Origin of the sequence: Lampropedia cohaerens, from assembly GCF_001005215.1 — a bacterium.
Classification (GTDB): Bacteria; Pseudomonadota; Gammaproteobacteria; order Burkholderiales; family Burkholderiaceae_C; genus Lampropedia; species Lampropedia cohaerens.
Genome location: NZ_LBNQ01000025.1, coordinates 1 through 54891, shown reverse-complemented (window position 1 = coordinate 54891; position 54891 = coordinate 1). Strand labels below are relative to the sequence as shown.

General features: G+C 63.3%; 60 protein-coding genes and 1 tRNA gene (1 of these 61 only partly in view). 37 read left to right on the top strand and 24 right to left on the bottom strand.

What is annotated here, in order from left to right; all coding sequences use genetic code 11:
- From secY to AAV94_RS08580, 8 genes are all read left to right on the top strand, one after another.
- On the top strand, positions 1–1050 hold the 3' portion of the coding sequence (gene secY, locus AAV94_RS08610; RefSeq protein WP_046742046.1) for a preprotein translocase subunit SecY. Its footprint begins 264 nt before the window's first position; 1050 of the gene's 1314 nt are visible here — the last part of the coding sequence; its start codon lies off the left edge, out of view; its stop codon occupies positions 1048–1050.
- Between the two features lie 34 nt (positions 1051–1084).
- Positions 1085–1198 (top strand): 50S ribosomal protein L36, encoded by a 114-nt coding sequence (gene rpmJ, locus AAV94_RS14645; protein WP_084824836.1) that lies wholly within the window; start codon positions 1085–1087, stop codon positions 1196–1198.
- A gap of 16 nt (positions 1199–1214) precedes the next feature.
- Positions 1215–1568: a 30S ribosomal protein S13 gene (rpsM, locus tag AAV94_RS08605; RefSeq protein ID WP_046741918.1), complete on the top strand. Its 354-nt coding sequence runs from the start codon at positions 1215–1217 to the stop codon at positions 1566–1568.
- Positions 1569–1597: 29 nt separating this feature from the next.
- On the top strand, positions 1598–1996 hold the full coding sequence (gene rpsK, locus AAV94_RS08600) for a 30S ribosomal protein S11 (protein WP_046741917.1): 399 nt from the start codon (positions 1598–1600) through the stop codon (positions 1994–1996).
- A gap of 109 nt (positions 1997–2105) precedes the next feature.
- Complete coding sequence (gene rpsD / locus AAV94_RS08595) at positions 2106–2729, top strand: 30S ribosomal protein S4 (protein ID WP_046741916.1); 624 nt, start codon at positions 2106–2108, stop codon at positions 2727–2729.
- A 103-nt stretch (positions 2730–2832) separates the two neighbouring features.
- Positions 2833–3834: a DNA-directed RNA polymerase subunit alpha gene (locus AAV94_RS08590; protein WP_046741915.1), complete on the top strand. Its 1002-nt coding sequence runs from the start codon at positions 2833–2835 to the stop codon at positions 3832–3834.
- A gap of 125 nt (positions 3835–3959) precedes the next feature.
- A complete protein-coding gene (gene rplQ, locus AAV94_RS08585) occupies positions 3960–4364 on the top strand; it encodes a 50S ribosomal protein L17 (protein WP_046741914.1) in 405 nt (134 codons plus the stop codon).
- Between the two features lie 23 nt (positions 4365–4387).
- Positions 4388–4464, top strand: a tRNA-Met gene (locus tag AAV94_RS08580).
- 87 nt (positions 4465–4551) lie between these two features.
- On the opposite strand, the gene AAV94_RS08575 is transcribed toward AAV94_RS08580, so the two are convergent.
- The 11 genes from AAV94_RS08575 to ygfZ form a co-directional block, all read right to left on the bottom strand.
- Positions 4552–5376, bottom strand: a complete 825-nt coding sequence (locus AAV94_RS08575) for an undecaprenyl-diphosphate phosphatase (RefSeq protein WP_046741913.1) — start codon at positions 5374–5376, stop codon at positions 4552–4554.
- A 455-nt stretch (positions 5377–5831) separates the two neighbouring features.
- On the bottom strand, positions 5832–6149 hold the full coding sequence (locus tag AAV94_RS08570; RefSeq protein ID WP_046741912.1) for a 4a-hydroxytetrahydrobiopterin dehydratase: 318 nt from the start codon (positions 6147–6149) through the stop codon (positions 5832–5834).
- Between the two features lie 395 nt (positions 6150–6544).
- Positions 6545–6715, bottom strand: a complete 171-nt coding sequence (rpmG, locus tag AAV94_RS08565; RefSeq protein ID WP_046741911.1) for a 50S ribosomal protein L33 — start codon at positions 6713–6715, stop codon at positions 6545–6547.
- Between the two features lie 22 nt (positions 6716–6737).
- Complete coding sequence (rpmB, locus tag AAV94_RS08560; protein ID WP_046741910.1) at positions 6738–6971, bottom strand: 50S ribosomal protein L28; 234 nt, start codon at positions 6969–6971, stop codon at positions 6738–6740.
- 202 nt (positions 6972–7173) lie between these two features.
- A complete protein-coding gene (locus AAV94_RS08555; protein WP_046741909.1) occupies positions 7174–7758 on the bottom strand; it encodes an anthranilate synthase component II in 585 nt (194 codons plus the stop codon).
- Between the two features lie 85 nt (positions 7759–7843).
- On the bottom strand, positions 7844–8368 hold the full coding sequence (locus AAV94_RS08550) for a hypothetical protein (protein WP_046741908.1): 525 nt from the start codon (positions 8366–8368) through the stop codon (positions 7844–7846).
- A gap of 38 nt (positions 8369–8406) precedes the next feature.
- Entirely contained in the window at positions 8407–8766 is a 360-nt protein-coding gene (locus AAV94_RS08545; protein ID WP_046741907.1) for a chorismate mutase, read from the bottom strand.
- Positions 8763–10298 (bottom strand): anthranilate synthase component I family protein, encoded by a 1536-nt coding sequence (locus AAV94_RS08540; protein WP_046741906.1) that lies wholly within the window; start codon positions 10296–10298, stop codon positions 8763–8765. Before AAV94_RS08540 ends, AAV94_RS08545 begins: the two co-directional genes overlap by 4 nt.
- Before the next feature lie 288 nt (positions 10299–10586).
- Positions 10587–10970 carry a DUF1627 domain-containing protein gene (locus AAV94_RS08535; RefSeq protein ID WP_231731317.1) on the bottom strand — a complete coding sequence of 128 codons (384 nt, stop codon included), beginning with the start codon at positions 10968–10970 and terminating at the stop codon, positions 10587–10589.
- 13 nt (positions 10971–10983) lie between these two features.
- Entirely contained in the window at positions 10984–11196 is a 213-nt protein-coding gene (gene cspE / locus AAV94_RS08530) for a transcription antiterminator/RNA stability regulator CspE (protein ID WP_046741904.1), read from the bottom strand.
- A 221-nt stretch (positions 11197–11417) separates the two neighbouring features.
- Positions 11418–12386 carry a CAF17-like 4Fe-4S cluster assembly/insertion protein YgfZ gene (ygfZ, locus tag AAV94_RS08525; protein WP_046741903.1) on the bottom strand — a complete coding sequence of 323 codons (969 nt, stop codon included), beginning with the start codon at positions 12384–12386 and terminating at the stop codon, positions 11418–11420.
- Between the two features lie 166 nt (positions 12387–12552).
- Between ygfZ and mltG the strand changes: the two genes are divergently transcribed.
- The 12 genes from mltG to queA all read left to right on the top strand — a co-directional run bounded on the left by mltG (position 12553) and on the right by queA (position 23733).
- Positions 12553–13530 carry an endolytic transglycosylase MltG gene (mltG, locus tag AAV94_RS08520; RefSeq protein ID WP_046741902.1) on the top strand — a complete coding sequence of 326 codons (978 nt, stop codon included), beginning with the start codon at positions 12553–12555 and terminating at the stop codon, positions 13528–13530.
- Entirely contained in the window at positions 13530–14243 is a 714-nt protein-coding gene (gene tmk, locus AAV94_RS08515; protein ID WP_046741901.1) for a dTMP kinase, read from the top strand. The genes mltG and tmk overlap by 1 nt, the downstream gene beginning before the upstream one ends.
- Positions 14244–14312: 69 nt before the next feature.
- A complete protein-coding gene (locus AAV94_RS08510) occupies positions 14313–15353 on the top strand; it encodes a hypothetical protein (protein WP_046742045.1) in 1041 nt (346 codons plus the stop codon).
- Between the two features lie 57 nt (positions 15354–15410).
- Complete coding sequence (locus tag AAV94_RS08505; RefSeq protein ID WP_046741900.1) at positions 15411–15782, top strand: PilZ domain-containing protein; 372 nt, start codon at positions 15411–15413, stop codon at positions 15780–15782.
- Positions 15783–15857: 75 nt separating this feature from the next.
- Positions 15858–16664 (top strand): TatD family hydrolase, encoded by an 807-nt coding sequence (locus tag AAV94_RS08500; RefSeq protein WP_046741899.1) that lies wholly within the window; start codon positions 15858–15860, stop codon positions 16662–16664.
- Positions 16661–17383, top strand: a complete 723-nt coding sequence (locus tag AAV94_RS08495; RefSeq protein ID WP_046741898.1) for an ankyrin repeat domain-containing protein — start codon at positions 16661–16663, stop codon at positions 17381–17383. The genes AAV94_RS08500 and AAV94_RS08495 overlap by 4 nt, the downstream gene beginning before the upstream one ends.
- A gap of 428 nt (positions 17384–17811) precedes the next feature.
- A complete protein-coding gene (locus tag AAV94_RS08490; RefSeq protein ID WP_046741897.1) occupies positions 17812–18582 on the top strand; it encodes an ABC transporter ATP-binding protein in 771 nt (256 codons plus the stop codon).
- 64 nt (positions 18583–18646) lie between these two features.
- Positions 18647–19348 (top strand): ABC transporter ATP-binding protein, encoded by a 702-nt coding sequence (locus AAV94_RS08485; RefSeq protein WP_407927312.1) that lies wholly within the window; start codon positions 18647–18649, stop codon positions 19346–19348.
- A gap of 52 nt (positions 19349–19400) precedes the next feature.
- Positions 19401–20600, top strand: coding sequence for an ABC transporter substrate-binding protein (locus tag AAV94_RS08480; RefSeq protein ID WP_046741895.1), 1200 nt, complete (start codon positions 19401–19403; stop codon positions 20598–20600).
- A gap of 86 nt (positions 20601–20686) precedes the next feature.
- Positions 20687–21574 (top strand): branched-chain amino acid ABC transporter permease, encoded by an 888-nt coding sequence (locus tag AAV94_RS08475; protein ID WP_046741894.1) that lies wholly within the window; start codon positions 20687–20689, stop codon positions 21572–21574.
- Between the two features lie 15 nt (positions 21575–21589).
- The gene (locus AAV94_RS08470; protein WP_046741893.1) at positions 21590–22582 is read left to right on the top strand and encodes a branched-chain amino acid ABC transporter permease; all 993 of its coding nucleotides are present in this window, start codon (positions 21590–21592) and stop codon (positions 22580–22582) included.
- 53 nt (positions 22583–22635) lie between these two features.
- Positions 22636–23733 carry a tRNA preQ1(34) S-adenosylmethionine ribosyltransferase-isomerase QueA gene (gene queA, locus AAV94_RS08465; RefSeq protein ID WP_231731315.1) on the top strand — a complete coding sequence of 366 codons (1098 nt, stop codon included), beginning with the start codon at positions 22636–22638 and terminating at the stop codon, positions 23731–23733.
- Positions 23734–23769: 36 nt separating this feature from the next.
- Here queA and AAV94_RS08460 read toward each other — a convergent pair whose 3' ends face one another.
- The 4 genes from AAV94_RS08460 to rsmI form a co-directional block, all read right to left on the bottom strand.
- On the bottom strand, positions 23770–24183 hold the full coding sequence (locus tag AAV94_RS08460; protein ID WP_046742044.1) for a YgiW/YdeI family stress tolerance OB fold protein: 414 nt from the start codon (positions 24181–24183) through the stop codon (positions 23770–23772).
- Between the two features lie 130 nt (positions 24184–24313).
- Positions 24314–25699, bottom strand: a complete 1386-nt coding sequence (locus tag AAV94_RS08455; protein ID WP_046741891.1) for a sensor histidine kinase — start codon at positions 25697–25699, stop codon at positions 24314–24316.
- Positions 25696–26364, bottom strand: coding sequence for a response regulator transcription factor (locus AAV94_RS08450; protein WP_046742043.1), 669 nt, complete (start codon positions 26362–26364; stop codon positions 25696–25698). The genes AAV94_RS08455 and AAV94_RS08450 overlap by 4 nt, the downstream gene beginning before the upstream one ends.
- Positions 26365–26434: 70 nt before the next feature.
- A complete protein-coding gene (gene rsmI / locus AAV94_RS08445) occupies positions 26435–27367 on the bottom strand; it encodes a 16S rRNA (cytidine(1402)-2'-O)-methyltransferase (protein ID WP_046741890.1) in 933 nt (310 codons plus the stop codon).
- A 30-nt stretch (positions 27368–27397) separates the two neighbouring features.
- Between rsmI and AAV94_RS08440 the strand changes: the two genes are divergently transcribed.
- Positions 27398–27811 carry a YraN family protein gene (locus AAV94_RS08440; protein ID WP_046741889.1) on the top strand — a complete coding sequence of 138 codons (414 nt, stop codon included), beginning with the start codon at positions 27398–27400 and terminating at the stop codon, positions 27809–27811.
- Here AAV94_RS08440 and uraH read toward each other — a convergent pair whose 3' ends face one another.
- Positions 27812–28162, bottom strand: a complete 351-nt coding sequence (uraH, locus tag AAV94_RS08435; protein WP_046741888.1) for a hydroxyisourate hydrolase — start codon at positions 28160–28162, stop codon at positions 27812–27814.
- Between the two features lie 274 nt (positions 28163–28436).
- On the opposite strand from uraH, the gene puuE reads away from it, so the two are divergent.
- The 6 genes from puuE (at position 28437) to AAV94_RS08410 (ending at position 34426) form a co-directional block, all read left to right on the top strand.
- Complete coding sequence (gene puuE, locus AAV94_RS08430; protein WP_046741887.1) at positions 28437–29390, top strand: allantoinase PuuE; 954 nt, start codon at positions 28437–28439, stop codon at positions 29388–29390.
- The gene (gene uraD, locus AAV94_RS08425; protein WP_269430773.1) at positions 29387–31195 is read left to right on the top strand and encodes a 2-oxo-4-hydroxy-4-carboxy-5-ureidoimidazoline decarboxylase; all 1809 of its coding nucleotides are present in this window, start codon (positions 29387–29389) and stop codon (positions 31193–31195) included. The genes puuE and uraD overlap by 4 nt, the downstream gene beginning before the upstream one ends.
- A gap of 27 nt (positions 31196–31222) precedes the next feature.
- On the top strand, positions 31223–32464 hold the full coding sequence (locus tag AAV94_RS08420; protein WP_046741886.1) for a M20 family metallopeptidase: 1242 nt from the start codon (positions 31223–31225) through the stop codon (positions 32462–32464).
- Positions 32465–32575: 111 nt separating this feature from the next.
- Positions 32576–32785, top strand: a complete 210-nt coding sequence (locus AAV94_RS14870; protein WP_156454382.1) for a hypothetical protein — start codon at positions 32576–32578, stop codon at positions 32783–32785.
- 46 nt (positions 32786–32831) lie between these two features.
- Positions 32832–33353 (top strand): sigma-70 family RNA polymerase sigma factor, encoded by a 522-nt coding sequence (locus AAV94_RS08415; RefSeq protein WP_046742041.1) that lies wholly within the window; start codon positions 32832–32834, stop codon positions 33351–33353.
- An 8-nt stretch (positions 33354–33361) separates the two neighbouring features.
- Positions 33362–34426, top strand: a complete 1065-nt coding sequence (locus AAV94_RS08410) for a FecR domain-containing protein (RefSeq protein WP_046742040.1) — start codon at positions 33362–33364, stop codon at positions 34424–34426.
- 230 nt (positions 34427–34656) lie between these two features.
- On the opposite strand, the gene AAV94_RS14865 is transcribed toward AAV94_RS08410, so the two are convergent.
- Complete coding sequence (locus AAV94_RS14865) at positions 34657–34842, bottom strand: hypothetical protein (RefSeq protein ID WP_156454381.1); 186 nt, start codon at positions 34840–34842, stop codon at positions 34657–34659.
- An 89-nt stretch (positions 34843–34931) separates the two neighbouring features.
- Between AAV94_RS14865 and AAV94_RS08405 the strand changes: the two genes are divergently transcribed.
- The 4 genes from AAV94_RS08405 to AAV94_RS08390 all read left to right on the top strand — a co-directional run bounded on the left by AAV94_RS08405 (position 34932) and on the right by AAV94_RS08390 (position 42297).
- A complete protein-coding gene (locus tag AAV94_RS08405; protein WP_046741885.1) occupies positions 34932–37505 on the top strand; it encodes a TonB-dependent siderophore receptor in 2574 nt (857 codons plus the stop codon).
- A gap of 428 nt (positions 37506–37933) precedes the next feature.
- Positions 37934–38878, top strand: coding sequence for a hypothetical protein (locus AAV94_RS08400; RefSeq protein ID WP_046741884.1), 945 nt, complete (start codon positions 37934–37936; stop codon positions 38876–38878).
- Positions 38879–39042: 164 nt separating this feature from the next.
- Positions 39043–40704: a hypothetical protein gene (locus AAV94_RS08395; RefSeq protein WP_197408041.1), complete on the top strand. Its 1662-nt coding sequence runs from the start codon at positions 39043–39045 to the stop codon at positions 40702–40704.
- A 75-nt stretch (positions 40705–40779) separates the two neighbouring features.
- A complete protein-coding gene (locus AAV94_RS08390) occupies positions 40780–42297 on the top strand; it encodes a surface lipoprotein assembly modifier (RefSeq protein WP_052754982.1) in 1518 nt (505 codons plus the stop codon).
- A gap of 91 nt (positions 42298–42388) precedes the next feature.
- Here the strand turns inward: AAV94_RS08390 and hslO are convergent, their stop codons facing one another.
- Both hslO and AAV94_RS08380 read right to left on the bottom strand, forming a co-directional pair.
- Entirely contained in the window at positions 42389–43372 is a 984-nt protein-coding gene (gene hslO, locus AAV94_RS08385; RefSeq protein WP_046741882.1) for an Hsp33 family molecular chaperone HslO, read from the bottom strand.
- 63 nt (positions 43373–43435) lie between these two features.
- A complete protein-coding gene (locus AAV94_RS08380; protein WP_046742038.1) occupies positions 43436–43963 on the bottom strand; it encodes a gamma carbonic anhydrase family protein in 528 nt (175 codons plus the stop codon).
- A 113-nt stretch (positions 43964–44076) separates the two neighbouring features.
- On the opposite strand from AAV94_RS08380, the gene AAV94_RS08375 reads away from it, so the two are divergent.
- Positions 44077–44928 (top strand): ferritin-like domain-containing protein, encoded by an 852-nt coding sequence (locus AAV94_RS08375; RefSeq protein ID WP_084824834.1) that lies wholly within the window; start codon positions 44077–44079, stop codon positions 44926–44928.
- 55 nt (positions 44929–44983) lie between these two features.
- Here AAV94_RS08375 and mntR read toward each other — a convergent pair whose 3' ends face one another.
- Complete coding sequence (mntR, locus tag AAV94_RS08370) at positions 44984–45448, bottom strand: manganese-binding transcriptional regulator MntR (RefSeq protein WP_046742036.1); 465 nt, start codon at positions 45446–45448, stop codon at positions 44984–44986.
- A 174-nt stretch (positions 45449–45622) separates the two neighbouring features.
- On the opposite strand from mntR, the gene AAV94_RS08365 reads away from it, so the two are divergent.
- The 4 genes from AAV94_RS08365 to AAV94_RS08350 are packed head-to-tail and all read left to right on the top strand — an operon-like array spanning position 45623 to position 49264.
- Positions 45623–46558: a metal ABC transporter substrate-binding protein gene (locus tag AAV94_RS08365; RefSeq protein ID WP_046741881.1), complete on the top strand. Its 936-nt coding sequence runs from the start codon at positions 45623–45625 to the stop codon at positions 46556–46558.
- The gene (locus tag AAV94_RS08360) at positions 46555–47520 is read left to right on the top strand and encodes a manganese/iron ABC transporter ATP-binding protein (protein WP_084824833.1); all 966 of its coding nucleotides are present in this window, start codon (positions 46555–46557) and stop codon (positions 47518–47520) included. Before AAV94_RS08365 ends, AAV94_RS08360 begins: the two co-directional genes overlap by 4 nt.
- 29 nt (positions 47521–47549) lie before the next feature.
- On the top strand, positions 47550–48422 hold the full coding sequence (locus tag AAV94_RS08355; protein ID WP_046741880.1) for a metal ABC transporter permease: 873 nt from the start codon (positions 47550–47552) through the stop codon (positions 48420–48422).
- The gene (locus AAV94_RS08350; RefSeq protein ID WP_046741879.1) at positions 48422–49264 is read left to right on the top strand and encodes a metal ABC transporter permease; all 843 of its coding nucleotides are present in this window, start codon (positions 48422–48424) and stop codon (positions 49262–49264) included. Before AAV94_RS08355 ends, AAV94_RS08350 begins: the two co-directional genes overlap by 1 nt.
- Positions 49265–49291: 27 nt before the next feature.
- Here AAV94_RS08350 and AAV94_RS08345 read toward each other — a convergent pair whose 3' ends face one another.
- From AAV94_RS08345 to gap, 4 genes are all read right to left on the bottom strand, one after another.
- Complete coding sequence (locus AAV94_RS08345) at positions 49292–50725, bottom strand: alpha,alpha-trehalose-phosphate synthase (UDP-forming) (protein ID WP_046741878.1); 1434 nt, start codon at positions 50723–50725, stop codon at positions 49292–49294.
- A gap of 14 nt (positions 50726–50739) precedes the next feature.
- The gene (gene otsB, locus AAV94_RS08340; RefSeq protein ID WP_046741877.1) at positions 50740–51549 is read right to left on the bottom strand and encodes a trehalose-phosphatase; all 810 of its coding nucleotides are present in this window, start codon (positions 51547–51549) and stop codon (positions 50740–50742) included.
- 4 nt (positions 51550–51553) lie between these two features.
- The gene (locus AAV94_RS08335) at positions 51554–52621 is read right to left on the bottom strand and encodes a glycosyltransferase family 4 protein (RefSeq protein WP_046741876.1); all 1068 of its coding nucleotides are present in this window, start codon (positions 52619–52621) and stop codon (positions 51554–51556) included.
- Between the two features lie 514 nt (positions 52622–53135).
- Entirely contained in the window at positions 53136–54137 is a 1002-nt protein-coding gene (gap, locus tag AAV94_RS08330) for a type I glyceraldehyde-3-phosphate dehydrogenase (RefSeq protein ID WP_046741875.1), read from the bottom strand.
- 330 nt (positions 54138–54467) lie between these two features.
- Between gap and AAV94_RS08325 the strand changes: the two genes are divergently transcribed.
- The coding region (locus tag AAV94_RS08325; RefSeq protein ID WP_046741874.1) for an IS5 family transposase at positions 54468–54891 on the top strand (424 nt) is incomplete at its 3' end.

Genomic DNA, 54891 nt, shown 5'->3' with positions numbered 1-54891 from the left:
ATCCAGCTCATGACGCACGTTGTGCCGTCGCTGATCGCGTTGAAGAAGGAAGGTGAGGCGGGTCGGCGCAAGATTACGCAGTACACGCGTTATTTCACGCTGGTGCTGGCGCTGTTCCAGTCCATGGGGATCGCGGTCATGTTGGAAAGCCAGCCCGGGCTTGTATTCCAGCCAGGTATTGGCTTCAAGGTCACTACGATCATTTCGCTGACCTCCGGAACGTTGTTCATGATGTGGCTGGGTGAGCAGATCACCGAGCGCGGCATCGGGAACGGCATTTCCATGCTGATCTTTGCCGGTATCGCAGCAGGTCTGCCCAGCGCGATGGCGGGAACACTTGAGCTGGTGCGCACGGGTGCGATGAGCATCATCTCCCTGCTGTTCATTGCTGCCCTGGTGGTTCTTGTGACCTATTTCGTCGTGTTCGTCGAGCGCGGTCAGCGACGCATTCTGGTCAATTACGCCAAGCGCCAGGTCGGCAACAAGATGTATGCCGGTCAGTCGTCGCATCTGCCGCTCAAGCTGAACATGGCAGGGGTGATCCCACCGATTTTCGCGTCGTCGATCATCTTGCTGCCTGCAACGCTGGTCGGCTGGCTCAGCAGCAGCGATTCGCTGCGTTGGCTGCGCGACATTGCCGCGACGCTCACTCCGGGGCAACCGATCTATGTGATCTTTTTTGCTTCCGCCATCATCTTCTTCTGCTTTTTCTACACGGCGCTGGTGTTCAACAGCCGCGAGACGGCAGACAACCTGAAGAAAAGCGGAGCATTTGTGCCGGGTATTCGGCCAGGTGAGCAGACTGCGAAATACATTGATAAAATATTGGCCCGCTTGACTTTGTGTGGCGCCATCTACATCACAGCAGTCTGCTTGTTCCCAGAGTTTCTGACGCTGCGCTATAACGTGCCGTTCTATTTTGGGGGTACGTCCCTGTTGATCATGGTGATCGTGACGATGGATTTCATGGCGCAGGTACAGAACTACGTGGTCTCGCAGCAGTACGAGTCGCTGTTGAAGAAAACCAACCTGAAACCGGCGCGCCGCTGATGCGCTGCGAGTATCGTTTTTTTGGGAGTTAGTGATGAAAGTATCGGCTTCGGTTAAGAAGATGTGTAGAAATTGCAAGATCATCCGCCGTAACGGTGTTGTGCGCGTGATCTGCACCGACCTGCGCCACAAGCAGCGTCAGGGTTGAGGATTAAAGGACGGTTATGGCACGTATTGCTGGTATCAACGTACCGCCACACAAGCACGCGGAAATCGGCTTGACGGCGATCTATGGCATTGGACGCTCGCGCGCTCGCAAGATTTGCGAGGCAGCAGGCATCGCGTATGACAAGAAGGTCAAGGATCTGACTGATGCGGATCTTGAGAAGATTCGCGACCAGATCGCACAGTTCACCATCGAGGGTGACCTGCGCCGCGAGACCACGATGAACATCAAGCGCCTGATGGATATTGGGTGCTATCGGGGCTTCCGCCATCGTCGCGGGCTGCCGATGCGTGGCCAGCGTACGCGTACCAATGCCCGCACCCGCAAGGGGCCGCGCAAGGGCGTCAAGTAATTCACTGTCTGTGCAATTGAAGGAACACAATGGCTAAAGGCTCCTCGGCGTCGCAGCGTGTACGCAAAAAGGTCCGCAAGAATGTTGCGGACGGCATTGCGCACATCCACGCCTCGTTCAACAACACTATCATCACCATCACGGACCGTCAGGGCAATGCCTTGTCCTGGGCGTCTTCGGGTGGCCAGGGCTTCAAAGGCTCGCGCAAGTCGACGCCGTTTGCAGCGCAGGTGGCTTCCGAGGTCGCAGGTCGTGCGGCCATCGAGCATGGCATCAAGAACCTGGACGTCGAAATCAAGGGGCCCGGTCCCGGTCGCGAGTCGTCCGTGCGCGCTTTGGGTAACCTTGGCATCCGCATCACTTCCATCTCGGACGTGACACCGATTCCTCACAACGGTTGCCGTCCGCAAAAGCGCCGTCGCGTTTGATTGCCGGCGCGTCGTTCTCATCAACAAGCCCACCGCCGCCGAATCACCCCTAGGGGCATCGGCGGCTCCTGTACATTTTTTGTGCAGTAGCTGAATAAAAGGATATCAAGTGGCACGCTATATTGGGCCTAAGGCCAAACTCTCCCGCCGCGAAGGCACCGACCTCTTTCTCAAGAGCGCACGTCGCTCGATCGCTGACAAGTCCAAGTTCGATTCCAAGCCCGGTCAGCATGGCCGCACTTCTGGCAGCCGTACGTCCGACTACGGTCTGCAGCTGCGTGAAAAGCAGAAGGTGCGCCGCATGTACGGCGTGCTTGAGAAGCAGTTCCGCCGCTATTTTGCGGAGGCCGATCGTCGCCGTGGCAACACGGGCTCAAACCTTTTGACGCTGCTGGAAAGCCGCCTCGATAATGTCGTGTATCGCATGGGCTTTGGCTCCACGCGCTCGGAAGCGCGTCAGCTGGTTTCGCACAAGGCGATTCTGGTCAATGGCCAGACCGTGAACATCCCGTCGTATCAGGTCAAGCCCGGTGACGTGGTGGCCGTGCGTGAGAAGTCGCGCAACCAGGCGCGCATTCAGGAGGCGCTGCAGCTGGCGCAGCAAGTCGGCTTCCCCGCTTGGGTGGAAGTGGCTGTGGACAAGGCCGAGGGTGTGTTCAAGAAGGCGCCTGACCGCGATGAGTTTGGGGCGGATATCAACGAGTCGCTGATTGTCGAGTTGTATTCGCGTTGATTGGGCTAGCGCCTTTTACATTGGAACCGCGACTTGTTCGCGGTTTATTCGCTTCACCAGCCTTACCGGTGTAACGAGCCGGGGGTATTGATAGGAAGTAGTTATGCAGACCAATTTGCTAAAGCCCAAGACCATCAGTGTCGAGCAGATCGCGCCCAATCGCGCACGGGTTGAGCTGGAGCCGTTCGAGCGCGGCTACGGCCATACGCTGGGCAACGCCCTGCGGCGCGTGCTGCTCTCGTCCATGGTGGGCTATGCGCCAACCGAGGTCACCATCGCCGGCGTGCTGCACGAATTCTCGAGCATCGACGGCATCCAGGAGGATGTGGTTAGCATTCTGCTCAACCTCAAGGGTGTGGTGTTCAAGCTGCACAACCGTGACGAGGTCACGCTGAGCCTGCGCAAGGAGGGTGAGTGCGTGGTTACGGCTGCGGACATCCAGACCCCCCATGACGTCGAGATCGTCAATCCCGACTACGTCATTGCGCATATGTCCCAGGGTGCCAAGCTGGATATGCAGATCAAGGTCGAGAAGGGCCGCGGCTACGTGCCTGGCACGGTGCGGCGCTATGCCGATGAGGGTACCAAGTCGATTGGTCGCATTGTGCTTGACGCATCGTTTTCGCCTGTGCTGCGTGTGAACTACACGGTTGAGAATGCCCGTGTCGAGCAACGCACGGATCTGGACAAGCTGGTCATGGAAATCGAGACCAACGGTGCCATCTCCGCCGAAGATGCGGTGCGCACGTCCTCTCGCATCCTGGTTGAGCAGCTGGCCGTTTTCGCGCAGCTCGACGACAGCCAGATCGAAGCCATCAACCAAGGTTCCGGTGGCACGCGCACCGGCACCAGTGCTGACGCGTTCGATCCGATCCTGTTGCGTCCGGTCGACGAACTCGAGCTTACCGTCCGTTCGGCGAACTGCCTCAAGGCCGAGAACATCTACTACATCGGTGATCTGATCCAGCGCACCGACAATGAGCTATTGAAGACACCGAACCTGGGACGCAAGTCGCTCAACGAGATCAAGGAAGTGCTGGCCTCGCGTGGCCTGACACTGGGCATGAAGCTCGAGAACTGGCCGCCTGCCGGGTTGAACGACTGATTGCCGCCTTCTTTCCGTGGCAGCTGCCCGGCGACGTAACGGTTGGGCGTGCTGCTGCTACCGCTTTTTTGTTGCAACTGTAGGTACCTGATCCGGCCCACAGTCATTTTTATAAGGAAATCATCATGCGACATCGCAACGGACTACGTAAACTCAATCGCACCAGCGCCCACCGCCTGGCAATGCTGCGCAACATGAGCAACTCGCTCATCGCGCATGAACTGATCAAGACGACCCTGCCCAAGGCCAAGGAGTTGCGTCGCGTGGTGGAGCCGCTGATTACGCTGGCCAAGGTCGATTCGGTAGCCAATCGTCGCCTCGCCTTCAATCGCCTGCGTGATCGCGACTCGGTGACCAAGCTCTTCAATGAACTGGGGCCGCGCTTCAAGACGCGTCCAGGCGGCTACACCCGTATCCTCAAGATGGGGTTCCGGGTGGGCGACAATGCGCCCATGGCACTGGTTGAACTGCTTGATCGCCCCGAGGAAGATGCAGAAAAAGCAGCGACCGAAGTGAAGACGGCAGAATAATCCGTGTTATAATTTTTGCTTACCGCGCGATGGAGCAGTCTGGTAGCTCGTTGGGCTCATAACCCAAAGGTCGGAGGTTCAAATCCTCCTCGCGCAACCAATACATGGCAGCAGGTGTTTCTGCTGCTTTGAAAAATCCCACTTAAAAGTGGGATTTTTTTTGGCCTGATACAGGATGATGGAAGCGTCAGGGCGTCAGGATACCCATGCTCAGCAGCAGCAGAACCAGCGCGCCCAGAACGATGCGATAGAGCACGAAGGGCAAGTAGCTGTGGTGCGAAATCCATTTCAGGAACACCACGATGACGGCGTAGCCGCTGATGAATGCGACCAGGGTGGCGATTGCGGTTGGCATCAGGGACACGGACGCGATCTGGGGCCAGTTTTTGAACAGCTGGTAGAACCCGGATGCGATCACCGCCGGGACCGCAAGCAGAAATGAGTACCGGGCGGCGGCCTCTCTGGTGTATCCAAGCAGCAGCCCCCCGGTAATGGTGCCCCCGGAACGAGAAACACCGGGGATCAGCGCCATTGCCTGCGCCAGGCCAAACAGCATGGCGTGACGCCAATTGAGCGCTGACAATGTTCGCACCTTGCGACCACAGCGGTCTGCTACGCCCAGCAGTAGGGCAAAACCAATCAGTGTTGCGGCAGTGAGGTAGAGATTGCGTGCAGCCCCTTCAATGAGGGGACTGCATGCGAGTCCCAACACGACGATGGGAACGGTGCCAAGGAGGATGAACCATCCCATCTTTGCGTCCGGATCACGGCGCCGGACCGGATTAACCAAAGCTGCAAACCAGCTGCGCGCGATGCGCTGCAAATCCCTGCGAAAGTAAATCAGCACGGCCGCTTCGGTGCCTAGCTGGGTGATGGCGGTAAACGCCGCGCCAGGATCGCCGCCAGAAGGCAGCAATGGCCCGAAGATGCGCAGATGTGCACTGGAGGAGACCGGGAGGAACTCGGTGAGGCCTTGCAGCAATCCGAGGACGACAGCTTCAAACCAATGCATGAGGAATGGGGTGCGTTCGGTAGTAATTGGCGCTGGATGCGCAACAGGCAGGGATGTGGCGATGCGTTCTGCATCGCAATCGCAAAGCGGGCAATTGTCGCATGCGCAACCGGGTGCACTGCGGCAGCCATTGGTAAGGCGCGCGACAGGACATTTCGTGGCGCGGGCCTTGCCCTGCCGCAGTCCTTTTATGCGGCCGGGCTTGGAACCTGCTTATGCGCTTTTTTGCACGGCTATGCCTCATCCTACGACGCGATGCGAGGCTCCAACCGCAGTCGGGCTTGATGTCACGACGAGGGTTTGTCACACGCAGCGTACGGCTAGCAAGGAAACCTGAGAGATAGTCAGGCAAAAGCGCACCGGATAGCGTTGTCTGCCGCACTTTTGCCTGACTGCGCAGGGCCAAAAAGCACGTCAACAGGTTCTCAGACGTAGGCGGCGCTCCGCGGCAACTCTCAGCGTTCGGCGTGCGCGCTGGCAAAGCGTGAATAGATGGCGTCGATATCCTGCGCCAGTGCGATATCGCGTTGGCTCAGTCCGCCGGCATCATGGGTGGTCAGCGTGATCTCGACCACGTTGTAGTTGTTGGACCATTGCGGATGGTGGTTGCCTTTTTCAGCGTGCAGCGCCACCTGGGTCATGAACGCAAACGCATGTGCAAAATCCGCGAATTCCAGGGTGCGCGAGATGGAGCCGCCGTCGTCGCCGTCGTAGCGCCATTCGGGTACCGAGGACAGCGCGGCTTCGCGTTCGAGATCTGTCAGTCGTTTCATGGCAAATCCTTGTCAAGTGTTGATACACAGGGCGGTTCTGAATCAGGGTATGGGCAGCTGGCAGCCAAGTCCATGGCCAAATCCGCGGCATCACGCGCAGTGCTTGGCGCCAATGTGCGTTGGCTGACCGGGCACATCCATGGTCCACACGCACGTGGGTTGCTGTTTCGCCGTCGCGCGCGCGTAAAAGCAACGCGCGGTCATCCCAGAATAGCTGGGCGACCTGCCAAGCCTATGCCGGTTTGGACGCGCGCATTCCAAGGCGCTGCAGTGTTTCTGAACCCTGCGGCAAGAGGATAAGCCAGGGCGGATGCGTTGCGCAGACCCAAAGAAAAAGGCCAGCGCGATGGCTGGCCTTTGGCTCACGGGATTGCCTGGAGGCAATAGACGCTGCCTTATTTGAGCTTGACTTCCTTGTATTCGACGTGCTTGCGTGCCTTGGGGTCGAACTTCATGAAAGACAGCTTGTCGGGCGTGGTCTTTTTGTTCTTGGTGGTGGTGTAGAAGTGGCCGGTGCCTGCAGAGGACTCCAGCTTGATCTTTTCGCGGCCGCCTTTGGATGCCATGGTGTTACTCCTTCAATCTCGATCAGGCCTGACCGCGTGCGCGCAGGTCGGCCAGCACGGCATCAATACCGTTCTTGTCAATCAGACGCAAAGCAGCGCTGGAGACGCGAAGGCGCACCCAACGGTTCTCGCTCTCAACCCAGAACCGCTTGTATTGCAGGTTGGGCAGGAAGCGGCGCTTGGTCTTGTTGTTGGCGTGGGAGACGTTGTTGCCCACTTGCGGGCGCTTGCCCGTGACGTCGCAGACGCGTGCCATAAAAGTCCTTTTCGGTTTCCCTTGTTTGCAGCAGGCCAACTGCCATCGCAGTGCCTGCCTCACCTCGCCAGATTGAGGGTGGCGGTATCCCTTGCATGCCAAGCTCGGCACGCTGTTATCGGAAAAAGCCGCGTATTATAACTGGACGGTCACCGGCCGTAAAGCCCCGGTTGCGCAGGAGAATTGGCAGGCGGCAATCGACTCAGGCCAGCACGGGGGTGGACAACTCCATGAAGTTGCGCAGCATTGCATGCCCGTGTTCCGTCAGGATGGACTCTGGGTGGAACTGCACGCCCTCGATGGGCAGGCGCCGGTGGCGAATGCCCATGATCTCGCCATCGTCCGTCCATGCGGTGATTTCCAGCTCCGGGGGCAAGCTGGCGCGTTCGATCGACAGTGAGTGGTAGCGGTTGACGGTAAATCGCGCAGGAAGCCCGGCAAACACGCCTTGCTGCGTGGTGGTGATCACACTCGTCTTGCCGTGCATCTGTTGCTGCGCGCGCACGATGGTGCCGCCAAACGCCACGCCAATGCTCTGATGACCCAGGCAGACGCCGAGGATGGGCAGCTTACCCGCGAAATGCCGGATGGCCGGCACGGAAATGCCGGCTTCCGCCGGCGACGACGGTCCGGGCGAGATGACCAGCCGATCGGGGGCAAGTGCCTCGATTGCCGCCAGGCTGGTTTCATCATTGCGCCACACGGTTACCTGCGCGCCCAGCTCGCCGAAATACTGGACGATGTTGTAGGTGAAGCTGTCGTAGTTGTCGATCATCAAGATGTGCATGGCAATTTCCTTGCTGAAATGCGCGGGCCGAGCGCCGGGGAGTTGCAGGCTTCGTGCGAGGGGCGCAATGCGCCCTGCGGCGTATTCAGGGCGACGTCTCCCCCGTCAGGATGCGCACATCGCGCGGCCAGGGATAGTCGGCGCCAGGTTCGGAGAAGATGTTTGCCTGCCCCTGGTGCAACAGCCAGACGCGCACCCGGTTGCTGGCTTCGTCCAGCGTGATCGCGACTGCCTCAATCCCGCCCTGATGCTGGCGGTTGCCGGTGATGTAGTAGGTGCTGCCTTCGACTGACAGGGGCCCGCTCACCTGTAGATTCTGCAGGGCCAGTGCGTAGCCTTGCTTGCCCAGCAGGTGGCTCAGACGCGCAGCAATGTCTGGCCGCTGCAGAAAGGGCGTTTCATGCGGGTATTGCCCCAGTGCCTGCTCCAGCGCCTGCCAGTCGAGGGGCAGGGGAGCCTGCGGTGCTGGCACGGCCTGCGGCGCAGCGTCTGCGCCAGTGGCAGTTTCCTGCCGGTCGATCTGGCAGGCACTCAGAAGGCTGGCGATGCAACCGGTGGCTGCAAGCATGATCACGCGTTGGGCAACCGTCGGGGCAGGGCGAGGTGGCATGGCAGACAGGCAAAATGGCGGGCGTGTGAGAGGGGGTGTCAGTCCTTTGGGGCTTCTTCGCGGTGGTGATCCGAGCTGGCGCGCAGGCGCTCGAACTCACGGTGCTCGAAGGCGATATAGGCTTCCATCATGCTGCGGTAGATCGCCTCGATCACGTCCGGCTGGCCGCCTTCCGCCTCGGCACGTGCGCGCACGCGTGCGACGATGGCTTCTATGCGAACCTCATCGCGCACGAGCTCGGGGGATGCCTTGATGCGTGCGGCCTGCGTCATATAGCCGCCGCGTTCGACGAGCAAGGGTACCAGTATGTCATCCAGTGCGTCGACGCGGCGGCGCACCTCGGTCATGTCGTTGCAGTGAGCGGTTTTGTCGATGGCGCGCTTGCCGGGTTGGGTCATGACTCGAATCCTTCCTCCACCAGTTCCGCTGCGCGCAGCAGTGCGCGGGCCTTGTGCTCTGTCTCCCGCCATTCCATTTCAGGCACGGAATCGGCCACCACGCCTGCTGCGGCCTGGACATACAGCGTGTCGTCCTTGATGACGCCGGTACGGATGGCGATGGCCACGTCCATATCCCCCGCGTAGCTGATGTAGCCACACGCGCCGCCGTAGATGCCGCGTTTGACAGGTTCGAGCGCGTCGATCAGTTCCATGGCATGCACCTTGGGTGCTCCGGTCAGCGTGCCAGCCGGGAATGTGGCACGCAGTACGTCCATCGGGCCCATGCCCGGTTTGAGCAGGCCCTCCACGTTGCTGACGATATGCATCACGTGGCTGTAGCGTTCCACCACAAATGCCTCGGTTACTTTGACCGAGCCGGTCTGCGCGATGCGTCCGATGTCGTTGCGGGCCAGATCGATCAGCATGACGTGCTCGGCACGCTCCTTCGGGTCGGCTACCAGCTCCTCTTCGGCCGCCTTGTCGAGTTCCGGCGTTGCGCCGCGCGGCCGTGTGCCCGCGAGCGGGCGGATCGTGACTTTTTCTCCGGCCTCGGTTCGCTCCTGTCGCACCAGAATCTCCGGACTGGCACCGACGACGTGCAAGGTGCTGCCGGGCTGTCCCTCCTGCGCGTCAGCACCGCTGAAGTTGTAGAAGTACATGTACGGGCTGGGGTTGAGCGCGCGCAGTGCCCGGTAGAGCGACAGTGGGCTTTGCGTGTAGGTGCGTTGGATGCGCTGGCCTACCTGTACCTGCATGAACTCGCCCGCGGCAATCATCTCCTTGGCGCGCTCGACCGCCCGCAGGTAGTCGGCCTTGGCAAAGTGGCGCACCGGGGGATGGCTGGCGCTCGACACAATGGTCGGCGCGGTGACCGGCAGATCCAGCATGGCGCGTAAGGTACGCAGGCGCTGCTTGGCGCGGTCGTAGGCATCCGGCTGAGAAGGGTCGGCGTAGACCAGCAGATAGAGCCGGCCCGACAGGTTGTCGATGACGGCGACTTCTTCCGCATGCAGCAGCAGGATGTCCGGCAGGCCGATGTCATCGGGCGGGCAGGAGTGCGCCAGCTTTTTCTCAATGTGCCGCACCGTGTCATAGCCAAAGTAACCGGCCAGGCCACCGACAAACCGCGGCATGCCCGGCTGTAGCGCGACCTTGAAGCGCTGCTGGTAGCTGGCGATGAAGTCCAGTGGGTTGCCATGGTGCGTCTCGACGACGTGACCATCGGTCACGACCTCGCATCGGGCCTGCGCCCCAAAACCACTGGCGCGCAGTAGTGTGCGGGCGGGCAGTCCAATGAAGCTGTAACGCCCGAAACGTTCTCCGCCCACCACCGATTCCAGCAGGAACGTGTTTTTGCCATCGTTCTGCGAATGGGCCAGTTTCAGGTAGAGGGAAAGCGGCGTTTCGAGGTCGGCGAAGGCCTCGGCCATCAGCGGAATGCGGTTGTAGCCCCGCTGGGCGAGGTCTTGGAATTCCAGTTCGGTGATCACGGCGTGTGTTCTTGGCAACGGCGAGATTCTTGCGGGAGCGCGCTCGCCTGGGTTTCTGAGCAGATCCGGACCCGTTGATGCGGCAACGGAGAAAAGATGGCGTGGCAAGCTGCGCGCGGAGCAGGATTCAGTCGGCAGGCTTTCGCCAACGCCAGTCCGACAGGCACACGTGGTCTGCGTAGCGCGCGGGAAGTAGGCTCAGAAACAGCATGCCTGCTAGTGTAGCAAAGCGCAGGCGTGTTGCCAGCAGGTGCCAGTTGGCCTGTTGCAGGGCGGCTGGACGGCTATTTATGCGGATGGCCGTGCTGGCGGTAGTGCCGCGGCGGCAAGCAATACTCTGTGTTTGGCGATATCGCGCCCAAAGGCTGCCAGCACATGGTCCGAAATGGCGGCATGCAGCATGGCGGTACGCGCGATTTCGGCGTGTTTGTCGTGCATCTGCAAAAGGGTGTCGTCAACGGCCGCAGAGCGCGTCTGCAACAGTACGGGAATTAGCACGTCCATGGCGATCAGACTGCCTTTCAACTCACAGATACGCTCGGTTGCTTCCTGGAGATTTTTCATGGCAACGCCTTGTTGGGATGGGAAGAGCCTCCCATCGGAATAAAAAAAGCGCGAACCAAGTCGCGCTTTTTTGGGGCAGGCTGGCCAGTGATGGCCAGATTCCTGCAAGTGCGGCGGTGGATTACTCCACGGCGCGGATGTTCGATGCTTGCGGGCCCTTGGCGCCTTGCGTCACTTCAAACTGAACACGCTGGTTTTCAGCCAGGGTCTTGAAGCCAGTGTCCTGAATTTCACGGAAGTGGGCAAACAGATCCTTGCTGCCATCATCAGGAGCGATAAAGCCAAAGCCTTTGGCGTCATTGAACCACTTTACAGTACCAGTCAGAGTCGTCATAACGATTTCCTTTAAAAAATTGCCAGGGCGAAAAAACCCGCCTGGCGAAGAAACGCGAAGAAAATCATCAGGGGAATCGAACGACTGCTGGCGAAAAGCAAGCAGGTAACAAATACCAATGAGCGGATGCTCTTTCACATATCAACAGCCCTAATGTACACCAAATCTTCCTCGTGTGGGGATCGGATGCAGCAGGCGTTGTTTTTTACCGCGACGGCCATTCAAATATCTTCCAGCAATGGGTACGGCGCAGGCGAGACCGTCAGTGGCACGGTGATCTGGTCCAGGCGCAGTTCGAGCGGGGCTTGCGCTGCGTCGACACGAAGGCTAGCAACGGCGTCAAACGCGCCTGCCGGTCCATCGATCGCTGCGGCGCTTTGCACTAGCACGCCGCAGGGCTGATCGCTACCAGCAGCATGGATTTCCGTGCCGGGCGCTGGGACGGGCAGGGACTGTCCGCGCACGAGGAATGCCCGGCGTTTGATGGCACCACGGAACTGGCTGCGCGCCACGACCTCCTGGCCGGGGTAACAGCCTTTCTTGAAACTGATGCCGCCGACCGATTCGTAGTTGAGCATTTGCGGAACAAACTGCTCAACCACCGGCGCGCTGATGGTGGCAACACCGCTGCGGACCTCGCTGCTGGCCCATACCAGGTCATCCAGCGTCGCGGCAGGCGCGGTCTGCCCCGCAGGTACCAGCAGCAGGGCACGTGCAGCGCCATCGGCGGGATAAAGGCCGACGGCTCGGGCCGCGGGTCCGTTCGTGTCGGACTGCGCAGCATCACGCCATGCGAGAACCTGCCATGGTTGCAACGGCTGACCGAGCACGCGCTCTACCGCCTGGCCAAGCAAACCCCGCAGCTGCCACTGGTCGCTGGCGTCGGTGATATGGACCTTCGCGCGCAGAACGAACATGCCCAGACGCTTCTGGACTGCGGGGAGAATGCTTTGGTGGCACAGCAGCAGCACGTCCTCGTCGCCGTCGCGCAGTGCTATGAGGTTGGCCAGCATGCGTCCCTTGGCGTTCAGGTAAGCGGCCAGGCGCGCCTGCTGTGGCTGCTGCAGTGCGATGTCGTTGCTCAACTGTCCGTGCAGGAAGGTGCGCGCGTCGGCGCCGCTGCAGTGCAGCACACCCAGGTCAGGGACCAGCGTGATGGCGTCATTGAAGGGAAAGGCAGTAGGCGACATATTGCGTGAAAAGATCGTGGACAGGTTCAGTGCCGTTGCCGACCGGGCAGAGGGCGAAACATGCTATCTTCGCGGCTCGGATCGGCGGGCAGCACTTAAGTGTTGCCGCATTATTCAATGTTTTTCAATGACAGGTTGACCGGGTTTGTTGCGCAGACTACTGCTGATGATCGTATTGCTGGCACTGGCTGCCGGTGCTGTGCTGGCCTACGCCAACTGGTGGCGTAGCCAGCCGCTTGATCTGGGCGATGCGCCCGTCGAGCTCGAGATTCCCCGTGGTAGTTCCGCGCGGATGGTCGCGCAGCTGCTGCACAGCAGTGGTGCGTTGCCGTTGCCCGCGCCGCTGACCTATGCCTGGCTGCGCGCCACCGGTGCCGCCAGTCAGCTCAAGGCGGGCTACTACGCGTTCGAAAGTGGTGTGACGCCACAGCGCATCGTCGATCGCATCGTGCGCGGCGAGCAGTCGCTCGAAGCGATGACCATTGTCGAGGGCTGGACGTTCCGTCAGGTGCGCGCGCTGCTGGCGCAACTGCCGCTCCGTCACGATACTGCTGAGCTGAGCGATGCGCAGATCATGGCGCGCCTGGGCCGCGAGGGCGTGCACCCCGAGGGCCGCTTCTTTCCCGACACTTATCTGTTTGCCAAGGGCAGCAGCGATCTGGCGCTGCTGCGCCAGGCCATGGAAGCGATGGACCGCATGCTGGAGGCTGCCTGGCAGCAACGTGCGCGTGACACGCCGCTGCGATCGCTTGATGAGGCATTGATCCTGGCCAGCATCATCGAGAAGGAGACCGGCCTGGACAGCGAGCGCGGTCGCGTTGCCGGGGTGTTCATCAACCGGCTGCGCCTGGGCATGCGGCTGCAGACCGACCCGAGCGTGATCTATGGGGTTGGTGAGGATTTTGACGGCCGCCTGCGCCGCGTCCACCTGGATACCGATACGCCCTGGAATACCTACACCCGGGCGGGGCTGCCGCCCACGCCGATTGCCATGCCGGGGCGTGCCTCGCTGCTGGCTGCGGTGCAGCCCGAGAAGACGACGGCACTGTACTTCGTGGCGCGAGGCGATGGCAGCAGCGAGTTCAGCGACACCCTGCAGCAGCACAATCGGGCGGTCAACCGCTACATCAGGGGGCAGCAATGATGACGAACGGCGTGACCCAGGGCGCCGCCGAGCGTGGCTGGTTCGTCAGTGTCGAGGGCATCGACGGTGCCGGCAAATCCACGCATGTTTCTGCCATTGCCGATGCCTTGCGCGCGTCCGGCCAACGTGTGTGCGTCACGCGCGAGCCAGGTGGCACGCCGTTGGGGGAGAAGCTGCGCGCACTGCTGCTACAGGATGAGATGGAGGCGACGACGGAGCTGCTGCTCGCCTTTGCCGCGCGTCGGCAGCATCTGGCGCAGGTGATCGTTCCCAACCTGGCTAGCGGCGCCAGCGTGGTATGCGACCGTTTTACCGACGCCACGTATGCCTATCAGGGCGCTGGTCGCGGAGTGGATTGGGCGTTGATCGCCACGCTGGAGCAAGCGGTGCAGTCGGGCTGGACGCTGCCGCCTGCGCCCGGGCGTGCCGGCAGCGCTGCGGCGCCGCTGCTGCAGCCTGACTGCACGCTGTGGTTCGATGTGCCGGCACAGGTGGCCGCCGAGCGGCTGCGCGACGCCCGCCAGCCTGATCGCTTCGAGGGACAAGCGCGCGCATTTTTCGAACGGGTTGCGCAAGGCTATGTGCGCCGCGCCGGCGAGGCGCCGCAGCGCATTGTGCGCATCGACGCTGACAGGCCGCAGTCTCAGGTGGCCGAGCAGGTGCGGGCCGTGCTGCGGGCCCGGGGAATCGTCTCGACGCTGGACAAGGCATAGACGCTGATGGCGACACGCTCCTCTCCTGCCGCTAGGCAAAAAGCGGCGCCCGTAGCACCGGCCGTGCCCATGCCCTGGCTGGTAGGGCAACTGCAGGCCTTGCTGCAGCAGCAGGGCCACGCACTGCTGCTCGAAGGCCCTTCAGGCCTGGGCCAGTTCGAACTTGGCCTGGCCTATGCGAGTGCGGTGCTGTGCGAGCGCCAGCCGGCAGGCGCGCCGCTGCAGCCAGCTTGCGGCCAGTGCGAAAGCTGTCATGCCATTGCCGTGCACACACATCCGGACCTGCTGGTGCTGCTGCCCGAGGCCTTGCAGCAGGAATGGGGCTGGGGGGCGCCTGACGCAGAATCGTCAGGAGAGGCCAAGCGCAAGCCCAGCAAGGAAATCCGCATCGAGGCCATGCGCCAGATGATTACCTTCAGCCAGCGTACCGATGCGCGCGGGCGCGGCAAGGTCGTGCTGATCTATCCGGCCGAGAGCATGAACACGGTGACCGCCAACGCCCTGCTCAAGACGCTGGAGGAGCCGCCAGGCAACTCACGCTTCGTGCTGGTCAGCGATGCGTCCCATCGGCTGCTGCCCACCATTCGCAGCCGCTGCCATGCATGGCATATGCACTGGCCACGGCCCGAGGCAGTGGCCAGCTGGTTGGCATCTAGCCAGGGCGAGGCTGCGCCGGATGGCGAGCGGCTGCAGGCGGCCTTGGCCGCAGCTGGCGGGCGCCCGCAGGATGCCAGGCAGCTGCTGCTGGCGGGCTTTGATGGGCAATCCTGGCGGGACTTGCCGCGCAGCATCGCCCATGGTGAGCCAGCGCTGCTGGCGCAGGTGGCGCCAGGCGCAGCCATCACCATGCTGCAGCAGTTGTGCCATGATGTACTGACGGTGCTGGCAGGCGCAACGCCGCGCTACTTCCCGCGCGAGGCCGTTGCGCCTTTGGTGCCGCCTGCGGTCCTTGCGCAGCGGCCGTTGCGCCAACGCGCCTTTGCGCAACTGACGCAATGGGGCAGTGAGCTGATGGCCGCCGCGCGCACCAGCGAGCATCCGTTCTCGCAGGAGCTGATGCTCGCCGCACTGGTCGAACGCGCGCGCTCTGCCCTACACTTCAGGATGTAATTGTCTGTGTTCTCCAGCGTTCGCGCCTGCAACGGCGAGCGATTTCCTAGTACCGCCATGAATGCTCCCATCGAAGAAGTCAGCAAGGTCGCGCGACCCAGCGTGATCCAGCTCAACATCAAGGAGAAGGCCGCGCTGTATGCGTCCTACATCCCGCTGTTCAAGGAAGGCGGCATCTTTGTGCCCACCGAGCGCGAATACCAGATGGGCGATGACATCTTCGTCATGCTGACGCTGCCGGACGACCCCACCAAGTACGCCATTGCCGGCAAGGTGGCCTGGATCACCCCGGCAGGGGCTTCGGCAGGGCGCGTGCGCGGTGTGGGGGTACGGTTTCCTGCTGACGCGAAATCGGCAGAACTTCGCGCCAAGATTGAGAATCGTCTTGGCACCGCGCTGCAATCCGGGCGGCCCACACACACCATTTGATGGCGGTCGCACTTGCCTTCATGGCAGCGCCGCACTCTTTTTCAGCTGTTCCGGCTGCTTAGGCTGTTTCCCCCCATGTACGTTGATTCCCACTGTCATCTCAGCTATCCCGAGCTGGTCGACGATTGGCCGCGCATCCGCGCGGCCATGCAGACCGCGCAAGTTGATCGCGCGCTGTGCATCTGCACCACGCTGGAGGAGTTCGAGTGCGTGCATGCGCTGGCGCTGGACAATGTCAACCTCTGGTGCACCGTCGGCGTGCATCCGGACAACGAGGGGGTGGCCGAGCCGACGCTGCAGACGCTGATCGAGCTGGCCGGGCGCGAGAAGGTCGTTGGCATCGGTGAGACCGGGCTCGACTATTACGACATGCAGGGGCGCAAGGGCGGGCGCAGCATTGCCGACATGGAGTGGCAGCGCGAGCGCTTTCGCACCCACATCCGCGCCGCGCGCCAGGTGCGCAAACCGCTGGTCATCCACACACGGGACTCCGCGCAGGCGACGCTGCAAATCCTTGCCGAAGAGGGCGAAGACGGTGCGCGCAACCTGGCAGGCGGCGTGTTCCACTGTTTTGCCGAGGACGTTGCGGTGGCCAGGCAAGTGCTCGAGATGGGCTACTACATCTCCTTTTCCGGCATCGTCACCTTCAAGAATGCCAAGGCCCTCAAGGAGGTTGCGCAGTTCGTGCCGCTTGATCGCATGCTGATCGAGACGGACAGTCCCTATCTGGCGCCTGTGCCGTATCGCGGCAAGGTCAACAACCCCTCATACGTTGTGCATGTAGCCGAGCATATCGCGCAGCTGCGCGGCATTACGCCACAGGCAGTGGGGGAAGCCACCAGCCGCAACTTCGCCAACCTCTTTACCGGAGTCCAAGCATGAACGCATCCGAAGTCGATCTGTTTCGTCCTGCGCGGGCAAACCGCCGCCAAGTGCTCGGTGGCGCGGCGGCAGGCGCGCTGCTGATGCTGGCAGGCGCGCGCGCGGCATGGGCGCTGTCCGACGATGCGGAGGGACTGCTGACGGCCGCTCGCCGCAACCATGGGAATGCAGCGGCGCGTCTGCTTGAGCGCGGCGTCAACCCCAACTTTGTTGGCGCAGATGGACAGACGCCGATGACACTGGCACTGCAGCTGGGCAGCGGCACGGTCTTTGATGCCTTGATGGCATCGTCCGCCACCAATGTGGAATTTCCCAATGCCCACGGTGAGACGCCGCTGATGATTGCGGCCATTCGCGGCAATCTGGATGCCGTACGGCGCCTTGTGCGTGTGGGCGCGCATGTCAACCGCCCGCAATGGACGCCGCTGCACTACGCGGCCGCAGGAGCGTCCGATGATCAGGTGGCGATCGTCGAGCTGCTGCTGGACAAGCAGGCCGACATCAACGCACGCTCGCCCAACGGGACCACGCCGCTGATGATGGCGGCGCAGTACGGCACCGACGCGGTGGCCAAGCTGCTCATGGCCCGTGGCGCGGATCCCCATCTCAAAAACCAACTCGGCCTGACGGCAGCGGATTTTGCGCGGCGTGTCAGCCGACAGGCGTTGGCCGAGGCGATCGAACGCTACGCGCAGCAGGTGCCTGTGCACACTGAGTGATCTGCCCTGCCCGAGAAGCTGTTTACGATCTTTTCATACACCTTTGCCTGGCTGCCCTTCGGGTTGCCTCGCCAGACGCACGCTGCGCCGTTGCCAATCCTCGTCGGGCTACCAGCCCGACTGCGGTTTGTGCCTTGCATCGTATCGCCCGGTGGGGCAACGCGGCGTATGAAAGGATCGTGCACAGGTTCTTTATGGTGGTGGCTTGAGCGACTGCGCGGAAACTTTGCGCAGCTGTGTCGGTGCGTGCGTGGCCTGGCCCAGGACGCGTCAGGGCATGCCTGCCCGCGCGTACAAACCCCGAGAGGGCATACCCCGATTGTCGTTGAGGAGGCCGCCGCTTAACAATTGCCGCAGCCCTCAGGCCGCTGGTTTTGCTCCTGCCGCCTGCCGTCAACCTTCACTTCCGCGCAGTGCGCCGATCGGGCATGAGCGACTACATCCTCACGACGCAGAACCTGACCAAACAGTTCAAGGGATTCACCGCGGTGGACGATGTGAACCTGCAGGTCCAGCGCGGCCACATCCATGCGCTGATCGGGCCCAACGGTGCGGGCAAGACAACGTGCTTCAACCTGCTGACCAAGTTTCTGGTGCCCACGCGCGGCAGAATCTTCTTCAACGGCGTTGACATCACTGGCGAGAAGCCCGCGCAGATTGCACGCCGGGGCGTCATCCGCTCCTTTCAGATTTCGGCGGTGTTTGCGCACCTGAGCGTCCTGGAGAACGTGCGCATTGGCCTGCAGCGCCAGTTGGGCACGCAATACCATTTCTGGAAAAGCGACGCGACGCTGCGCCAGCTGGATGCGCGCGCGCTGGAGCTGCTCGGTGAGGTCGGCCTGCGTGACTGGGCCGATGAAATCACCGTCAATCTGCCCTATGGGCGCAAGCGGGCGCTGGAGATTGCCACCACGCTGGCCATGGAGCCCGAGCTGATGCTGCTCGATGAGCCTACCCAGGGCATGGGCCATGAGGATGTTGACCGCGTCACGGCGTTGATCAAGAAGGTGTCGGTCGGACGCACCATTCTGATGGTCGAGCACAACATGAAGGTGGTCGCAACGATCGCCGACCGCATCTCCGTACTGCAACGCGGCGCGATGCTGGCTGAAGGCAGTTATGAGGAAGTCTCGCGCGATCCGCGTGTGATGCAGGCCTACATGGGCACCAGCGAAGGTCAACTGCAAGGAGCGCACTGACATGCTCACACTCGTCTCCCATTCTCAGCCGGCCAGTGCCGCAGGCGCAGACGGCAGTGCCACCATGGCACTGGAAATTGTCGATCTGCATGGCTGGTATGGTGAATCACACGTGCTGCATGGCGTCAACCTGCAGGTACGTCGCGGTGAGGTCGTCACGCTGCTGGGGCGCAATGGCGCGGGACGCACATCCATTCTTCGCGCCATTACCGGGTTGATCGGCAAGCGCCGCGGCGCGATCAGGATCAACGGCGTGGAAACGATTGCCATGCCCACGTACCGGATTGCGCATCTGGGCGTTGGCTACTGTCCGGAAGAGCGCGGCATCTTTGCCAGCCTCACCGCCGAGGAAAACCTGCTGCTGCCGCCGCCGCTCAAGGGGCATGGCCCGGGCATGCCCCTTGAGGAAATCTACGCTATGTTCCCCAACCTTAAGGAGCGGCGCCAAAGCCCTGGCACACGGCTGTCGGGCGGAGAGCAGCAAATGCTGGCAGTGGCGCGCATCCTGCGCACAGGCGCCAACATCCTGCTGCTTGACGAGATCTCCGAGGGCCTGGCACCGGTGATCGTGCAGGCGCTGGCACGCATGGTCGAAACCCTGCGCAGCAAGGGCTACACCATCGTGATGGTGGAGCAGAACTTTCGCTTTGCCGCGCCGCTGGCCGACCGCTTCTATGTCATTGAGCATGGCCAGGTCGTGGAGCACTTCCTGGCGCACGAGCTGGAGGCAAAGGCGGATTTGCTGGCGGAACTGCTCGGCGTCTGAGCCTGTATCTGTCCGCAGATGCGATGGGTCATTTCAACACAAGGAGACAAGCATGAGAAAAAGCAGATGGACAGTGATGGGGGCGCTGCTGGCGGCAGCGGGGCTGATGACGGCCACTGCCCATGCGCAGGAGAAGGTCGTGATCGGATTTGTCACGGACATGTCCAGCCTGTATTCGGATGTGGACGGGCGCAACGGCGCGGTGGCAGCGCAGATGGCCATCGACGACCATGGTGGCCAGGTGCTGGGCCAGCCCGTTGAACTGCTCACGCACGATCACCAGAACAAGGCCGACATTGCCGCAGCGAAGGTGCGCGAGTGGATCGACACGCAGAACGCCAAGATGATTCTGGGCGGCACCAACTCGGGCACGGCGCTGGCCTCTGCCACGGTGGCCAGCGAGAAGAAGGTGCTCTACATCAACAATGGCGCGGGTACTTCCGCGCTGACGAACGCGCAGTGCTCCCCGTATACGATTCACTACGCCTACGATACCGTCGCGCTGGCGCGGGGCACAGGCGCCGCCATCGTGGCCGAAGGGGGCAAGGACTGGTTCTTCCTCACGGCGGACTACGCCTTTGGCCATGCGCTGGAGGCCGATACCGCCGCTACCGTCAAGGCGGCAGGCGGCACCGTCAAGGGCGCAGTGCGCCACCCGCTCAATGCCTCGGACTTCTCCTCCTTCCTGCTGCAGGCGCAGGGCTCGGGCGCGCAAATCCTCGGGCTTGCCAATGCCGGGGGCGACACCATCAACGCCATCAAGTCGGCCAACGAGTTCGGCGTCACGCAGACCATGCGCATGGCGGGGCTGCTGCTGTTCCTGACCGACATTCACAGCATGGGCCTGGAGACGACGCAGGGCTTGCAGTTCACTACCAGCTACTACTGGGACCGTGACGATGCCTCGCGCGAATGGGCGCAGCGCTTTTTTGATAGGACGGGCCGCATGCCCACCAGCGTGCAGGCGGCCAACTACTCGGCCGTGGCCAATTGGCTCAAGGCTGTCGAGGAAGCCGGTACCACCGATGCCGATGCAGTCAACGCGGTGCTGCGCGGCAAGCCGCTGAGCGACTTCTACGCCTCTGGCGTAATCCGCCCGGATGGCCGCTATGCCCATGACATGTATCTGGTCGAGGTCAAGAAGCCCGAGGAGTCCTCGCGCGAGTGGGACTACCTGAAAGTGATCAAGCCACTGCCGGCGGACGAAATCTGGACGCGCCAGGAAGAAAGCAAGTGCGCGCTCTGGAAATAAGCGCGCTGCGCAACCGATTGCCCGTGAGGTTCCGGCGCGCGGGTGCGCCGGAACTGTTGTAGCCCATCTTGCTAGCAGCCACCGTCATGGATACCTTTTTTGGAGTGCCCTTGCCAGCCCTGCTGGGCCAAGTTCTGCTGGGGCTGGTCAACGGCTCGTTCTACGCCATCCTCAGTTTGGGTCTGGCGATCATCTTCGGGCTGCTCAATGTCATCAACTTCGCCCATGGCGCGCTGTTCATGATGGGGGCGGTGGTGGCGTGGATGGGGGGGCATTACTTGGGCCTGAGCTACTGGACGATGCTGCTGTTGGCGCCGCTGGTGGTGGGCGCCTTCGGCATCGTGCTCGAACGCCTGCTGCTGCGCTGGACCTACAAGCTCGACCACATCTATGGCCTGCTGCTGACGCTGGGCCTGACGCTGCTGATCGAAGGGGCATTCCGCTCGGCCTATGGCGTCTCGGGCCTGAGCTACCAGACACCGGCGCTGCTGCAGGGCGGCGTCAACCTCGGCTTCATGTTCATGCCCAAGTACCGCGCCTGGGTGGTGATTGCGTCGCTGATCGTGTGCTTTACCGCCTGGTACCTGATCGAGAAGACGCGCCTTGGCGCTTATCTGCGCGCCGGCACCGAGAATCCGCGACTGGTGGAAGCCTTCGGCATCAATGTGCCGCTGATGATTACGCTGACCTACGGCGCGGGGGTGGCACTGGCTGCCTTTGCCGGGGTGCTGGCCGCGCCCATCTACCAGGTCTCGCCGCTAATGGGGCAGAACCTCATCATCACCGTCTTTGCCGTGGTCGTCATAGGCGGGATGGGCTCGATTCTTGGCTCCATCGTCACCGGTCTGATGCTGGGCGTGGTCGAAGGACTCACGCGCGTGTTCTATCCGGAGGCCTCGTCCACCGTCGTCTTCGTCATCATGGCCATCGTGCTGCTGATCCGGCCCGCCGGGCTGTTCGGCAAAGAGAAGTAAGGCAGGGCAACCATCATGCGTCAATCACTGTCCCTCCTGGGCTATCTCGCACTGCTGCTGGTGCTGGTGGCAGCGCCCTTCATGGGCGCCTATCCGATCTTCATGATGAAGCTGTTCTGCATGGCCCTGTTTGCCTGCGCCTTCAACCTGCTGTTCGGCTACACCGGCATGCTCTCCTTTGGCCATGCGGCCTTTCTCGGCGGTGCGGGCTACATCACCGGCCATGCGCTCAAGGTCTGGGGTGTGCCGCCGGAAGTCGGCCTGCTGCTGGGCACGGCGTTTGGCGCCTTTCTGGGTCTGGTGGTGGGTTATCTGGCCATCAAGCGCCAGGGCATCTACTTCACCATGATCACGCTGGCGTTGGCGCAGATGCTGTATTTCCTGTGGCTGCAGGCGCCGTTTACCGGCGGCGAGGATGGACTGCAGGGCGTGCCGCGCGGCACGCTGCTGGGCTTCATCGACCTGCGCAGCGACCTGACCATGTACTACGTGTGCCTGGCCATCGTCGCGGCGGCCTTTTTGTTCATCATGCGCGTGGTGCATTCGCCGTTCGGGCACGTTCTGCACGCCATCAAGGAGAACGAGCCGCGCGCGACTTCACTGGGCTATGACACCAACCGCTTCAAGTTGTTGGTGTTCGTGCTCTCGGCGGCGCTGTCCGGGCTGGCAGGCGCGCTCAAGACGCTGGTGCTGGGCTTTGCCACGCTCACGGACGTGCACTGGACGATGTCGGGCCATGCGGTGCTGATGACGCTGGTGGGTGGTATGGGCACCATGGCCGGCCCGCTGGTGGGGGCGCTGGTAGTGGTGGCCATTGAGAACAAGGTCGGCGAATGGGGCCATTGGATGGCTAATCTCACCAGCATCGATTGGTTCCGCTCGCTGGGCGAATCCGTCACCATCGTCACTGGCTTCATCTTTGTGATTTGTGTGTTGCTGTTTCGCCGCGGCATCGTCGGTGAAGTGCTGCATTTCCTTGGGCGGCGGGGGAAGAGGCCAGGCGCCTGACCCCGCACGGCAAGCCGACCTTCCCTACAATGGTTGGCTTTGCCTGCCTTGCCATGTCCGAGCGCCGTTACACCCTTGCAGATTTCGACTACCCGCTGCCGGAGGAACTGATCGCGCACCATCCGGCGCCCGTGCGCAGCGCCTCGCGTCTGCTCGATGGGCGCCAGTGGCCGGCGCAGGATCGGGTGTTTCATGATCTGCCCGCGCTGCTCGCACCGGGCGACCTGCTGATCTTCAATGACACCAAGGTCGTGAAGGCGCGTATCTTCGGCGAGAAGGCCAGCGGCGGCAAGCTGGAAATCCTGATCGAGCGCGTGCTGGAGGACGACCAGGTGGCCGTGCACCTGCGCGTGAGCAAGAAGCCGGCTGTGGGCGCGACGCTGCATTTCGCAGGCGGGCTGGCGCATGGCGGATTCGATGCCACGTTGCTGGGACGCTACCCGGGTGCGGACGGCCCGCTGTTTTGCCTGCAGCTGCAGCTGCCGCCGGGCGAGACGGCCTGGAGTGTGATGGAGCGTTTCGGCCATCTGCCGCTGCCGCCGTACATTGAGCGGCACCAGGCGGACGGTGACGACGCCGATGCCGCCGAGGATGCCGAGCGCTATCAGACCGTGTTCGCCCGCAAGCCCGGTGCCGTCGCCGCGCCCACGGCGGCCCTGCATTTTGATGCGGCGACGCTGCAAGCCCTGCAGGACAAGGGGATCGAACGCGCCGGCATCACCCTGCACGTGGGCGCTGGCACGTTCCAGCCGGTCAAGACCGAGGACATCGGCCAGCACCGCATGCACAGCGAGTACTACGAGATACCCGCCGCGACGCTGGCAGCCATCGACGCCTGCCGCGCGCGCGGCGGGCGCGTCGTGGCCGTGGGCACGACCTCCGTGCGCACGCTCGAATCCTGGGCGCAAACGGGCCAAACCCGTGGGGACACGCAGATCTTCATCACGCCGGGCTTCCGGTTCCGCGTGGTCGATCTGCTCGTGACCAACTTCCATCTGCCCAAGAGCACCCTGATGATGCTGGTCAGCGCCTTTGCCGGCTATGACCACATCCGCCGCCTCTACGCCCATGCCATCGCCGGGCGCTACCGTTTCTTCAGCTACGGCGACAGCATGCTGCTGCAGCGTACCGAAAGCCCGCAAGCGAGCTGACGCGGGGGCGCAGCCCGGCCTGCCAACAACAGCTTGTTACGGCAGCACGGTCAGGCGCTCGACCTCCAACTCGGTCTTGTTCCAATCCTTGTCCAGCTCGCCCAGCAGTTCCACCTGCTGTTTGTCGCTGACGGTCTGGCCGCGCGGGAAATCGTCGTCGTCAATTTCCACGGTGATGCGGCCGGTGCCGTCGTCAAAGGTGTAGTGCTCGTCGCCGTGGTAGGAGATGAGGCGGCCTTGCAACCGGGCGTACTGGTCATCGCGGCCGGTCTCGAGCAGCTGTTGGATCGTCATCTGCGGGATGTTGCTCGGCCCGGAATAGTGGCCACGGCTGGCCGTTGCACCCTGCGCGCCAGGGCCGGTGTAGGCAGGGCTTTGCGCCAGCGCGGCGGTGGCTGCGCCTGCGGCAAGCAAGGTGGCAACAGTGCGGATGGTTGGGCTTAAACGCATGATGATTCTCCTCAGGTTATCGGGATGGTTGCTCCGCCCGATTGCGAAGCTGTCGGTATTGGAAAGCCCGAACCTGAAGGCAATCTGAAGGTCGGCCGATAACTGTTCAGCGAACTGATTCAACGCGCAATCAGGCCGGCGGAAAGTCGAGCACGACGCCCAGTCCGCGTTCGTCGATGCCGTCCTCGAAGTGCAGGCGCGCGCGGTGCAGCGCGGCAATGCGTGCCACGATGGACAGGCCCAGTCCATTGCCGCTTTGGCCGGTGCCCAGAACGCGAAAGAAGCGCTCGCCCAGGCGTGCGCGCTGTGATGCCGGCACGCCGGGGCCATCGTCGCGCACCGCCAGCCGCGTGCCGCCACCTGGCAGGCGCGCGGTTTCGATGCGGATGCGCGTGCCGTCGCGCCCGTAGCGCATCGCGTTGTCAACCAGATTGCGAAGCGCACTGCGCAGCAGGGGCGGGCTGGCGCGCAACTGAGGCACCTCCAGTGCGTACTCGATGCGCATGCCCCGCGTCAGCTCGGTCAGGTCCATGCCGTCCAGCAGCGCATCCAGCGCCACCGTCTCCATGGCGGGCGCCTGCGCCTGTGGTTCCAGCCGCGCCAGCGTCAGCAGGCTCTCGACCAGCGCGGTGCAGCGGTCGATGTCCGCGCGCAGCTGCTGCAGGTGGCGCTGCGGCAACTGCAGCTCGCGCTCGATCAGCTGCACGCGCATGCGCAGCGCCGCCAGCGGCGTGCGCAGTTCGTGCGCGGCATCGGCGGTGAAGCGCCGCTCGCCGTCCAGCGCCGCGTTCAGGCGCTGCAGCAAGGCGTTGAGGGCATCCAGAATCGGTTGTAACTCGCGCGGAGCGTCCGCAGCCTCGATGGGCGTGAGCCCGTCGGGTGACTGGCGGTTGATGCGGCTGGCGGTGTCTTCGAGCGGGCGCAGCAACCGTCGGATTTGCCACCAGCTCAGTCCGGCGAGAAGCCCTAGCAGGCCGAGGGCTGGCCACAGCAGGCTTTCGGCCATGTCCTCCAGGAGCTCCAGGCGTTCCTCCATGGGCTGCGCCACCTGCGCGGTCACGCCTCCGGGGCCGGGGCGGACATGTACCCGCCAGAACTCGCCGTCGGCCCAGACGGTGGCGGTCTCGTCGTCGTCCTCGTCGGGCAGAAAGGCCGTATCCGGAGTGTCCTCGCTGCGCAGCAGCACGCGCCCGTCGGGTGCCACAAGCTGGTAGTACATGCGCAGGCCGAGCACCTCGTCGCGCTCCAGCCGGGCAGTGCGCGCATCCGCTAAGCCATGGCTGCCGCCCTGCGGCGCCAGTTGCAGGACCAGGCGTGCGCCTTCTTCCAGCGCATCGTCGAAGAATTCGCTGGTGGCCAGCCAGGCCACGCCCACGACGATGGTCAGCGTGACCAGCCATAGCCCGATGCTGGCGCCCATCACCGTCAGCAGCAGGCGCTGCCGCAGTGACCAGGGCTGGCGCGCCGCATCCGTGCGCCGCCTGTGCTTGAGAGACAGCCAGGCCGGGCGCTTCATGGCGGTGCCAGCGTGTAGCCCTGGTTGCGCACCGTCACGATGAAGCGGCTACCCAGTTTCTTGCGCAGGTTGTGGATGTGCACTTCGATGGCATTGCTTTCCACCTCCTCGCCCCAGCCGTACAAGGCGTCTTCGAGCTGGGTGCGGCTGAGGATATGGTGGGGGCGGCGCATCAGGGCCTGCAGCACTGCGAACTCGCGCGCCGTGAGCGGCACCGGCTGCCCGGCCCGGGTCACGCGCTTGGCGGCGGGGTCGAGTGTCACCTCGCCGTGGCGCAGCAGGGGGCCGGGCTGAGCGGCGGCGCGCCGCACGGCGGCACGCACGCGCGCCGACAGTTCCTCTAGATCGAAGGGCTTGACCAGGTAGTCGTCGGCGCCCAGGTCCAGCCCCTCGACGCGGTCGGACAGCGTGTCGCGCGCAGTGATCATGATCACCGGCAGAGTTGCCTGGGCGGTTCTGGCGGTGCGCAGGGCCTGCAACACCGCGTCGCCGTCCAGGCCTGGCAGACCGCGATCGAGCAGCACGCACTGGTAATCGTGCGTGGCCAGCGCCGTGGCGGCCTGGTCGCCACGCGTTAGCCAGTCCACGGCGTAGCCATCGAGTTCCAGCCAGGACTGCAGCGAGCTGCCAAGGGAGGTGTCGTCTTCAATCAGCAGAATGCGCATGACGCGACATTGACCCACGAAGATGAAGCGAAGCTGAAGGGCGGCCGCGACCGCAGCGCCAGGCAGCCAGTCATGCGCGCTCGGAGCCCGCATGCCGCTGCGCCAGCGCGGCCTCGTACAGTGCATTGCGCGCCGCACCGGTGAACTGGGCGGCTACGCGTGCTGCACTTTTGAGCGAGACGCCCTCATTGTTCAGCAGCTGCATCAGGCGCAGCGCCTCTTGCGGGATGGCCGATTCCGCAACCGCCTTCTCGGGTGCGTGCACGATGACCACGAACTCGCCACGCTGGCGCATTGCATCCTCGCGCAGCCAGTCGCTCAGGCCGCGGGCGGCGGTGGTATGCAGCTGCTCGAACTGCTTGGTCAGCTCGCGTGCCAGCGTGACAGGGCGATCGCCGAGGACGGCAAGGCTGGCGGCCAGCTCGGTGATGCGGTGCGGCGATTCCAGCAGCACCACGGGCCGTGCCTCGGCCTGCAGCGCTGCGATGGCCGTCTGCCGCGCCTTGCCCTTAGCCGGCAGAAAGCCGGCAAACAGGTAGCCGCCAGCGCCCTGCACGAGGGCCGTGGCGCTCAGCGCGGTGGTGACACTGCTGGCACCGGGCAGCGGCACCACGCGCAGGCCACAGCGTTGCACCTCGTCGACCAGCAGGGCGCCGGGGTCGCTGATACCGGGCGTGCCGGCATCGCTGACGTAAGCGATCCGCAGGCCCTGTCGCAGGCGTTCGACGACCGCCTGCGCGGCGCTGCGCTCGTTGTGCTGGTGCAGTGCCAGCAGGGCGTTGCCGGGCTTGTCGATGCCGTAGGCCTGCAGCAGCTGGCGCGTGTGCCGCGTGTCCTCGCAGGCAATGGCATCGACCAGCTGCAGCACATGCAGGGCGCGCAGGCTGATGTCGGCCAGATTGCCAATGGGCGTGGCCACCATGTAGAGCGCCGCCTGCGGATAATGCTGGCTGCCTGCAGCAGCGTGGGCCGCCTGCAGGGCGAGGGCGAAGGAGGGAGTCACGTGAAGTTTCTCAAGTCGTTCAGAAAAGACATGGCGGCAGGTCCGGCGCCAGCGCCAATTGTCGCACCCACGCGCCAGCAGACCGGCGCGGCGGCCGAGGACGCGGCGCTGGCGTACCTTCTGGGCCAGGGCCTGCAGTTGGTGGCACGCAATGTCCGCACGCCCGGGCGCGGTGGCGGGGAGGTGGATCTCATCCTGCGCGAGGCCGATGGCACGCTGGTGTTCGTGGAGGTGCGCGCGCGCCGCAGTGCCCGCTTCGGCGGGGCGGGCGCCAGCATCGACGCGCGCAAGCAGCAGCGCGTGGCGCTGGCAGCGCAGCATTTTCTGCTCACGCAGGGCGGACCGATGCCGCCGTGTCGCTTTGACGTGGTGCTGGTCGGCCCGGCGCGCGATGGTGCCGCTGGCAACACGCTGCAATGGCTGCGCGCGGCGTTCGATGTCTGATTACGAGCCGCGGTAGGTGGAGTAGCTCCAGGGGCTGACCAGCAGTGGCACGTGGTAGTGCGAGGAGGCGTCGGCCACGCCGAAATCGATGTGCACCACATCCAGAAACGGCGGCTGCGGCAGGGCAGCGCCCGCCTTGCGAAAGTACTCCGCAACATGAAAGCACAGCCGGTAGCGCCCCGCGATGAACGCTTCGGCAGCCAACAATGGTACATCGGTGCGGCCATCGTCGTTGAGTGTGCAGGAATGCATCAATGTGGTGCCATCATCACTGATTTGGTGCAGTTCGATCCGCATGCCGGCGGCGGGCTTGCCGGCTGCCGTGTCCAGCACGTGTGTGCTCAGTCCCATGGAAGCTCCTTGTCGTTGAAGGGGATGGATGCGCGCCGCGCACGATCTGTGCCACGACAAAGGCAGTGCGCGCGGCCAGGCGTGATCCTTGCAGGTCAGCTGGCCGCAGACGCGGCAACGCTGTCGCGGCCTTCGCGGTTCCCCGTGCGGGCCGACGCGTACCATTGGTTGCTCTGCAACGCTTTTCATTGTTTTTTTGATCGCGGTGGCGCGGTGGTGTGGCGGCGCGCTGCGACCGACGCTGCGGCCGCGCCCGCATTTTCGACGTTTTTCCATGACTTACTACGACAGCACTGCCACCTATCCGCGTGACCTTGTGGGATATGGCAGAAATCCGCCCCAGGCGCAATGGCCCGGCAAGGCCCGCATTGCCGTGCAGTTCGTGTTGAACTATGAGGAGGGCGGTGAGAACTGCGTGCTGCACGGCGATGCTGCCAGCGAGCAGTTTCTCTCGGAAATGTTCAACCCTGCCGCCTATCCGGCACGCCACATGAGCATGGAGGGCATCTATGAGTATGGTGCGCGCGTGGGCGTGTGGCGCATCCTGCGCGAGTTCGAGCAGCGTCAGCTGCCGCTGACGGTCTTCGGCGTGGCCACCGCGCTGCAGCGCAATCCGGATGTGCTGGCAGCGTTTCGGGAGGCTGGCCATGAGATCGCCTGCCACGGCCTGAAGTGGATCCACTACCAGGACGTGCCGCAAGAGCGCGAGCGCGCCGACATGCAGCAGGCCATGGCGCTGATGCAGCAGCTCATGGGTGAGCGCCCGCTGGGCTGGTACACCGGACGCGACAGCCCGAACACGCGTCAGCTGGTGGCGGACTACGGCGGCTTTCTCTATGACAGCGACTACTACGGCGACGACCTGCCGTTCTGGATGCTGGTGCAAAAGTCCGATGGCACCAAGGTGCCGCAGCTGATCGTGCCCTATACGCTGGACTGCAACGACATGCGTTTTGCGCTGCCACAGGGCTACTCGCATGCCGAGCCGTTTTTTGCCTACATGCGCGATACCTTTGACGCGCTGTATTCCGAAGGGGCAGAGACGCCGCGCATGATGAGCATCGGCATGCACTGCCGGCTGCTCGGGCGGCCCGGGCGCATCGTGGCGTTGCAGCGGTTTCTTGACCACATCGCGCGCTTTGATGGCGTGTGGGTGGCGCGGCGTGTCGACATTGCCCGCCACTGGCATGCCACCCATCCGTTTGTTTCCGGAGCATCCGCATCGTGAGTCTTGATCCTTCCCTGTCCCACCCGTTATCGCTGGCAGCGCTCAACGCCGCAGCGCCGGCCGAGGCCTCGGCCATGCTGGCGGGTATTTATGAACATTCCCCCTGGATTGCCGAGGCCGCTATCGGCGCCCGGCCCGCGCAGGGCTATGCCTCGCTGGCGGCGCTCAAGCGGGCGCTGGTCGAGGTCGTGCAGGCAGCGCCGCGCGAGCGCCAGATGGCCTTGATCTGCGCCCACCCCGAGCTGGCCGGCAAGGCGATGCAGGCCGATGCGCTGACGGCCGAATCCACTAACGAGCAGAACAAGGCGGGCCTGACTGCCTGCACGCCTGAGGAACTGCAGCGCATCCAGCAGCTCAACGCCGACTACCGTGCACGCTTTGGCTTTCCGTTCATTCTTGCAGTGCGCGGCCCGCGTGGCGACGGCCTTTCCAAGGCGCAGATACTCGCCACCTTCGAGCGGCGTCTTGCCAACCATCCGGATTTCGAGTTCGACGAGGCGTTGCGCAACATTCACCGCATTGCCGAGCTGCGCCTGAACGACCGCTTTGGCTACACGCCCGCGCAGGGCAACGCCGCGTGGGACTGGCTGGAGCAGCTGGCCCAGTTCAGCGAGCCGCCCTATGCCGAGCGCGGCGAATTGACGGTGACTTACCTGAGCGAGGCACACCGCGCCTGCGCCCAGCGGCTGTCGCACTGGATGCGCGAGAGCGGCTTTGACGATGTCTCCATCGACGCCGTCGGCAACGTGGTGGGGCGCTACCGCCCCGCGCAGGACGGCGCGCCCTATCTGCTGACCGGCTCGCACTACGACACCGTACCCAACGGCGGCAAATACGATGGCAGGCTGGGCATCGTCGTGGCCATGCAGGCGGTGGCGCGGCTGGCCCATGCGGGGCGTCGGCTGCCTTTTGGTATTGAACTGGTGGCCTTTGCCGAGGAGGAAGGCCAGCGCTTTCCCGCCACCTTCATTGGCTCCAGCCCGCTGGCCGGGCGCTTCGATCCTGCTTGGCTCGAACTACGCGATGCGCAGGGCATCAGCCTGCGCGAGGCGATTCAGGGCGCAGGTTTGAGCGTCAGCGGCATTGCCGGCCTGGCGCGCAACCCGGCAGACTATCTGGGCTATGTGGAGGTGCACATCGAGCAGGGCCCGGTGCTCAACGCGCTGGGGCTGCCGCTGGCGGTGGTGACATCCATCAACGGCAGTCTTCGCTACGTCGGCGAAGTGGCCGGCCGAGCCAGCCACGCAGGCACCACGCCGATGGCCGCGCGCCATGACGCCGCAGCGGCGGTGGCCGAATGGATGCTGGCGATCGAGCGTCGCGCGCTGGGCGATGGCGATTCCGTGGCCACCGTGGGCATGCTGGAGGTGCCCAATGGTGCCGTCAACGTGATTCCCGGGCGTTGTCGCTTTTCGCTGGACCTGCGTGCGCCGACGGACGCCCAGCGCGATGCGCTGGCCAGTGACGTGTTCAAGGAACTGGAGCGCATCTGCCAGCGCCGTGGTGTTAGCCACACCGTGCGTGAGACCATGCGCGCTGCCGCCGCGCCCAGTGCGCCGACCTGGCAGCAGCGCTGGGAACGCGCCGTTGCTGCCCTTGGTCTGCCGGTGCATCGCATGCCCAGCGGCGCCGGTCACGACGCGATGATGCTGCACCAGATCCTGCCGCAGGCGATGCTGTTCGTGCGCGGTGAAAATGCCGGCATCAGCCACAATCCGCTGGAGAGCTCGACAAGCGATGACATCCAGCTCGCCATCGACGCCTTCAGCACCTTGCTGGAGGACGCGGTGCAGCAACCCCGCTGAAAAACGATGGACCTACCACCGAGAGACATGACAAACTCCGCCAATCAAGCCCTCTACGCGCAGCTCGATGCCTGGGTGGACGCCCATTTTGACGAGCAGGTCGCCTTTCTCCAGGAACTGGTGCGCGTGCCCACTGATACGCCGCCGGGCAACAACGCGCCGCATGCCGAGCGCACGGCCGAGCTGTTGCAGGCCATGGGGCTGGACGTTGAAAAGCATCCTGTTCCTGATGAAGCGGTGCGGGCGCAGGGCATGCAGTCCATCACCAACCTCATCGTGCGGCGCCGCTATGGCCAGGGACGCACCATCGCGCTCAATGCGCATGGTGACGTGGTGCCCCCTGGCGAGGGCTGGCGGCATGACCCCTATGGTGCCGAAATCGAGGACGGCTTTCTCTATGGCCGCGCTGCCGCCGTTAGCAAAAGCGATTTCGCCACCTACACCTTTGCCACGCGCGCATTGGAGGCCGTCGCCAGACCCAGCCAGGGGGCGGTGGAGCTGCATTTCACCTATGACGAGGAGTTCGGTGGCGAGCTGGGCCCTGGCTGGCTGCTGCGTCAGGGGCTGACCAGGCCGGACCTGCTGCTGGCAGCTGGCTTTTCGTACGAAGTGGTGACCGCCCACAACGGCTGCCTGCAGATGGAGGTGACGGTGCAGGGCAGGGCAGCGCATGCGGCCATTCCCGACACCGGCGTCGATGCCCTGCAGGCGGCCGTGCACATCCTGAGCGCACTCTATGCGGAAAACGACCGGTTGCGCCAGCTGCGCTCGCAGGTGCCAGGCATCACTCATCCCTACCTGAACGTCGGGCGCATCGAAGGCGGCACCAACACCAATGTCGTGCCCGGAAAGGTGGTGTTCAAGCTCGATCGCCGCATGATTCCCGAAGAAGACCCGGCGCAGGTGGAGGCGCAACTGCGCGCCTTGATCGAGGAAAAAGCCGCCGAGTGCGCCGGTGTGCAATTGGAACTGCGCCGCCTGCTGCTGGCCCACGCCATGCAGCCACTGCCGGGCAATGCCCCGCTGGTGCGGGCGCTCACCGCGCACGGGCAGGCCGTGTTCGGCGAGGAGATACCGGTCAAGGGCACTCCGCTGTACACCGACGTGCGCCTGTACGTGCAGCATGGCATTCCCGGCGTGATCTATGGCGCTGGCCCGCGCACGGTGCTGGAGTCCAACGCCAAGCGCGCCGACGAGCGCCTCGCCCTGGAAGACCTGCGCCGCGCCACCAAGGTGGTGGCGCGCAGCTTGCTGGATCTGCTGCAGTAATCGTGGCCGCGAGGTCCTCGCACTTCGCGCCATCGGTCCGGGGACTGCGTGGCAAGGCCTGCTTTGACGCCGTCCTGGCGCTGGAGTTGGCGCGCCCGAAGGAGACCAGGCATGGCCGTGGAACCTGGACTTCGCCCCAAGACTGGTCAGGCCGTGCCAATCAGGTTTTATGCCAGCCGTTCTATCGGCGATGTAGCCATTTGTATCAAAGCAACCTGTAATAATGGCAACCGCGCGAATGCCAGCCTGCCGGCACCCCCGTGTTCGATGCTGGCTGACAGCCGCGCATTCACCCCAGCCATGATGCATATTGCTTTCTAGCCAGTGGCGCTTCGTTGCGAATTCATCGCTCTTGCCGAGCATGCAGATGCAAGTTTCCACATCTTCCGATCTGATTGCTGCGCTGTACCAGCAAAATGGTTCGTGGTTGCAGTCCTGGGTACAAAGACGGGTGCAAAACTCCGAGATAGCCGCGGAGCTGATGCAGGACACCTTTGTCCGTCTGCTCGCCCGACGAGTTCCCGCCGAGCAATTGCAGCAGCCCCGCGCCTACCTCTGCACCATTGCCAAGGGCCTGGTCAACGACCACTGGCGCCGACAGGTCATCGAGCAGGCTTGGCTGGAGACCCTAGCGGCGCTGCCACCGCAAATCCTGTCTTCCGAAGAAGAGCGTCTGGCTGTCTGGCAGACGCTCCAGGAGCTCGATGCCATGCTGGCGACACTGCCTGAAATGGCGCGCCATGTGTTCCTGCTCTCGCAGATTGAAGGGCTGACCTACAAGGACATCGCGCAGCGCCTGAAGATCTCCGAGCGAACCGTAAAGCGTCACATGGAGCGGGCGTTCGAAGTCTGCCTCACAGCCATGCTGGCATCTCAGAATTTGGCTTGATGGTGTTCATGGCAGATTCCGACTCTCCGGGCCAAAATGCAGGTGCCACGGGCGTCACACCTGCCAGAGATCCGGCGCACGTTATCCGCGAGGCAGCGCAATGGCTGGCGATCTTGCATTCGGGACAGGTCACTGCGTGTCAGCAGCGCGAATTCCAGGCATGGTGTGATGCGCATCCAGCGCACCGTCAGGCGTGGCAGGCGGCTCAGCAGCTCAGCGGCAAATTCGGCAGCGTGCCTGCCGCACTGGCCTTGCCCGTGCTGACGCCAGCCTGCCGCCCGTCACGTCGGGCGACGCTCAAATCCATCGCAGGCGTTGGAGTCATCGGCGCACTGGGCTGGCAGGTACACCGCCACCAGCTCTGGCAAACCTGGCAGGCAGATTACAGCACTGCCGCAGGCCAGCAGCAGAGGGTTGTTTTGCCCGATGGCAGCCATATTGTGCTCAACACCGCCACGGCGATGGACCTGCGTTTCAATCGCAGTGAACGCAGCCTGCTGCTCTATCGGGGGGAGATCATGGTGTTGACCGCGAAAGACACGCAAATACCCTCCCGGCCCTTCATGGTGCATACGCGGCAGGGGCGTATGCAGGCACTTGGTACGCGCTTTGCCGTGCGTATTCTCTCGGCAGCTGTCGCTGGTCCATCCATCCGGGAATCTGGCGCAACGCCTCCCGCATGGGCGCCGGAAGATACAGTGTGCGCGCTGCATGTGCTGGAGCACGTGGTGGCCATCACGCCACGCAATGGTACGGCAGCGCTGCATGTCCATCCGGGCCAGCAAGTCTGGTTCGACCAGCACCATGTGTGCCGCGGGGGCAGCCCCGTGTCGGCGTCCCCCAGTTGGATAGATGGGGTGCTGTACGCCGACGACATGCGACTGGATGATTTCCTGCGTGAGCTGGCGCGCTATCGCTCGGGTGTGCTGCAGTGCGCGCCGGAAGTTGCGGGCCTGCGCCTGTCCGGCGCGTTTCAGCTTGATGACACGGAGAAGATTCTTTCAGCACTGGCCAACACACTGCCCATCCGCATTCGCCGCCTGCCTTACTGGACGCGCATCGAAGCGCAATGATGACGCTGCCTGCGGCGGGGGCATTCACGCAACGATAGCCGCTTGCCCCTCGCCATTGCACCACCGCTGCCATGGCGAGCGCGGCAAGGCAATCGCCATTCCTGGCAGAGCGAGTTTGGCAGTGATGGCGAAGCTGCCGCCGTCCAGGCAGCCTTCATGGTGGCCCGCTTTCTGCGCGGTGGAGTGCTATCCCCGCAAGTGCAGGAACAAGACATGCTACAGTTCTTGTTTCATATCGATACAAAAAAGAGCGGCCAGCCTGGCACTTTTCGGGGGCCTTGTTCGGCAAGAGGAGTAATAGCGCTTTGCGCGCTGCGGGTTACATCGTGCTTGGAATTGCTGTATTCCAGGCGGTGCAACCAGGCATAACCGAAGAACTTGCCGAATCCTGGCAACCAGCATGAAGAAAACTGCATTTTTAGATGTTATCGAATCTCATTCGCATGTTGATGCGCGTTATTGTTCTTTTTCTTGTGCGAGCCTTCCGCTGCGGTCAACATGTTCCGTGCTTCTGCTTGCACTCGTCGGCGCCATCGGCCTGGTGCCAGCGCCCGGTCATGCACAGGTGCCGGTCGGGAGTGTCAGCCAGCGCAGCACATTCAATGTGCCTGCCGGCAGCCTGACACAGGCGCTGACACAGTTTGCCGGGCAGGCGGGCGTCAACCTGTCTTTCTCGCCGGAACTGACCGCAGATCTGCGCAGCAATGGCCTGCAGGGCCAATACACCATCGAACAGGGTTTTGCGGAGCTGTTGCATGGCACAGGGCTTGAGGCGTTGCCCATCGGAAGTGGCGAATACACCTTGCGCATGCGACAGGTTGCCCGTCAGGCGGCAACCACCGCAGACGCCGATACGTTGCCCGAGGTCACCATCGCCGCAACGCTCGATTCGCCGCAGGCCATCGAATCTGCCACCCAATACACCGTCAGCCAGAGCAGCTCTGCGGCCAAGCTGGATCTGGCGCTCAAGGAAACGCCACAGTCCATCAGCGTCTTTACCGAAAAACTCATTCAGGACATGAACCTCACCAGCATCGATGCGGTCCTGTCTGCAGCGCCAGGTGTTACGGCGATCGAGAACGGCGTTCCCGGTGCAGGCCGGGTCGAGTACTACTCGCGCGGCTTTGCCATCAACAGCTTTCAGATCGATGGCCTGATGACCGATGGCGCTGCATTCGGCGCCCAGAACAATCAGAGCAACCGCACGGCAGTGGGCATGCAGGATGCCTTCCTCTACGAGCGCATCGATATCATTCGCGGCTCCACGGGCTTGACAACAGGGCAGGGCGATCCATCGGCCAGCCTCAGCTTCGTGCGCAAGAAGCCGCTGTTCGAGCGCCAGATCCTGGCCAACCTGCAATACGGCAGCTGGGGCAACAAGCGTGCCGAGCTCGATTTTTCCTCCCCGCTCAATGAAAGCGGCACCTGGCGTGGCCGCATCGTTGCCACGGGCGACCATGGCAATGCGTACATCGATCGTGTCAAGCACAGAGGCACGGCGCTGTATGCAATCACCGAGCTTGATGCCACGCCCGTCACCCGACTCACGCTGGGAGCAAGCCAGATCAAGCGCCGCATCGATGGCGCGGGCCCACACGGCATCCGGCGCACCACCAACATCAGGAATCCGAATACCGAACTGGGGCGCAGCTTCAACAATGCGACGCGGTGGAGTTACCGCGATTTCGACTACCGCAACATCTTCGCCAGCATCAATCACACGTTTGCCAACGACTGGCAAATCGTTGGCGCCTACAACCGCTTTGATAGCAAGAGCGACCGCCTCTATGGCGCGATGGGCACCCAGTGGTACTTCCCCCACTGGGACGTTGCCAGCTACCTCTGGGGCCGCGAGCACTATGACAACGCCACCAACGCCTTTGACGTCTACCTCAAGGGCGACTTCGAACTGCTTGGCCGCCAGCACGATTTCGTCATTGGTGCGAACCAGACCAAGTCCGATCGCACCAATTACAACTATCTGCCCGTAACGAGTGGCCCCATCCGGCCCAACTCGCAAGCGCAGGTTGATGATCCTAACCACATCATGTGGCGCACCGAGGGCTGGATACGCCCGAGCCTGTGGAACGACGGCAACATCGGCTTGCCCGCACTCGACCTCCCCAACTGGAAGCTGACCGGGGTGAACGCATCCTGGGACACGCCCTACAGGATCTCCAACTTCAAGCAAGTGCAAAAGGGCATTTATGGCTCCGTGCGCCTGCGCCCGCTTGAACGTTTGCAGGTCATTCTCGGCGCTCGCTACGGCAAAGGGGAGCGGTTCGTGAGCCAGCCCACCACCCTGCAGCCCTACGGCGGCCTGATCTACGAGCTGACGCCCAGCGTCAACGCCTATGTCGGCTACGCGCGCGTTGAGAAGCCCAACGCCTTCGAAATGGACTATGCCGTTGACGCCAATGGCGACTGGCTCAAGCCGCTCAAGGCCGACACCATCGAGGCCGGTTTCAAGGGCGGGTTTTTCGACAACCGCCTCAATCTTGCAGCAACGTATTTCACGATGACGCAGGACAACTATCCGATCGAGACCAATCGCTATGTCGAGTATCCCCGGGATTCCGGCGTCTATGTTCCGGAATATGTAGGCCTCAACGGTTACAGGGTCTACGGAGTCGAGCTGAACGCCGCCGGCCAGATTACCCCCCATTGGCAGATCATGGCTGGCTATGTGCATCAGCGTCAGAAAATGCCCACGGATTTCTGGGGCATTGAAACGGGCGAGGATTTCGAGGCGCAGTTCTTCTTTCCGAAAAACTCGTTCAAGATATTTACCAGCTACGACTTTGGGAGCAGCCGCCAATTCACCATTGGTGGCGGTGCTTACTGGCAATCTGCCGGGCGCAATAATATCCAATATATCGGGGATGACGGTGGCCGCTATTACTGGTGGCAGGGCAGCTATGCCCTCTATAACCTGATGGCCCGCTGGCGCATCGATAAAAACATCACGGTTGGCGTCAATGTGCGCAACCTGTTTGATAAGAAATATTTCACGAATTCCAGTGCAAGCAATTATGGGATGCCTCGCAGCGTGACTGCCAGCGTGAACATGAAGTTCTGATAAGCATTTTCAAACTTCTGGTGTGCCTGAAACTTCGTGACACAGGAGGTCAATGCATGCCTGAATGATGGTGGGAATCACTGCGGGAATGTGTGTGCCAGCAGGTCTACTTAGGGTTGATGTTTTGAAGGTGCGAGTTTTTATGTTGTTTCCATGGAGTGCATGAAGATGGTGTTGATTTGTTCGAGTGATATGTGTTTAAGGAAATTGGAAACTCATTAACTGGCAGTGCTATCAACGGCAGTCACGTACCCTGTCATCCCGCAAATGGCCCCACGAAACAATTGAAGCAGCCCTGCATGACGGCATTTTCCGAATGTCAGGCTGCCCAGGAGTTTGATGCCAGAAAAGGCATCAAGCAGTCGCCCGTGGAATGCGTGCAAACCGCAGGGCATTTAGTTGGTAGCTCTCTTTCAAGGAGAAATCGTATGCAACGCAAATCAGTTCGCCTCTCTCTGGTCGCCATGGCCGCCTTTGCCGCCATCGGCGGAGCGCAGGCCCAGTCCTACCTCAACGTTGACTTCAACGGCACCCAGAACATTGCGGGCGATACCCCGGCGTTTCGCGGCTCGTTCACGTACAACGGCGTGACCTATGGTCCCAGCACTGCGGTGGCCAATCCCGCCACGGGCGTTCCCGCACCCACGGTCAACAGCCTGAATCTGGCAACCTTGCCAATCAACACGCTGGTTGCGACCGATGAAAACGGCGTCAAGCTCGGCAACACCGGCACCTACAAATACGCCGATGGCACGCCTGGCAACGCCGTGGTGTACCGCTTCTACCGCCAGCAGTACTCGGGCATCGTCGGCAACCTGACCAAGGGCGCCAACAACGAGCAGGAAGAGCGCAAGCACTTCGTCAAGGCCATCGTTGGCCAGGGCACGGCGTTAGCTGCACTGGATACGTTGGAGGAAGATAGCTACACCTACAGTGGTATTGCGTTCACCAATTTCCCGATCGGTGACTTCTCCTACACGGTCGACCTTGCCAGCAAGACCGGCTCGGGCTCGTTCACGCTGGAAAACCTGCTGGTGCCTGCCGCCTGGGTTGGCGAATCCGGCCTACCCAAGCGCCTGGATGTCGGCGGCACGCTGGGCACCGCCAGCTTGGTGGCGGATGCCAACGGTATTGTCGGCTCGGCCGGTGTCGAAGGCGGTGCGGTAACGGCCGGTGCGAAGAATCCTGACGATGCCAGCCAGGTTGCGCTGTGGAATGCCATCGTCGACAACAGCTCCACTACGGTGGATCCCAAGTACTACCTCAATTTCTTCGGAACCAATAGTGGTACTGACGTGGCCAAGGAAGTCGCCGGCACCATCATTGGCCTGCCCGAACGCATTGGCGGCGTAGCCATCATCGGTACCCGTTGATCGGCGCTTGAACCCCACGGTCCCGCTGCCCGTCCAGGGGCGGGACTGTTTTCGGCGTTTCGGTGCCCCCGCAAAACCGCATTCATCTCTCGTACATCAAGACCATGAACCATTCGATAACCTTTCCTGGCGCAAAGGCGCTGACTTCCCTGGCCATTGCGCTGATGCTCGCCGCCTGCGGTGGCGGTGGTGGCAGCGATGATGTTGCCGGTGGCGGGAACGAGCCCGCTCCTCCTGCCCCGCCTAGCGGCACCACCCATACGCTGACCGTGCAGGTCCAAGGCCTGCCCGAAGGTGCGGCTCTGCCCATCCGCTACGGCGATCTCAGCGAAAGCCTTTCTGCTAGCAACGACCGCCTTGCCATTCAGGCCAGCGGCACCACCCGCATTGCGCTGGGCAAGCTGGAGTTGACCACTGAACAGCCCTATCTGGTGCAATGCGCGTTTGCCGAGCCGCTGGCAGGCACGCTGCAGTCCGACGGCAGCCTGCAGGCCAGTTTCAGTACCGACGCCACGCAGACGGTGGAGTGCAGCCAGAAGATTGCCCTGGTGCTGCAGCAAAGACATGTGGTGGCGCCCGCCAACAAGGGCAGCGGGCTGAATGTGCTCACCGCCAACCTGGATGGCTTGCAGGCGCAATGGCTCTCTCCCCCGCTGATGGTCAACAAAAACACTATCAACAACCGCGTATCCGCGTTGATGAACAACGAGTTGTATGTGTCGGCCTCGGAGGATGACATCAACAGCCCCACTGGCGTTGAACTGCGCGCCACCGATGGGGTCACAGCCCGCCTTGTCAAGGACATCAACACGGCTGTGAACGCCGGCGTTGGCGCAGGTTCCGATCCCGGCAGTCTGGTGGCATTGGGCAACAAGCTCTATTTCTCGGCCGAAGCAGGCCCTGGCGGTACCACTCTATGGGTCAGCGACGGCACCGAGGCCGGCACCCAGCAAGTGCTGTTGCAAGGGAATGCATTCATCAATCCTGAAGGCTTGACAGTTGCGGGCGACAAGCTGTTCTTCCGCTCGCAAGCCAAGGTGTACGCCATAGATAAGAGCGGCACTGTGACGGATCTTGGTCTGACCCAGACCGCAGGCAGCTTCAGCGTCGTGGGCGACCGTATTTTCTTGACGGATGACACTGGTTCTCAGTGGTTCAGCGATGGCACGGTGGCTGGTACCAGGGAATTCCAAGCCGCGTGGTTTAACAGTGCTCCAATTGAATTCAATGGCGAGCTGTATTTCAGCGGAGCAGCCACCAGCGGGGAGACGGCCAAACTCCATGCGATCAAACCCGACGGCACAGGTTTTCGACTGGTCAAGGACGTCATACGTGTCTCCCCTCGGTTTGTGCTGGGTGACAAGCTGCTCCTAACTGTCAACCAGCGTGGTGTTACAGGTTCTGAATGGTGGGTCAGTGACGGCACCGAGGCGGGTACGCAAATCATCAAGGATGCGATCCCCGGCCCTGGTGGGCTGGCGCCTGAGAAAATCTTCTCTTTGGGCGAACGGCTGGTATTCGTAACCAAGGAAGGTGAAGCCGGTAGCCAAGCTCCGTATTACATCTGGACCACCGATGGGACGGCTGAAGGTACCAAGCGCCTGTCCGCTGAAGGCGTGGAAGCCTTCGCCACGAAGAACATCTTCAAAGGCTGGACTCAAGTCGGACCTGGGCATGCCGTATTTCAGATTCATGAAGGCGGCTTAAACAGCAATGTCGCCAAGCTTTGGATTACTGACGGAACCCCCGAAGGCACCAAGCCTCTGCTGGACAAGAATGGCCAGCAGTTGGAGGCGTACTCGCCGGGGACGCAATATGCGCTCTGATGACGGAGCAAAGCGGCTTTGTGCAGGCCGCAGTGTTTGTCATTTCCTGTTCGTCGCTTTGCCGATGCGTTCCTTATGTGCTTGAAGCGCTGGCCGCTGGCCCTTTCTGCGTCGTATGTGTTGCTGGTCGTTGCGGCGCAGGCGCAGCCCGCAGTGCCCGCGGCCCCCGTCGCGCCGTTGGCAGTGCCGCAGGACGACACACTTCTGCTGCAACAGCAGCCGCAGCTGCAGCGCAGGCCGCAGCCAGGCAGGCCGAGCATGGGCTATGGGGCTGATGGTGCGCAAGGCCTGCCGCAGGTCACCGATGATGACCTGCGGCGCGACCGGTCCCTGACCGAGCGCGTCATCGAGCAGGCCATGCTGAGCGGCGACTGGGCTACGCTGGAACATGTGATGGGTTTCTATCCAGCCATGTCCGGCGCCGATCCGCAGCTGGTCGACTTCGTGCTGGGCGCGCTGGCCCGGCGCGATGGCCGCCATGCGGAGGCGATTGCGCGCTACCGGCGCATGCTGGAGCGCGATGCCACGCTGAGCTATGTACGGCTGGATCTTGCGGGCATGCTGATGGAGGACAAGCGCTACAAGGAGTCAGGCCGCGAGCTCGATGCCGTGCTCAAAGACATGCGCCTGATACCGGCTGCCCGTACGCAGGCGCAACAGCAGCGACAGGCGCTCAGGCGCCAGCAGCGCTGGTCTGGCAACCTGGGGATGGGCTGGGGCCTGAGCAGCAACCACAACCAGGGAACGGACAACGACACACTCTATCTGCCCATTGGTCGGCTGCCCGACGGCACGCCGCTTTACTGGGCCTTGCCCAAGGACCCGGGCGACATGCCGCATGGTTCTGGCGGCCCTCGGCTGGAGGCCAGTGCCGGGCGTGACTTCAATCTGGCAGGCCACCATTTCCTGACGCTGGGGGCCGCGCTGGATGGCGCAGCCTGGCTGCGTGACTCCGATTACAACCGTGTGAATGCCAGCCTGCGCGCCGGTTACAAGTGGCAGAACGTGGATTCGTGGCTGGGCGCCTCGCTCATCGGAAACCAGATGTGGTTGGGCGGCAAGCGCTACAGCGGTGGCGCGGGGCTGAGCCTGGACGCTGGCCGCTGGCTGACGGGGACGGTGCAGGCCACGGGGAGCCTGACCTGGTTGCGCCGCCACTACGCCAGTGACCGCTATATCAACTACGAGGGGCACCTGCGCGCCGTATCGGCGAACCTGAGCAAGGTGTTTTCCTCCAGATGGATTGCGTTCGCGGGCGTGGCCTTGCAGGACGAGGATGCAAAAGGCGCAGAGGAGTCTTCACTGCGCAAGACGATGCAGATGGGCGGCTTGTACAGCGCGGCCAACGGTCTGACAACGCGTGCCAGCGCCCGCTACACACGCCGCACATTCGGCGCACCCTACAGCCTGTTTCTGCTGCGCGAGCGCCGCGATGAGGAGTACGCGCTGGACATCTCACTGTGGAACCCGCGCTGGGACATGGGAGGTTTCGTGCCCAGGCTGAACGTTGGCTACCTGCGCGTCAAGAGCACGCTGTATGCCTATCCTCGCACGGAGCGGGAGCTGTCCTTCATGCTGGAGAAATCGTTTTGACGGGCCGTTGCAAGGCCCTGCGCATCATGACAGGCATGATACGCTGGTGCCGTCACAAGTCACGCCTTCATGAGTGCGCCTTGCATCGCCGTCAATGCCGCCGTTCATCCTGCGGCGTAGCCAGCGGGTTGAACAGCTGGACGGCATCGACGGCGTCGAAGTGGTACTGCGCACCGCAGAATTCGCAGCCTACCTCGATGGGCTGGCGCTCCTGCAGCATTTCCTCGATTTCCTCGCGCCCCAGGCCGCGCAGCATGGCGGCCACGCGCTCGCGGCTGCACTGGCAGCCAAAGTGCGGCATCATCTCGCCCGTATCAAGCGCGGCCAGCGGTTCCTGCCAGAACAGGCGTCGCAGGATGGTTGCAGTATCCAGCGTCAACAGTTCGTCGCGCTGGAGGCTGGCGGCCAGCGTGGCGATGCGGTTGTAGTCCTCATTGGCGCCCAGCGTGTCGGCTGCCTCCGTTTCCTCGCGGCCTGCGGCAAGGTTGTTCTTGCCCTTGATCGGCATGCGCTGCACCATCAGGCCGGCGGCAACCTTGTCGTTGGCTGCCAGCACCAGCACAGTGTCGAGCTGTTCGGACTGGCGCATGTACTGCTCCAGCACCTGCGAGAGGGTACTCAGGGTTTTTCCGCTTTCGTCCTGCAGGGGCACGATGCCCTGGTAGGGTCGGTAGCCTGGGCGCTTCTCGTCGGCATCGAGCGTGATGGCGCAGCGCACCTGACCGTTGCCTGTCAGCGCGGCGATGTCGGCATCAGCGGGCAATGCGGCTGCGCCCGGACCGAGCTGGGCGGTGGCGCGCAGGCGCAGGTCGGAGGAGACTTCGGCGACGGCCAGCCGCAGCGGCGTGCCGCCCTGGATCTGCATCACCAGTGCACCCTCGAACTGGATCGCTGCCTGCATCAGCACGCCGGCAGCGGTCATCTCGCCGAGCAGGTGCTGCACCGCCTCGGGGTAGGCGCCCGTCTCGCTGTTGGCGGCGCGGCGGGCCAGCATGTCTTGCCACGGCGCGTCAATACGGACGATGGCACCGCGCACGGGCAGGCTTTCAAAGAGGAATTTCTGGAGTTCGGACATGAGTCAGGCGGGGCGGTGCGTCGTAATGGACAGCCACCGCATATGGTGGCGTATCGGATGGTTTCAATCCTCGACGGGCTTGAGCGCCTGGCGAAAGCGCCGGGCGTTGTCGATGTAGTGCTGGGCGCTGGCGCGCAGCGCTTGCTGTTCGTCGGCGGACAGCGGGCGCACGACCTTGGCAGGGCTGCCGAGAATCATGCAGCCATCGGGAAATTCCTTGTTTTCGGTGATCAGCGCGCGCGCGCCGACCAGGCAATTTCTGCCGATGCGTGCACCGTTGAGGATGACAGCGCCTATGCCGATGAGTGACTCATCGCCGATGGTGCAGCCATGCAGCATGGCCTGGTGACCGACGGTCACGTGTGCGCCGATGGTCAGGGGCTTTCCAGCGTCAGCATGCAGTACGCTGCCATCCTGGATGTTGCTGCCTTCGCCGATCTGGATATGTTCCATGTCACCCCGGATCACTGCACCGAACCAGACACTGCTCTGTGCGGCAAGGCTGACGCGGCCCAGAACGGTCGCGTTGTCGGCCACCCAGGCACTGGTGTTGATGCTGGGGCGGGTGCCATCAAGTTCAAAAACGGCCATCGGATGTCTCCTTGCGATGTAGGTGGCGGCGCTGCCGCCGATGGGCAATTATGGCGAGTTCCGGCGGCGGGCTGCCGCAGCGCGGCTAGTGTGCGCCCCTACAATTGCGGCGCATGAGCGAGCCTGTCATCACTTCCGATCTCCCCATTGCCGAACACGGTGGCGAATGGCGCCAGCTGGCGCGCGCTCTGCTGCACATTGAGGATGCCGATGCCAAGGCCCGTCTGGCGCAGGCCCTTTACGAGGGGCGCCACCAGTTGACGCTGGATGCCGATGCCACGCTCGCGCCGCCGCAGCCCGATACGCCCACCATGCCGCGCGGGCTGCAGCTTGCGCCACATACCGAGGTGGCGCGGCGCTCGCCAGCGACCCTGCACGGCCGCGCCGTGCTGGTACACGCCATCGTGCACATCGAGTACAACGCGATCCACCTCGCGCTGGATGCCGTCTGGCGCTTTGCGGGCATGCCGCAGGCATATTACGAGGACTGGCTGCGCATTGCCGCCGAGGAAGGCAGGCATTTCCAGATGCTGCGCGCACAGTTGCGGGCGATGGGGTATGACTACGGGGACTTCCCCGCCCATCAGGGGCTGTGGACCATGTGCGAGAAAACCAGCGGAGACATCGTCGCGCGCATGGCACTGGTGCCGCGCACGCTGGAGGCGCGCGGGCTGGATGCCACGCCGCTGATCCAGCAAAAGCTCGCGCACGTTGACACCGAAGATGCGCGAGCGATTTCCGCGATTCTCGATGTGATCCTGGAGGAAGAAGTGGGCCATGTGGCCATTGGCAACCACTGGTACCGCTGGCTGTGCGCGCAGCGCGGGCTGGACGCCGAGGCGCTGTATCCGCAGCTGGTGGCGAGGTACGAGGCACCGCGCCCCAAGCCCCCACTGAATCTGGCCGCGCGCCGGCAGGCCGGTTTCAGCGAGGCGGAGCTGGACTACCTGGAGTGGGGTGGCTGAGGCGTTTGCCGCCGTGTCACTGGGGTTCTCAGGCTCTGACTGAATCGGAAGGCGCTCAATCCCGCTGGTGGTGCTGGTCGAGAAAACGCTGGAAGGCTTGCAGCGTGGCTTCGCTGACATGGTGTTCCATGCCTTCGGCATCGCGCCGTGCACTGTCGGCATCAACGCCTAGCGCCAGCAGAAACGATTCCACCAGCTGGTGGCGTTCGCGGCTGTACTGCGCCATCGCCTCGCCCTTTTCGGTCAACTGGGCGCCCTGGTAGGGGCGCAGCGCCACATACCCTTCCATCTCCAAGCGCTTGAGCATTTTCGCAACCGTTGGCTGCGCCACACCCAGACGCTCGGCGATCTGCACCTGACGCGCCTCTCCGGTGCTGAGCAGCAGGTCGGAAATCAGTTCCACATAGTCTTCGATGAGCTCCAGCCGATGCGCCTCGCGCACCTGCTGGAAGCCTTCCAGCTGCTGCGAGGCATCAGGCAGCTCGGCACTGGCGAGCATGGGCTGTGGATCACGGGTCATGGCAGAGATCATGCAAATCGTACGCAACCAGTCATTGTAGGGAACCCGGACTGGCGCAGGGGGTTTGTACGCCGTCTTGTCGACAGGTATAGCCTTAGCTATACTCTGATTTTTTAGCACTGGCTATACTTTTGCGAGGATGGCCGGACGAAACCTAAAGATGGAGGTGACCGAATGCGGCAACTGTTGAACAGGGCGGGATGGATCCGTGCGATGCTGTGCATCACGCTGGCGGCGTTGGCGCTGCTGGTTGCAACCGGTCAGGCTCGTGCCGATGAGGGCAAGTTCAAGGTGGTCACGACCTTCACGGTGATCGCCGACATGGCCAGGAATGTGGCCGGGGATGCGGCGGTGGTGGAGTCCATCACCAAGCCGGGCGCCGAGATCCACGAGTACCAGCCCACGCCCGGCGATCTGGTGCGCGCGCAGGGCGCGCAGCTGATTCTGTGGAATGGCATGAATTTGGAACTCTGGTTCGAGCCGTTCTTCCGGCGCCTCAAGGGCGTGCCCAGCGTGGTTGTCTCCGAGGGGGTCGAACCGATCGGCATTGGCGATGGCCCCTATCAGGGCAAGCCCAATCCGCATGCGTGGATGTCGCCCAGTGCGGCGCTGATCTATGTGGACAACATCCGCGACGCGCTGGCGAAGTACGATCCGGACAATGCGGCCACCTACCACGCCAATGCCGAGGCCTATAAGCAGAAAATCCAGGCGGCGGTCGGTCCGATCCGCGATGCGCTGGCGCAGCTGCCGCCGCAGCGGCGCTGGCTGCTCACCAGCGAGGGGGCCTTCAGCTATCTGGCGCGTGACTTCGGCCTCAAGGAGCTGTATCTGTGGCCGATCAACGCCGACCAGCAGGGCACGCCGCAGCAGGTTCGCCGCGTCATCGATACCGTGCGCAAGGAGCAGATTCCGGCCATCTTCAGTGAGAGCACCGTCTCGCCTGCGCCCGCGCAACAGGTGGCGCGCGAGACCGGCATCCATTACGGCGGCGTGCTGTACGTGGATTCGCTCACCGACGAGAGCGGCCCGGTGCCGACCTACCTGGACCTGCTGCGCGTGACCTCGGAGACGATCGCCAAGGGCTTGATGTTCGGAGTACAGCAATGAGTCTGACCACTTCGCGCGTGCAAGCCAATCAGGACGAGCAGGACCTGCCCGCCACTGGCCAGCCGGCCAGCGTGGATGCGCGCAGCGGCATCGCCGTGGACGGCATCACCATCACGTACCGCAATGGCCATACCGCACTGCGTGATGCCTCGTTTGCTACGCCGACGGGCAGCATCACCGCGCTGGTGGGCGTCAATGGCAGTGGCAAGTCCACCATGTTCAAGGCCATCATGGGCTTTGAACGGCTGGTTCGAGGCCAGGTGCGCGTGCTGGGCCTGCCGGTGCGCGAAGTGGTGCGCCGCCGCCTTATCGCCTACGTGCCGCAGAGCGAGCAGGTGGACTGGAACTTCCCTGTGCTGGTCGAGGATGTGGTGATGATGGGCCGCTATGGCCACATGGGCGTGCTGCGTGTGCCGCGCCGCGCTGACCATGACGCCGTGCAGCAGGCGCTTGAGCGCGTGGGAATGCTGGCGCTGCGCCAACGTCAGATCGGCGAGCTCTCGGGCGGCCAGAAGAAGCGCGTATTCCTGGCGCGTGCGCTGGCGCAGGACGCACAGGTCATCCTGATGGACGAACCGTTTACCGGTGTGGATGTGAAGACCGAGGAGGCGATCATCGCACTGATGCGCAGCCTGCGAGACGAAGGGCGCGTCGTGCTGGTGTCGACCCACAATCTGGGCAGCGTGCCGGAGTTTTGTGATCGCACGGTGCTGATCCGTGGCACCGTGCTGGCCTATGGCCCGACCACTGAAGTGTTCACCCGCGAGAACCTGGAGCAGGCCTTCGGCGGCGTGCTGCGGCATTTCGACCTGCCGAATGCGGACGACCACGTTGGCCAGGCGCCGGCGGTAGTGGGCATCATGACCGACGATGAGCGTCCGCTGGTGTTGCTTGACGGACGCTCTTCGGTACGTGGCCAGCGTACGCCGCCTGCGCCACAGCGGCGCGATGGCTCTGACTGACCGCGGTCAGGCAATGACAGGGAATCTGCATGGACTGGCTGTTGGAACCGTTCTCCTACCGCTACATGGTCAACGCCATGTGGGTGTGCGCACTGATTGGCGCGGTGTGCGCCTTTCTCTCGTGCTTTCTGATGCTCAAGGGCTGGTCGCTGATCGGCGATGCGCTCTCGCACGCCATCGTGCCCGGCGTGGCTGGCGCTTATCTGCTTGGGCTGCCGTTTGCTGCCGGGGCATTCTTTGCGGGTGCGTTGGCAGCGGGCACCATGGTGTTTCTCAACCAGCGCACGCGCCTCAAGGAAGATGCCATCATCGGGCTGGTCTTCTCGTCGTTCTTCGGCCTGGGCCTGTTTCTGATTTCGCTTGCGCCAGCGAGCGTGAGTCTGCAGACCATCGTGCTGGGCAACGTGCTGGCCATCACGCCAGGCGATACCTTGCAGCTGCTGCTGATCGGCACGATCACACTGGCAGTGCTGCTGCTCAAGTGGAAGGACCTGATGGTGATGTTCTTCGACGAGGTGCACGCCCGCACCATGGGCTTGCCGGTAACCGTGCTGCGCGTAGTCTTCTTCGCGCTGCTGGCAGGCAGTGCCGTGGCGGCGATGCAGACGGTGGGCGCATTTCTTGTCATCGCGCTGATCGTCACGCCGGGAGCGACCGCCTATCTGCTCAGTGACCGTTTCGGGCACATCATTGCCATTGCAGTGGCCATCGGCGTGGTCACGAGCTTTCTGGGCGCCTACAGCAGTTATTTCATAGACGGTGCAACCGGCGCGGTCATCGTTCTGCTGCAGACGCTGCTGTTCCTGCTCGCATTCATGTTCGCGCCCAAGCATGGCCGACTGGCGGCACGCAGGCGTGCTGCAGTGGGAGCGCAGGCGGATGCAGTGGGGGAGGGGCTGTGATGGACTGGTGGATGCCGTTTCAGTTCGATTTCATGCGCCAGGCGCTGTGGATGGCGGCCATGATCGCCGTACCGACAGCATTGCTGTCCTGCTTGCTGGTGCTCAAGGGCTGGGCGCTGCTGGGCGATGCCGTGGCGCATGGCGTGTTCCCGGGTATCGTGCTGGCGTATCTGCTAGGCTGGCCGTTGGCAATAGGGGCGTTTGCGGCCGGCATGGTCTGCGCGGTGGGGGCGGGCTACCTCAACCAGAACAGCCGCATCAAGCAAGATACGACGCTGGGCGTGGTCTTTTCGGGCATGTTCGCGCTGGGCCTGCTGCTGTACGTGTGGATCCGCAGTGACGTCCATCTTGACCACATCCTTTTTGGAGACTTGTTGGGGGTTACTCCACAGACGCTGTGGCAGAGCGGCGTGATCGCGGTGCTCATCACACTGGCAATTGTGGTGAAGTGGCGTGAGCTGCTGCTGCATGCGTTCGATCCCATCCAGGCGCGCACGCTGGGGCTGCGCACCGGCCTGCTGCACTATGGCCTGCTGGCGGCGGTGACGCTGGCGGTGGTTGCCTCGCTGCAGGCGGTAGGGTTGGTGTTGTCGATCGCGCTGCTGATCGCGCCCGGCGCCATTGCCTATCTGTGCGTGCGCACCTTCGCGCGCATGCTGCTGGTGGCGGTGCTTGTTTCGGTGTGCTGTGCGGTCGGCGGCGTCTACGCCAGCTTTTTCATCGACAGTGCGCCAGCGCCCACCATCGTGCTGCTGCTGGCCGCCACCTTCCTGCTGACGTTCGCCTGGAGCCAGTGGCAGGTGCGTCGCCAGCGCCGCGTGTCGGCGCAGCTGCCGCACTGACGGCAGTTCCCGCGCGGATGGCGGGTGTCAGTGCAACATCTGCGATGCCGGGATGACCAGTGGCTGGCGCAGCTGGACGGGCGCCAGATCCCGCAAGAAATGACGGCACCATTGCGTCTGGCTGTTGTGCTGCAGCACCTGCAGCATGTGCTGATGGCGCTCGCGCCGCTGCGCCAGCGGCATGTCCAGCGCGCGCGCCAGCGCCGCCGCCGTGGCCGCATGGTCGTAGGGGTTGACCAGCAGGGCCGCCTCCAGCTCGACGGCTGCACCGGCAAACTGCGAAAGCACCAGCACGCCGGGGTCATCCGGATTCTGGGCCGCAACATATTCCTTGGCGACCAGATTCATGCCGTCGCGCAGCGGCGTGACCAGCCCCACGCGCGCCTGGCGGTACAGGCCCATCAGGGCTGAGCGCTCATAGCCCTTGGTCAGGTAGCGCAGCGGCAGCCAGTCCAGTTCCGAGAAGCGGCCGTTGATGCGGCCTGCGCTGGCGTCGAGCTGTTCGCGGATGCGCCGGTAGGTGGCTACATCGCCACGGCTGGGCGGTGCGATCTGGATGAACTGGACCTTGCGCCGGTAGTCGGGGCGCTGCTCCAGCAGGTGCTCGTAGGCGCGAAAGCGCTCGGGCAGGCCCTTGGAGTAGTCCAGCCGGTCCACACTGAGAATGGCCTGGCGGCCGCTGGCGCGCGCAGCGGCGTCGAGCAGGTGGTGGCGCGACTGCTGCGCCATTGCCTGGATCTGGGCCACGTCCACGCTGATCGGGTAGACGCCGGTGCGCACCAGTCGCCCGCCGAATGCCAGCAGATAGGGGCTTAGCGGTTGGGCCTCGCGCTGCTGGTACAGGTAGTCGATGCAGGCCAGGCGGTCGCGCTCGGTCTGAAAGCCCAGCAGGTCATAGCCGCGCAACATGCGCAGCAGCTCGCGGTGGGGAGGAATGGTCTCGACCACCTGCGCGGCGGGAAAGGGAATGTGCAGGAAAAAGCCGATGCGGTTGGTCACGCCCAGCTCGCGGCAGGCCTGTGCGAAGGGGATCAGGTGGTAGTCATGCACCCACAGCACATCGCCATCGCGCAGCAGGGGCCGCAATGCGCGCGCCAGCGCGCGGTTGACGCGCAGATAGCCCGCATACGCGCATGGGTCGTAGCGCGCCAGATCGCTGCGGTAATGAAAGCTCGGCCACAGCACGCCATTGGCAAAGCCGCAGTAATAGTCTTCATAGTCCTGCCGGCTCAGCGGCACGGTCGCCAGCGTGATGTCTGCGCCCTGGCCGGCGAGCGGGTGCAGCTGCGGGCTGGCCTGGCCGAGTGGGGCCGCAGCATCGTCGACTTCGCCATTCCAGCCGAACCAGATGCCGCCCACGTTGCGCAGGGCATCCAGCACGCCGCTGACCAGGCCGCCGGGTGCGGCACGGCCCGGCTGTGGTGGAGCCACGCGGTTGGAGACGATGATGAGTCGCTTCATGGTCGGTTCCTCCTTCAGATCGTTGATGCCGGCGGCGCGGCGGTTGCGGAAACGGGGGCGGCGGCGTGCGTGGCAGCCTCAAGCTGCTGGTGCAGCCAGTGCTGCAGGGCGGATGGGTCGGCCAGGCGCCATTGCCCCTGTGTCGCGCCTGTGCCGATCTTGATGCCGATACCCCCCAGGGCCTGTGCGGCCGCGAAGCCGTCCTCGTCGGTGCGGTCATCGCCCACGCACAGCGGGATGCGGTCCTTGAATGGCGTGTTGCGCATCAGCAGGCGCAGCGCCGTGCCCTTGCTGGCCGATGCGGGCCGCAACTCCAGCACGCACTTGCCATGCAGCAACTCGTAGCCATTGCAGGTGGGCAGCAGCGCCTGCATGGCCGCCTCCAGCGCGCTGGCGTGGTGCGGTGCCTGGCGGTAATGCAGTGCCGCGGCGCATTCACCCTTGTTCTCCAGTAGCACGCCGGGGTGGCACTCGGCCAGGTCCTGCAGGCGGGCCAGCACGGTATACGGCAGGCGCGCGGTGGCGGCCATGCGGGTGCGGTCTGCAATGTGCAGCTGCAGGCCGTGCATGCCGGCGCAGGGCAGGCGCAGTGGCGCGATCAGCGGCTGCAGGTCTTCCAGGGAGCGGCCCGTGAGAATGGCCACGGCGCCACCACTTGCCGCCTGCAGCCGCCGCAGCAGCCCTTTGCGTGCAGCCGGCAGCGACACCCTGTCCGGGCGCGCCTGCAGCTCGGCAAGCGTGCCATCAAAATCGAAGAACCAGGCGTAGCGCGTCAGGGGCAATTCCAGCCGCGGCGGTGGTGCCTGTGCGTGGGTGCTGGGCATGGCCTTATCCCACCTGCAGCAGTGGCTCCGTCTGTTCCGTGGGGGCCAGCAGGCGTCGGTAGAGCGATTCATAGCGCTGCGCCATGCTGCGTGCGGAAAAGCGCCGTTCGAACACGTCCCGGATGCGCACCCGGTCGGCGCTGGCAGCCTGCTCGATGGCGCGCACGGCGTCGTCTTCACTGTCCACCACCCAGCCGGTGATGCCATGGTCGATGACTTCCGGCACCGAGCCGCAGCGCCACGCGATGACCGGCGTGCCGCGCGCCATCGCCTCGATCATGACCAGCCCGAATGGCTCGGGCCAGTCGATCGGGAACAGCAACGCACGGGCGCCGGCAAGGAATGCGGTCTTGTCCGCATCGCCGATCTCGCCGATGAACTCGATGCCGGGTTGCCGCAGCAAGGGGCGAATCTCGGTCTCGTAGTAGTGGCGATCGGCCGCATCGACTTTAGCTGCGATCTTCAGCGGCAGGCCTGCCTTGCGGGCGATGGCAATGGCGCGGTCGGGGCGTTTCTCCGGTGAGATGCGGCCCAGGAAGGCAAGGTAGCCGCCGTCCGCCGGCGCCTCGATGCGCGTGGGGGCAGCAATATCCAGCCCGTGCGGGACGGTGGCCAGCCAGTTGGCAAAGGGCAGGGGGTGGCGCTGGTGCTGGCTGATGGAGACCAGTGCAAACTGGCGCCAACGGCGGTAGGTTTCGCCCAGATCCTTCAGATCGAGCCGGCCGTGCAGGGTGGTCACGGTGCGCGCGGCGACGGACTCGAACAGCGGGAAGTGAATCAGGTCGGTGTGAAAGTGCAGGATGTCGAACTCGTCCTGGCGCTCGCGCAGCATGTGCAGCATGTTCAGGTGCGCAGCCAGATCGGACTTGAGCGGGTTCGGATCCAACCGCAGCGGCTGGTCGCGGCAGGCGACCAGCACCGCGCGCGTTCGCGCACCGGCGGCGGCAAAAAGCGTGACCTCATGCCCCAGCTGCGTCAACGCGTCCGTGAGATGGGCCACCACGCGTTCGGTGCCGCCATACAGACTGGGGGGAACGGCTTCGTACAAGGGGCTGATTTGCGCAATTTTCATCAACGAATCTCCTGCAAGAAAAGTGACAAGAAAAGCGGCAAACGGGTGAAAGCTTGCAAAACTCCGTCACCGGGCAGGAGCCATCGAAGATGCGGGCGCACGGCCATGTGTCGCATGTGGCGATCGGCCTTGGGACGACGGGATTTTGCAGGCCTTCTCCAGCCAACTCCTGCACCGGCGCTGCAGCGGCAGACGGTGTGCAGGCGACAGGGGAGAAGCTGCGGTGCGCGCGCGACCTGCAGGCGATGTCGCCCCGTTCCATTCGCAGAGCAAGATGCCGGGGCTGGTCAAGGTGCTCGCCGAAACGGTAGCGATCCGTACACCCGGGCCGACCCGGCAGCCGGGGCATCGGCACATGCGATGGCCCCGGGCCCACGGACAGGCAGCGTGCGCTTTGCAATAGTGCGGTCGACAGTGGTGTTTTTCAAGTCCGCGGTGGCCAGACGTGAAAAAAGCTGGCGTCAAGCCAGCTTTTCTATGCGGCAGGCGGACGATGCCGCCGGGTGCCAGAGGCTTACTTGGCGGCCACCACGCGTGCCAGTTCCAGGCACTTGTTGGAGTATCCCCACTCGTTGTCGTACCAGGACACCAGCTTCACGAAGGTGCCATCCAGGGCGATGCCGGCCTTGGCGTCGAAGATCGAGGTGCGTGCGTCGCCGCGGAAATCGGTGGCGACCACGGCATCTTCGGTGTAGCCGAGAATGCCCTTGAGCTTGCCTTCGGACTGGGCCTTCATCTCGGCGCAGATCTCCTCATAGCTGGCGCTTTGCTCCAGTTCGACGGTCAGATCGACGACCGAGACGTTCGAGGTCGGCACCCGGAACGACATGCCGGTGAGCTTGCCCTTGAGCGCGGGCAGCACCACGCCCACGGCCTTGGCAGCGCCCGTGGAGGAGGGGATGATGTTTTCCAGAATGCCGCGGCCACCGCGCCAGTCCTTGGAGGAGGGGCCGTCGACGGTTTTCTGCGTGGCGGTAGCGGCATGCACCGTGGTCATCAGGCCGCGCTTGATTCCCCATTTGTCGTTGAGCACCTTGGCCAGCGGTGCCAGGCAGTTGGTGGTGCAGGAGGCGTTGGACACAATCGGCTGGCCGGCATAGCTGGCACAGTTGACGCCGCGCACGAACATCGGCGTGTCATCCTTGGACGGTGCGGACATGATGACTTTCCTGGCGCCGGCATCAAGGTGCTTTTGCGCCGTTTCCTTGGTCAGAAACAGGCCGGTAGACTCGATCACCACGTCCACATCGATCTCGCCCCATTTCAGATTGGCCGGATCACGCTCCTGACTCAGGCGGATCTTTTTGCCGTTGACGATCAGGGTGCTGCCCTCGACCTGCAGGTCGCCCTTGAAGTGACCGTGCACGCTGTCGTACTGCAGCATGTAGGCAAGATAGTCCGGCTCCAGCAGGTCATTGATGCCGACGATTTCAATATCGTCGAAGTTCTGCACCGCCGCGCGCAGCACGTTACGGCCGATGCGGCCAAACCCGTTGATGCCTACCTTGATCGTCATGTCGGAGATTCCTTGTGGATGAAGTCAATGGAAGCCGCGGCGCGCCTCGCATGACGGCCGGCCGCGTCTGCAAACCAGCCGCCATTTTAGGCACAGGCAGCAGCAGCGCCGCAATGGGGGGATCACTGCACCCCGGTTGGCGCGCCTGCACCGCTGCCTCAAGCGGTTTTCCGGGGAGAAAGATAGGGATTTGGATAGTTTCAAGAATGAGAATGAGTTAATTTAACTAGAATAGCCGCCCATGATGAATTCCTGCCCAAATGATGGGGATGGCACCGCCCGGCTGGGCGTTGTTGCACAAACGTCCCGAGTCTGTAGGCTAGCGCACCCATGACCAAGCCCGCTGCCGCCCAATACCGCAGCACCAACTGGAAAGATTACAACGCAGCCCTCAAGGCCAGAGGCTCGCTCTCGGTCTGGCTGGATCGTGCCATGCAATGGCACGGCCAGCCCACCGGTCGTCGCGGTCGATCACCGACGTTCAGCGATGCCGCCATCCAGTTCTGCCTGACCATCAAGGGGCTGTTCGGCCTGCCGTTGCGCCAAGTCATCGGTTTCGTGCAGAGCCTGATGCATCTGGCGGGCCTGGATTGGCCCGTGCCTGACTACAGCACGGTCTGCCGCCGCCAGAAAACGCTGACCGTGAACATCCCCTATCGCCCCAGTCGTGGTGGCTTGCATCTGCTGGTCGACAGCACCGGCGTGAAGATGCTGGGCGAAGGCGAATGGAAAACGAAGAAACATGGCTCGGAAT

Coding starts and splice junctions, on each gene's coding strand:
- AAV94_RS08475 (WP_046741894.1), top strand. CDS start 20,687: ATGGATACCTTTTTTGGAGTGCCCTTGCCAGCCCTGCTGGGCCAAGTT.
- AAV94_RS08505 (WP_046741900.1), top strand. CDS start 15,411: ATGAATGCTCCCATCGAAGAAGTCAGCAAGGTCGCGCGACCCAGCGTG.
- AAV94_RS08335 (WP_046741876.1), bottom strand. CDS start 52,621: ATGAAAATTGCGCAAATCAGCCCCTTGTACGAAGCCGTTCCCCCCAGT.
- rplQ (WP_046741914.1), top strand. CDS start 3,960: ATGCGACATCGCAACGGACTACGTAAACTCAATCGCACCAGCGCCCAC.
- mltG (WP_046741902.1), top strand. CDS start 12,553: ATGATCGTATTGCTGGCACTGGCTGCCGGTGCTGTGCTGGCCTACGCC.
- AAV94_RS08455 (WP_046741891.1), bottom strand. CDS start 25,699: ATGAAGCGCCCGGCCTGGCTGTCTCTCAAGCACAGGCGGCGCACGGAT.
- AAV94_RS14865 (WP_156454381.1), bottom strand. CDS start 34,842: ATGCAGTTTTCTTCATGCTGGTTGCCAGGATTCGGCAAGTTCTTCGGT.
- AAV94_RS08365 (WP_046741881.1), top strand. CDS start 45,623: ATGCGGCAACTGTTGAACAGGGCGGGATGGATCCGTGCGATGCTGTGC.
- AAV94_RS08350 (WP_046741879.1), top strand. CDS start 48,422: ATGGACTGGTGGATGCCGTTTCAGTTCGATTTCATGCGCCAGGCGCTG.
- AAV94_RS08400 (WP_046741884.1), top strand. CDS start 37,934: ATGCAACGCAAATCAGTTCGCCTCTCTCTGGTCGCCATGGCCGCCTTT.
- rpmB (WP_046741910.1), bottom strand. CDS start 6,971: ATGGCACGCGTCTGCGACGTCACGGGCAAGCGCCCGCAAGTGGGCAAC.
- AAV94_RS08550 (WP_046741908.1), bottom strand. CDS start 8,368: ATGCCACCTCGCCCTGCCCCGACGGTTGCCCAACGCGTGATCATGCTT.
- AAV94_RS08375 (WP_084824834.1), top strand. CDS start 44,077: ATGAGCGAGCCTGTCATCACTTCCGATCTCCCCATTGCCGAACACGGT.
- AAV94_RS08460 (WP_046742044.1), bottom strand. CDS start 24,183: ATGCGTTTAAGCCCAACCATCCGCACTGTTGCCACCTTGCTTGCCGCA.
- AAV94_RS08410 (WP_046742040.1), top strand. CDS start 33,362: ATGGCAGATTCCGACTCTCCGGGCCAAAATGCAGGTGCCACGGGCGTC.
- AAV94_RS08360 (WP_084824833.1), top strand. CDS start 46,555: ATGAGTCTGACCACTTCGCGCGTGCAAGCCAATCAGGACGAGCAGGAC.
- AAV94_RS08510 (WP_046742045.1), top strand. CDS start 14,313: ATGCCCTGGCTGGTAGGGCAACTGCAGGCCTTGCTGCAGCAGCAGGGC.
- rpsM (WP_046741918.1), top strand. CDS start 1,215: ATGGCACGTATTGCTGGTATCAACGTACCGCCACACAAGCACGCGGAA.
- AAV94_RS08470 (WP_046741893.1), top strand. CDS start 21,590: ATGCGTCAATCACTGTCCCTCCTGGGCTATCTCGCACTGCTGCTGGTG.
- hslO (WP_046741882.1), bottom strand. CDS start 43,372: ATGTCCGAACTCCAGAAATTCCTCTTTGAAAGCCTGCCCGTGCGCGGT.
- uraH (WP_046741888.1), bottom strand. CDS start 28,162: ATGGGACTGAGCACACACGTGCTGGACACGGCAGCCGGCAAGCCCGCC.
- mntR (WP_046742036.1), bottom strand. CDS start 45,448: ATGACCCGTGATCCACAGCCCATGCTCGCCAGTGCCGAGCTGCCTGAT.
- AAV94_RS08355 (WP_046741880.1), top strand. CDS start 47,550: ATGGACTGGCTGTTGGAACCGTTCTCCTACCGCTACATGGTCAACGCC.
- AAV94_RS08500 (WP_046741899.1), top strand. CDS start 15,858: ATGTACGTTGATTCCCACTGTCATCTCAGCTATCCCGAGCTGGTCGAC.
- AAV94_RS08415 (WP_046742041.1), top strand. CDS start 32,832: ATGCAAGTTTCCACATCTTCCGATCTGATTGCTGCGCTGTACCAGCAA.
- gap (WP_046741875.1), bottom strand. CDS start 54,137: ATGACGATCAAGGTAGGCATCAACGGGTTTGGCCGCATCGGCCGTAAC.
- AAV94_RS08390 (WP_052754982.1), top strand. CDS start 40,780: ATGTGCTTGAAGCGCTGGCCGCTGGCCCTTTCTGCGTCGTATGTGTTG.
- puuE (WP_046741887.1), top strand. CDS start 28,437: ATGACTTACTACGACAGCACTGCCACCTATCCGCGTGACCTTGTGGGA.
- AAV94_RS08490 (WP_046741897.1), top strand. CDS start 17,812: ATGAGCGACTACATCCTCACGACGCAGAACCTGACCAAACAGTTCAAG.
- otsB (WP_046741877.1), bottom strand. CDS start 51,549: ATGCCCAGCACCCACGCACAGGCACCACCGCCGCGGCTGGAATTGCCC.
- cspE (WP_046741904.1), bottom strand. CDS start 11,196: ATGACGACTCTGACTGGTACTGTAAAGTGGTTCAATGACGCCAAAGGC.
- AAV94_RS08345 (WP_046741878.1), bottom strand. CDS start 50,725: ATGAAGCGACTCATCATCGTCTCCAACCGCGTGGCTCCACCACAGCCG.
- AAV94_RS08570 (WP_046741912.1), bottom strand. CDS start 6,149: ATGAAACGACTGACAGATCTCGAACGCGAAGCCGCGCTGTCCTCGGTA.
- AAV94_RS08380 (WP_046742038.1), bottom strand. CDS start 43,963: ATGGCCGTTTTTGAACTTGATGGCACCCGCCCCAGCATCAACACCAGT.
- AAV94_RS08590 (WP_046741915.1), top strand. CDS start 2,833: ATGCAGACCAATTTGCTAAAGCCCAAGACCATCAGTGTCGAGCAGATC.
- AAV94_RS08575 (WP_046741913.1), bottom strand. CDS start 5,376: ATGCATTGGTTTGAAGCTGTCGTCCTCGGATTGCTGCAAGGCCTCACC.
- ygfZ (WP_046741903.1), bottom strand. CDS start 12,386: ATGTCGCCTACTGCCTTTCCCTTCAATGACGCCATCACGCTGGTCCCT.
- AAV94_RS08495 (WP_046741898.1), top strand. CDS start 16,661: ATGAACGCATCCGAAGTCGATCTGTTTCGTCCTGCGCGGGCAAACCGC.
- AAV94_RS08395 (WP_197408041.1), top strand. CDS start 39,043: ATGCTCGCCGCCTGCGGTGGCGGTGGTGGCAGCGATGATGTTGCCGGT.
- AAV94_RS08555 (WP_046741909.1), bottom strand. CDS start 7,758: ATGCACATCTTGATGATCGACAACTACGACAGCTTCACCTACAACATC.
- rpmG (WP_046741911.1), bottom strand. CDS start 6,715: ATGGCATCCAAAGGCGGCCGCGAAAAGATCAAGCTGGAGTCCTCTGCA.
- AAV94_RS08440 (WP_046741889.1), top strand. CDS start 27,398: ATGGCGGCAGGTCCGGCGCCAGCGCCAATTGTCGCACCCACGCGCCAG.
- AAV94_RS08480 (WP_046741895.1), top strand. CDS start 19,401: ATGAGAAAAAGCAGATGGACAGTGATGGGGGCGCTGCTGGCGGCAGCG.
- queA (WP_231731315.1), top strand. CDS start 22,636: ATGTCCGAGCGCCGTTACACCCTTGCAGATTTCGACTACCCGCTGCCG.
- tmk (WP_046741901.1), top strand. CDS start 13,530: ATGACGAACGGCGTGACCCAGGGCGCCGCCGAGCGTGGCTGGTTCGTC.
- AAV94_RS08545 (WP_046741907.1), bottom strand. CDS start 8,766: ATGACCCAACCCGGCAAGCGCGCCATCGACAAAACCGCTCACTGCAAC.
- AAV94_RS14870 (WP_156454382.1), top strand. CDS start 32,576: ATGGCCGTGGAACCTGGACTTCGCCCCAAGACTGGTCAGGCCGTGCCA.
- AAV94_RS08485 (WP_407927312.1), top strand. CDS start 18,647: ATGGCACTGGAAATTGTCGATCTGCATGGCTGGTATGGTGAATCACAC.
- rpsK (WP_046741917.1), top strand. CDS start 1,598: ATGGCTAAAGGCTCCTCGGCGTCGCAGCGTGTACGCAAAAAGGTCCGC.
- AAV94_RS08450 (WP_046742043.1), bottom strand. CDS start 26,364: ATGCGCATTCTGCTGATTGAAGACGACACCTCCCTTGGCAGCTCGCTG.
- rpmJ (WP_084824836.1), top strand. CDS start 1,085: ATGAAAGTATCGGCTTCGGTTAAGAAGATGTGTAGAAATTGCAAGATC.
- AAV94_RS08420 (WP_046741886.1), top strand. CDS start 31,223: ATGACAAACTCCGCCAATCAAGCCCTCTACGCGCAGCTCGATGCCTGG.